At 36.1% G+C, this 57,671-nt stretch carries 53 protein-coding genes, 3 tRNA genes, 1 other RNA gene and 1 pseudogene (1 of these 58 only partly in view); 40 read left to right on the forward strand and 18 right to left on the reverse strand.

Annotation, left to right across the window (positions count from 1 at the left end; genetic code table 11):
• Positions 1-226: ISL3 family transposase (locus tag HMPREF0819_RS08585; RefSeq protein WP_004231383.1), on the forward strand; the 226-nt coding region annotated here is incomplete at its 5' end.
• Positions 227-263: 37 nt separating this feature from the next.
• On the opposite strand, the pseudogene HMPREF0819_RS09100 reads toward HMPREF0819_RS08585, so the two are convergent.
• The 4 genes and pseudogenes from HMPREF0819_RS09100 to HMPREF0819_RS01520 form a co-directional block, all read right to left on the reverse strand.
• Positions 264-413, reverse strand: a pseudogene (locus HMPREF0819_RS09100) (ISL3 family transposase); the annotation flags it as partial.
• A gap of 33 nt (positions 414-446) precedes the next feature.
• Entirely contained in the window at positions 447-1,310 is an 864-nt protein-coding gene (locus HMPREF0819_RS01510; RefSeq protein WP_004231384.1) for a class C sortase, read from the reverse strand.
• On the reverse strand, positions 1,307-2,140 hold the full coding sequence (locus tag HMPREF0819_RS01515; protein WP_004231386.1) for a class C sortase: 834 nt from the start codon (positions 2,138-2,140) through the stop codon (positions 1,307-1,309). The genes HMPREF0819_RS01510 and HMPREF0819_RS01515 overlap by 4 nt, the downstream gene beginning before the upstream one ends.
• Entirely contained in the window at positions 2,137-2,973 is an 837-nt protein-coding gene (locus HMPREF0819_RS01520; protein WP_004231388.1) for a class C sortase, read from the reverse strand. Before HMPREF0819_RS01520 ends, HMPREF0819_RS01515 begins: the two co-directional genes overlap by 4 nt.
• Before the next feature lie 354 nt (positions 2,974-3,327).
• Between HMPREF0819_RS01520 and HMPREF0819_RS01525 the strand changes: the two genes are divergently transcribed.
• From HMPREF0819_RS01525 to HMPREF0819_RS01590, 14 genes are all read left to right on the forward strand, one after another.
• The gene (locus tag HMPREF0819_RS01525) at positions 3,328-6,438 is read left to right on the forward strand and encodes a Cna B-type domain-containing protein (protein ID WP_004231390.1); all 3,111 of its coding nucleotides are present in this window, start codon (positions 3,328-3,330) and stop codon (positions 6,436-6,438) included.
• A 12-nt stretch (positions 6,439-6,450) separates the two neighbouring features.
• On the forward strand, positions 6,451-7,926 hold the full coding sequence (locus HMPREF0819_RS01530) for a SpaH/EbpB family LPXTG-anchored major pilin (RefSeq protein WP_004231391.1): 1,476 nt from the start codon (positions 6,451-6,453) through the stop codon (positions 7,924-7,926).
• A 104-nt stretch (positions 7,927-8,030) separates the two neighbouring features.
• Complete coding sequence (locus HMPREF0819_RS08530; RefSeq protein WP_160113163.1) at positions 8,031-8,891, forward strand: Cna B-type domain-containing protein; 861 nt, start codon at positions 8,031-8,033, stop codon at positions 8,889-8,891.
• Between the two features lie 1,406 nt (positions 8,892-10,297).
• A complete protein-coding gene (gene rfbD / locus HMPREF0819_RS01540) occupies positions 10,298-11,152 on the forward strand; it encodes a dTDP-4-dehydrorhamnose reductase (protein WP_004231395.1) in 855 nt (284 codons plus the stop codon).
• A gap of 208 nt (positions 11,153-11,360) precedes the next feature.
• Entirely contained in the window at positions 11,361-11,552 is a 192-nt protein-coding gene (gene relB, locus HMPREF0819_RS01545) for a type II toxin-antitoxin system RelB/ParD family antitoxin (protein WP_004231398.1), read from the forward strand.
• Complete coding sequence (locus tag HMPREF0819_RS01550; protein WP_004231400.1) at positions 11,533-11,871, forward strand: type II toxin-antitoxin system RelE/ParE family toxin; 339 nt, start codon at positions 11,533-11,535, stop codon at positions 11,869-11,871. Before relB ends, HMPREF0819_RS01550 begins: the two co-directional genes overlap by 20 nt.
• 426 nt (positions 11,872-12,297) lie before the next feature.
• A complete protein-coding gene (locus HMPREF0819_RS01555) occupies positions 12,298-13,815 on the forward strand; it encodes a hypothetical protein (protein WP_004231403.1) in 1,518 nt (505 codons plus the stop codon).
• A gap of 229 nt (positions 13,816-14,044) precedes the next feature.
• A complete protein-coding gene (locus tag HMPREF0819_RS01560) occupies positions 14,045-14,845 on the forward strand; it encodes a dihydroorotate dehydrogenase electron transfer subunit (RefSeq protein WP_004231406.1) in 801 nt (266 codons plus the stop codon).
• Positions 14,846-14,857: 12 nt separating this feature from the next.
• The gene (locus HMPREF0819_RS01565) at positions 14,858-15,802 is read left to right on the forward strand and encodes a dihydroorotate dehydrogenase (RefSeq protein ID WP_174221168.1); all 945 of its coding nucleotides are present in this window, start codon (positions 14,858-14,860) and stop codon (positions 15,800-15,802) included.
• Positions 15,803-16,020: 218 nt separating this feature from the next.
• Entirely contained in the window at positions 16,021-16,713 is a 693-nt protein-coding gene (gene pyrF / locus HMPREF0819_RS01570) for an orotidine-5'-phosphate decarboxylase (RefSeq protein ID WP_004231411.1), read from the forward strand.
• Positions 16,714-16,767: 54 nt separating this feature from the next.
• Entirely contained in the window at positions 16,768-17,397 is a 630-nt protein-coding gene (pyrE, locus tag HMPREF0819_RS01575) for an orotate phosphoribosyltransferase (protein WP_004231413.1), read from the forward strand.
• Between the two features lie 72 nt (positions 17,398-17,469).
• Positions 17,470-17,970 carry a YbhB/YbcL family Raf kinase inhibitor-like protein gene (locus HMPREF0819_RS01580; RefSeq protein ID WP_004231415.1) on the forward strand — a complete coding sequence of 167 codons (501 nt, stop codon included), beginning with the start codon at positions 17,470-17,472 and terminating at the stop codon, positions 17,968-17,970.
• An 18-nt stretch (positions 17,971-17,988) separates the two neighbouring features.
• Positions 17,989-18,642 (forward strand): uracil-DNA glycosylase, encoded by a 654-nt coding sequence (locus tag HMPREF0819_RS01585; protein ID WP_004231417.1) that lies wholly within the window; start codon positions 17,989-17,991, stop codon positions 18,640-18,642.
• A 12-nt stretch (positions 18,643-18,654) separates the two neighbouring features.
• Positions 18,655-19,923, forward strand: coding sequence for a dihydroorotase (locus HMPREF0819_RS01590; protein ID WP_004231419.1), 1,269 nt, complete (start codon positions 18,655-18,657; stop codon positions 19,921-19,923).
• Between the two features lie 30 nt (positions 19,924-19,953).
• Here HMPREF0819_RS01590 and plsY read toward each other — a convergent pair whose 3' ends face one another.
• Positions 19,954-20,601 (reverse strand): glycerol-3-phosphate 1-O-acyltransferase PlsY, encoded by a 648-nt coding sequence (plsY, locus tag HMPREF0819_RS01595; RefSeq protein ID WP_004231421.1) that lies wholly within the window; start codon positions 20,599-20,601, stop codon positions 19,954-19,956.
• Between the two features lie 221 nt (positions 20,602-20,822).
• On the opposite strand from plsY, the gene parE reads away from it, so the two are divergent.
• From parE to HMPREF0819_RS01635, 8 genes are all read left to right on the forward strand, one after another.
• A complete protein-coding gene (gene parE / locus HMPREF0819_RS01600; RefSeq protein ID WP_004231423.1) occupies positions 20,823-22,772 on the forward strand; it encodes a DNA topoisomerase IV subunit B in 1,950 nt (649 codons plus the stop codon).
• A 138-nt stretch (positions 22,773-22,910) separates the two neighbouring features.
• Positions 22,911-25,370: a DNA topoisomerase IV subunit A gene (gene parC / locus HMPREF0819_RS01605; RefSeq protein WP_004231427.1), complete on the forward strand. Its 2,460-nt coding sequence runs from the start codon at positions 22,911-22,913 to the stop codon at positions 25,368-25,370.
• 339 nt (positions 25,371-25,709) lie between these two features.
• The gene (locus HMPREF0819_RS01610) at positions 25,710-26,732 is read left to right on the forward strand and encodes a branched-chain amino acid aminotransferase (protein WP_004231429.1); all 1,023 of its coding nucleotides are present in this window, start codon (positions 25,710-25,712) and stop codon (positions 26,730-26,732) included.
• A gap of 64 nt (positions 26,733-26,796) precedes the next feature.
• A complete protein-coding gene (locus HMPREF0819_RS01615) occupies positions 26,797-27,027 on the forward strand; it encodes a DUF2969 domain-containing protein (RefSeq protein ID WP_004231432.1) in 231 nt (76 codons plus the stop codon).
• A gap of 61 nt (positions 27,028-27,088) precedes the next feature.
• Positions 27,089-27,169 (forward strand) — tRNA-Tyr (locus tag HMPREF0819_RS01620).
• 26 nt (positions 27,170-27,195) lie between these two features.
• A tRNA-Gln gene (locus HMPREF0819_RS01625) sits at positions 27,196-27,267 on the forward strand.
• 128 nt (positions 27,268-27,395) lie between these two features.
• Positions 27,396-28,592 (forward strand): 30S ribosomal protein S1, encoded by a 1,197-nt coding sequence (gene rpsA / locus HMPREF0819_RS01630; RefSeq protein WP_004231435.1) that lies wholly within the window; start codon positions 27,396-27,398, stop codon positions 28,590-28,592.
• A 71-nt stretch (positions 28,593-28,663) separates the two neighbouring features.
• Positions 28,664-28,735: transfer RNA gene (locus tag HMPREF0819_RS01635), tRNA-Arg, on the forward strand.
• A 187-nt stretch (positions 28,736-28,922) separates the two neighbouring features.
• Here HMPREF0819_RS01635 and HMPREF0819_RS01640 read toward each other — a convergent pair.
• The 3 genes from HMPREF0819_RS01640 to HMPREF0819_RS01650 all read right to left on the reverse strand — a co-directional run bounded on the left by HMPREF0819_RS01640 (position 28,923) and on the right by HMPREF0819_RS01650 (position 30,740).
• The gene (locus HMPREF0819_RS01640; RefSeq protein ID WP_004231439.1) at positions 28,923-29,618 is read right to left on the reverse strand and encodes an LrgB family protein; all 696 of its coding nucleotides are present in this window, start codon (positions 29,616-29,618) and stop codon (positions 28,923-28,925) included.
• Positions 29,611-29,991, reverse strand: coding sequence for a CidA/LrgA family protein (locus HMPREF0819_RS01645; RefSeq protein ID WP_004231443.1), 381 nt, complete (start codon positions 29,989-29,991; stop codon positions 29,611-29,613). Before HMPREF0819_RS01645 ends, HMPREF0819_RS01640 begins: the two co-directional genes overlap by 8 nt.
• Positions 29,992-30,125: 134 nt before the next feature.
• Positions 30,126-30,740 carry a TVP38/TMEM64 family protein gene (locus tag HMPREF0819_RS01650; RefSeq protein WP_004231445.1) on the reverse strand — a complete coding sequence of 205 codons (615 nt, stop codon included), beginning with the start codon at positions 30,738-30,740 and terminating at the stop codon, positions 30,126-30,128.
• 176 nt (positions 30,741-30,916) lie between these two features.
• Between HMPREF0819_RS01650 and ssrA the strand changes: the two genes are divergently transcribed.
• Positions 30,917-31,267, forward strand: a transfer-messenger RNA (tmRNA) gene (gene ssrA / locus HMPREF0819_RS08590).
• A gap of 236 nt (positions 31,268-31,503) precedes the next feature.
• Here the strand turns inward: ssrA and HMPREF0819_RS01655 are convergent.
• Genes HMPREF0819_RS01655 through HMPREF0819_RS01665 form a run of 3 tightly spaced genes read right to left on the reverse strand, consistent with a single transcriptional unit; the run spans position 31,504 to position 33,348 of the window.
• A complete protein-coding gene (locus tag HMPREF0819_RS01655) occupies positions 31,504-32,271 on the reverse strand; it encodes a hypothetical protein (protein WP_004231446.1) in 768 nt (255 codons plus the stop codon).
• An 8-nt stretch (positions 32,272-32,279) separates the two neighbouring features.
• Positions 32,280-32,978, reverse strand: a complete 699-nt coding sequence (locus tag HMPREF0819_RS01660) for an ABC transporter ATP-binding protein (protein WP_004231448.1) — start codon at positions 32,976-32,978, stop codon at positions 32,280-32,282.
• Between the two features lies 1 nt (position 32,979).
• On the reverse strand, positions 32,980-33,348 hold the full coding sequence (locus tag HMPREF0819_RS01665) for a GntR family transcriptional regulator (protein WP_004231449.1): 369 nt from the start codon (positions 33,346-33,348) through the stop codon (positions 32,980-32,982).
• Between the two features lie 183 nt (positions 33,349-33,531).
• Between HMPREF0819_RS01665 and HMPREF0819_RS01670 the strand changes: the two genes are divergently transcribed.
• The 9 genes from HMPREF0819_RS01670 to HMPREF0819_RS01710 all read left to right on the forward strand — a co-directional run bounded on the left by HMPREF0819_RS01670 (position 33,532) and on the right by HMPREF0819_RS01710 (position 44,867).
• Positions 33,532-36,639 (forward strand): DNA polymerase III subunit alpha, encoded by a 3,108-nt coding sequence (locus tag HMPREF0819_RS01670; protein ID WP_004231450.1) that lies wholly within the window; start codon positions 33,532-33,534, stop codon positions 36,637-36,639.
• Between the two features lie 90 nt (positions 36,640-36,729).
• Complete coding sequence (pfkA, locus tag HMPREF0819_RS01675) at positions 36,730-37,746, forward strand: 6-phosphofructokinase (RefSeq protein WP_004231451.1); 1,017 nt, start codon at positions 36,730-36,732, stop codon at positions 37,744-37,746.
• 82 nt (positions 37,747-37,828) lie between these two features.
• Positions 37,829-39,331, forward strand: coding sequence for a pyruvate kinase (gene pyk, locus HMPREF0819_RS01680; RefSeq protein ID WP_004231452.1), 1,503 nt, complete (start codon positions 37,829-37,831; stop codon positions 39,329-39,331).
• A gap of 198 nt (positions 39,332-39,529) precedes the next feature.
• Positions 39,530-40,087: a signal peptidase I gene (gene lepB / locus HMPREF0819_RS01685; protein WP_004231453.1), complete on the forward strand. Its 558-nt coding sequence runs from the start codon at positions 39,530-39,532 to the stop codon at positions 40,085-40,087.
• Between the two features lie 195 nt (positions 40,088-40,282).
• A complete protein-coding gene (gene glmS, locus HMPREF0819_RS01690) occupies positions 40,283-42,097 on the forward strand; it encodes a glutamine--fructose-6-phosphate transaminase (isomerizing) (protein WP_004231454.1) in 1,815 nt (604 codons plus the stop codon).
• A gap of 100 nt (positions 42,098-42,197) precedes the next feature.
• Positions 42,198-42,533, forward strand: a complete 336-nt coding sequence (locus HMPREF0819_RS01695) for a zinc ribbon domain-containing protein YjdM (protein WP_004231455.1) — start codon at positions 42,198-42,200, stop codon at positions 42,531-42,533.
• Between the two features lie 185 nt (positions 42,534-42,718).
• Positions 42,719-43,360, forward strand: a complete 642-nt coding sequence (locus HMPREF0819_RS01700) for an amino acid ABC transporter permease (protein ID WP_004231457.1) — start codon at positions 42,719-42,721, stop codon at positions 43,358-43,360.
• A gap of 11 nt (positions 43,361-43,371) precedes the next feature.
• Positions 43,372-44,001 (forward strand): amino acid ABC transporter ATP-binding protein, encoded by a 630-nt coding sequence (locus tag HMPREF0819_RS01705; protein WP_004231458.1) that lies wholly within the window; start codon positions 43,372-43,374, stop codon positions 43,999-44,001.
• Positions 44,002-44,024: 23 nt separating this feature from the next.
• The gene (locus HMPREF0819_RS01710) at positions 44,025-44,867 is read left to right on the forward strand and encodes an amino acid ABC transporter substrate-binding protein (RefSeq protein WP_004231459.1); all 843 of its coding nucleotides are present in this window, start codon (positions 44,025-44,027) and stop codon (positions 44,865-44,867) included.
• 74 nt (positions 44,868-44,941) lie between these two features.
• Here the strand turns inward: HMPREF0819_RS01710 and HMPREF0819_RS01715 are convergent, their stop codons facing one another.
• Positions 44,942-46,138 (reverse strand): cation diffusion facilitator family transporter, encoded by a 1,197-nt coding sequence (locus tag HMPREF0819_RS01715; protein ID WP_004231460.1) that lies wholly within the window; start codon positions 46,136-46,138, stop codon positions 44,942-44,944.
• A 162-nt stretch (positions 46,139-46,300) separates the two neighbouring features.
• Entirely contained in the window at positions 46,301-47,641 is a 1,341-nt protein-coding gene (locus HMPREF0819_RS01720; RefSeq protein WP_004231461.1) for an alanine/glycine:cation symporter family protein, read from the reverse strand.
• A 387-nt stretch (positions 47,642-48,028) separates the two neighbouring features.
• On the opposite strand from HMPREF0819_RS01720, the gene HMPREF0819_RS01725 reads away from it, so the two are divergent.
• The 5 genes from HMPREF0819_RS01725 (at position 48,029) to radC (ending at position 52,710) form a co-directional block, all read left to right on the forward strand.
• Positions 48,029-49,492 (forward strand): glycoside hydrolase family 1 protein, encoded by a 1,464-nt coding sequence (locus HMPREF0819_RS01725; RefSeq protein ID WP_004231462.1) that lies wholly within the window; start codon positions 48,029-48,031, stop codon positions 49,490-49,492.
• 54 nt (positions 49,493-49,546) lie between these two features.
• Positions 49,547-50,167: a histidine phosphatase family protein gene (locus HMPREF0819_RS01730; protein ID WP_004231463.1), complete on the forward strand. Its 621-nt coding sequence runs from the start codon at positions 49,547-49,549 to the stop codon at positions 50,165-50,167.
• Positions 50,164-50,784: a histidine phosphatase family protein gene (locus HMPREF0819_RS01735; RefSeq protein WP_004231464.1), complete on the forward strand. Its 621-nt coding sequence runs from the start codon at positions 50,164-50,166 to the stop codon at positions 50,782-50,784. The genes HMPREF0819_RS01730 and HMPREF0819_RS01735 overlap by 4 nt, the downstream gene beginning before the upstream one ends.
• Positions 50,785-50,858: 74 nt before the next feature.
• Positions 50,859-51,974 carry an AI-2E family transporter gene (locus tag HMPREF0819_RS01740; RefSeq protein WP_004231467.1) on the forward strand — a complete coding sequence of 372 codons (1,116 nt, stop codon included), beginning with the start codon at positions 50,859-50,861 and terminating at the stop codon, positions 51,972-51,974.
• A 55-nt stretch (positions 51,975-52,029) separates the two neighbouring features.
• Positions 52,030-52,710, forward strand: a complete 681-nt coding sequence (gene radC, locus HMPREF0819_RS01745) for a RadC family protein (RefSeq protein WP_004231468.1) — start codon at positions 52,030-52,032, stop codon at positions 52,708-52,710.
• A 74-nt stretch (positions 52,711-52,784) separates the two neighbouring features.
• Here the strand turns inward: radC and HMPREF0819_RS01750 are convergent, their stop codons facing one another.
• From HMPREF0819_RS01750 to HMPREF0819_RS01770, 5 genes are all read right to left on the reverse strand, one after another.
• Entirely contained in the window at positions 52,785-53,426 is a 642-nt protein-coding gene (locus HMPREF0819_RS01750; protein WP_004231474.1) for a redox-sensing transcriptional repressor Rex, read from the reverse strand.
• Positions 53,427-53,555: 129 nt separating this feature from the next.
• On the reverse strand, positions 53,556-53,903 hold the full coding sequence (locus HMPREF0819_RS01755) for a DUF1831 domain-containing protein (protein WP_004231480.1): 348 nt from the start codon (positions 53,901-53,903) through the stop codon (positions 53,556-53,558).
• A gap of 1 nt (position 53,904) precedes the next feature.
• The gene (locus HMPREF0819_RS01760; RefSeq protein ID WP_004231482.1) at positions 53,905-55,020 is read right to left on the reverse strand and encodes a cysteine desulfurase family protein; all 1,116 of its coding nucleotides are present in this window, start codon (positions 55,018-55,020) and stop codon (positions 53,905-53,907) included.
• A gap of 7 nt (positions 55,021-55,027) precedes the next feature.
• Positions 55,028-55,999, reverse strand: coding sequence for a ribose-phosphate diphosphokinase (locus HMPREF0819_RS01765; RefSeq protein WP_004231483.1), 972 nt, complete (start codon positions 55,997-55,999; stop codon positions 55,028-55,030).
• Between the two features lie 84 nt (positions 56,000-56,083).
• On the reverse strand, positions 56,084-56,653 hold the full coding sequence (locus tag HMPREF0819_RS01770) for a CYTH domain-containing protein (protein ID WP_004231485.1): 570 nt from the start codon (positions 56,651-56,653) through the stop codon (positions 56,084-56,086).
• A gap of 137 nt (positions 56,654-56,790) precedes the next feature.
• Here HMPREF0819_RS01770 and yjbM point away from each other — a divergent pair, with 137 nt between their 5' ends.
• Positions 56,791-57,456 (forward strand): GTP diphosphokinase, encoded by a 666-nt coding sequence (yjbM, locus tag HMPREF0819_RS01775; protein WP_004231487.1) that lies wholly within the window; start codon positions 56,791-56,793, stop codon positions 57,454-57,456.
• Positions 57,431-57,671, forward strand: partial view of an NAD kinase gene (locus HMPREF0819_RS01780; protein WP_004231489.1) — the start only. Its footprint extends 596 nt past the window's final position; the window shows 241 of its 837 coding nt (coding positions 1-241); its start codon is at positions 57,431-57,433; its stop codon lies off the right edge, out of view. Before yjbM ends, HMPREF0819_RS01780 begins: the two co-directional genes overlap by 26 nt.

Raw genomic sequence — 57,671 nt, forward strand, 5'->3', positions numbered from 1 at the left:
TCCTTTTAAAATAGTATTAACAACTTTCATTCGGTGTCAGAAATACATCACTAATGCCATTAAGCTTCCTTATTCTAATGCCAAACTTGAAGCAACCAACAAGCTCATCAAAAATATTAAACGAAATGCTTTTGGTTACAGGAACTTTGACAACTTTAAAAAACGCATTTACCTCACTTTAAACAGCAAAAAAGCGAGAACATCATTTGTTCTCGCTAGAGCTTAACTTTGCCACCCACTACAGTTGATAAAGTGTTTGAAATTTTCTCTTTTAAACGAATGAGACTAGGCAGTCCGTTTATCACAATAAATGGAATCTTAGAAGGCTTTTGAAAGTCGTATTTAATTTGCTTTCCCTTGCAATAATTGCACTTAGGAGGGGGATAATCTAGTGTAGCTATAATCTCTATATGATAGTAGAAAAGAATAGTATGTAGTATAGAGAACTATTCTTTTAGTTGTTTCACCAGCTGGTAGAACTTTTTTCCAAAATAAACTAATAGGGAAAAACTTAGGATAAGTATAAGATATGGAGAAGAACGTTTGACTTTAAATAATGTAGAATTATCCTTACTTGTGATGACATTTAAAATAGATGTTTTATTAATTGTTTTATTAATGGTTTTTTGTGGTACTTGGTAGGTTGTTTCTACTCTTTTTGCATTAACAAGATAGCGTTGATTATACTGTGGGGCATTAGTACAGGTCATTAGAGTAATAGTGTCTTGACCTGAGACTGGTTTCAGTTTATTGCTATCATATTCATCAATTATCTCTTTACTGTAAACCGAATAGATTAATGTTTGGTTCAAAAAAATGATAAAGATTTTATCCCCCTTTTTTAATTCTGGAATAAAATTAAAAGACATATTGTTGTAAGTAATCCTATGACCTGCAATAATAGGACGTTGTCCTTTAATTCCCAAAGGTGCACCTGTTCCTACTAAAGTGGCGACACCTTTAGTCAATTTGTTATAATCAGCATCAAGGTATAAGTCAAAACGTTGTCCTAAAGAAGGAATGACAATTTGTCCCCATACTTTATTTGTATCAAGTACAGTAGAGTATGGACTATTTTGTCCATTCTTTTTTTCCGTAAAAACATCCCGTATAGGAGTAGAGATAGTTGTTTCTTTTATGGCACTATAAATTCTTTTGAGATTTACTTGACTATTCTCTTGGTAAGTGATAAACGCTTGATTGGTTTCTAGTTGTGCAATATCATAGTGAACCATTAATACGAACGGATAACTTAAGATTATTAGACCAATTAGTAAGAGACTGAGTCCAAATATTTTTTTCTTTTTCATAGCTTTCTTCCTTTTTTACATATCAGTCGACAAATCAAATAAACAATAATTCCTAAAAGAAATAGTGACATGATAACGATAAACCATTTATATTGACTAAAGAAATTAATCTGACTATCTTTAGCGACTTTTCTTTTTGGTAAATTGATACGTTCTCCACGAACTAATAATCGATGTGAATTTATCATATAGGGTGTACAAGTTAATAGTGTTGCATAATCATGATAATCATCCACTAGAATCGGTGTAAAATCATCAGGTTCAACTATTAATATTTGATCAACCTTATAAGCTAACGTCTCTTTGATATTAGTAATATAGAAAAAATCTCCAATCTTTAATTTATTGAGATCTGTAAAAAGACGTTCAGTTGGAAGCCCACGGTGAGCCGTAATAACTGTATGTGTACCTTTACCCCCGATTGGAAGACTAGTTCCTTCAAGGTGACCAGCACCTTTTTGTAAAACGTTTTCACTAGTTCCTGCTCTACAAGGGATTTTTTGATCGATTTTAGGAATAGTAATGTAACCAATTTTTTCTTGTAATTGAATCATTCGAGCATATTCAGCAATCCCAGCTTTTTCTTTATTTGTAAATGGGTCACCTAATTTTGCAGGTGAAAGAGTTCGATTATAAGCTTTAGCTAATTCAATACGGTGTCGTATTTCATAAGGATTTACTTTTTTACACTCTTCTTCAAATTGATTGGTCTCTTGTTTAGAAATATATTGATAGTAGGTTTGACTTGCGAAAGGAAAAAAAATAGTAAATAAGCCAATGGTGATTAAAAGACGATAAAGAAATTTTCCGAATTTAATTGGTTGCTTCATGGCATCCTCCTATCTTTTGCTGATAGTCTTTTTAATTTCATTTTAAAAAGAATAAATGAGAGGATAAGAATAATAAAACTAATAGCAATATATAGTATTGGAATATTAAAAATTGCTGTTCTTAAATTTGTTTCCTTATCTTTTGGATGATAAGGAACACGGTGTCCTCTAACGAGAAGGCGATGAGAATTAATCATGTAAGGTGTGCAAGTTAAGAGAGTTACATAGTCTTTCCCGGGTATGATAGCTAATTTATCAATCTGTGTAGGTGTAATTACGGTGATAGAATCAACTTCATATGCTATGACTTCCTTAATATTAGTAATAAAAAACTTATGACCCATTTTTACTTTGTTTAAATCTGTAAATAAACGATTTTTGGGAAGCCCTGTATGTGCAGTTAAGACAGAATGAGTATTTTTACCACCTATTGGAAGACTTGTTCCTTCAAGATGACCGACACCTTTTTGAAGAACATTTTCAGAGGTACCTGCAAAAATCGGAAGATTAACACCAATAGCTGGAATAGAAATACTTCCAATTTTTTCATTGATTTCTAGCATTCTAGCATATTCTTTTAGTCCTTTTTCTATCTTTTCTCTAGTATATGGATCTGTAATGGTAACGTTTCGTAAAGATTTATTATAGTCTCTTGCTAAGACAATACGATTGGAAATTTCTGATTCTGATAAAGTCTTAGAGCCAGAATTGAAGTCAATGATTTCTTGTTTATTAATAATATTATAGTAAATTTGGCTAATAACAGGATAACAGGTGATTAATATACCAAGAATAATGATAAACGATGTTAAAACTCTTATAATCTTTTTCACTTTTATACCTCCTCGTTAACTCCTATCTTCACACCTCATTCTATAAAAAATGATAGAGAAAAACAAATAAAATAATGAAATAGAGTATTTTCAAAAAGAAAATGTAGGTAAAACAATAAAAAAAGCATAATATTTATGGAATTTTCAGAAAATAATTGCTGAATTAATGAAAATGAATAAATAATAAAAAAAGTTGTGCTTTTATTTTTTCTTTTTTAAAAAAATATTATAATGTAGTTAGAGGTTGGAGGATAATAGCATAAGGAGGTTGAAAATGAAAGAGAGAATAAGCGTTTGTAAATTTACTTATTTAAGTTTTTTTTAAAAAAACTATTAGTTAGCAAACAAATAGTTATGGCGGGTTTTCTTTCCATTATTTTAATTTATTCCGCTCTGTTATGTCCTATTGTATATGCAATAGATAGTAGCAAGGGATTGTCTCAATCAGAAAATGTGGTTCAACAAGAAAAATCACAAGAAAAGGAAGTTGCAATTTTCTTAAAAAATAAAGAAACAGATGAAAATATCAATAATGTAGGGATTGAGATTCGAGAAAGGGATAGTAATAATATTGTTGAGAAATGGGCAACAAGTGATGAAATTAAAAAAATCAATCTAAAAATTAACAAAGAGTATCTCATTAAAGTTAACAGCGTTAAAGAATATGATGCTTTTGATGATGAAATATTTAAGATTGATGAGAACGGTGATGTTTTTGTTTTATCGGATGGTAATCAGTGGGATAAAGAAGAAAAATCCGGGACTTTGATTTTGTCAATGAGACCAAGTATAGATTCTGGAAACGATAAAACGACGAATGATGATTCATCGGACAAAGAAAATACACTTAAGGCTGAAGAAAAGAAGATTTTAACAGTTACTCTTCCTAAGATAAATGTTTATGATGCTGAGGATAATACAAAAGATTGGTATCCTGCTTCCTTTATGTTTTATAAGGAGAGTGAACCTGAAATGATATTGGCAAGTTGGGTAAGTGCAGAAGATTCTCCGACACTTGATTTAGAAGTTGGAGTAGTTTATGATTTGAAAGAATCTGATGTCTATCAATTTGAAGATATTGATAAACCTATAAAAATTAGAATCACTGCAAATGGTAAGTTTGAACAGTATATAGATGATAGTTGGAAAGAAGTAGATGTTATCAATATTGCTATCAAAAAGTCAAAACGTTCTAAACTATTGCGTGCTTCACGTGGTATCATAAAGCCTGAACCAATTACAGAAGGTGACATTGCCCCTTTTAATAATCTGCAGATCATTAAAAATATGCCATCATCTTCTAAAGTAGAAATTATGGCTATTGGTAGTCAAGTTGACAAACATGTTCGTGTAACGGGAGGTAATCAAACACAGTCAAATAATAGAGTTCATGGTGGTGATTATAGGATTGAAGAGAGAGGCTATGGACTTGATCCTAATATTAAAAAGGCCATGGATAATAATTCCAGAGGAGCGATCTTAGTGAGATTTAAACCTTCAAACAAAACGTCTGATAGTGAATATTTAACAAATCCAAATTATGGTTGGGACGATGAAGATTTGTCGTTAAATACAACAAGAATGTGGGTTAAAGTTAGATATACTGATGCAGCTTATTATGACGGACAGTTGGTAGATGCAATTGCTACAATTAGTGTTACACCTTATAAAAATAGAACAATCGATACTGGCAATGGTCATAGTGATTACAGTAAATCACAGTATTATCCACTCATTGAAATTAGTGACTTGTTATTTGGTGGTTGGGTTTGGCAGAATGTTAATGAATTTCAGGTTGACTTGCAGTTTGTTCCAAAAGGTGGTGACGAAAGTCAAGCTATACTTATGCCTGAGGGTGATTTAAAGAGTAAAAATGCTGCTTATTACACTATCAATTCGTTGGATCCTGAATCGGTGCCTTCTTGGGATACGCCGAATCCAGCAGCTTATGGGCCTGAATCAGTTGTACCAGCTGAGGGAACTGTATCTGGTGCCTATGTAGTTCCAAATTCTAATATTGTTACATCATATGAAGGTGGACCAAATGGTACTCAAACTGCCTATAACGGGGGTGCTACACCTTGGGGAACAGCTGCCGAACGTGAGTCGATTGATGATGTTCCTGGATCCGATACGTGGTCGCTTAACTCTGTACTTTTCACAACTTCAGCAACGACACATATCACTGTAACTCTTGGAAATCTTGAAAGGAATCCTATTCAACAGAAAGTTCCACGTACGAATTATGTATGGGCAACAATTAGTACGGAGGCCTTTACTAATAATTTCGTTAAGTATATTGATATTCCAATTCAAAAAGTTTGGCAAGACGAAGAAAATAGCCATGAATCAGTGACTATTGATTTGTATGCAGTCTGGACTGCAGATGGAAAAGAAGGTGAAACACTGTTTCAATCTCAAACATTGAGTGATGAGAATAATTGGAATACAGTCTTCAAGCAGGTACCAGATCAAGAATCTTTGGAAAAGATAATTCGTAAAAACTTTACTCAGGATGCAAAAGAAATCAAATATAAGGTTCGGGAACGTGAGATTCCCTCTGATTATGAGTCCATTGATAGCGGAGATTCAAGTGCGGAGACTGGTTTTACAGTAACAAATAAAAAAGTCAAAACTGGTCTAACTATTACTAAAAAGTGGCAAGAAAATGGTGCTGCTATTGATAATGAATCTACAAAGGATTTTGGTCAGATAAAAGTGACTTTAAAGCGTAAAGTTGGTAATTTAGTTGATGCTACTTTTCAACAAGATGTTGAACTCTTATATGATACTGATGCTACTAAATCTTGGAAGAAGTCAATTGATGGGCTACCAATAGCAGATGAAAAAGGTGTAAATTATACCTATTTTATCGAAGAAGATATGAGTACCATTCCTGATTTCTTCTATATTAAAGATTATTTGAACAATGGTATTGAATTATCACAAACAAAGGATAATAATCATTTGGGTGTAACAAATAATCGTGAGATCAGTCAATTAATTATTCAAAAAAAATGGTACAACAAAGATGGAAAAGAAATAAGTAATGAAAAATTACCAAAATCTTTGAGCGTAAAACTTTACCGAACAACTGATGGCTCAACTAATAATGGTGAGTTATATAAAGAAGTAAGATTGGAACGTCAAAAAAATGACGGAAAATATACCTGGGCAATAACGGAATCAGTACCAGTTCGTGATAGTGGTGGAAGTTATTACACTTACTACATCGAAGAAGATGTTCCAAAAGGGTATTTGGAAATTAGTGATGATAATGATAAATTTGTAAAATATTCAGATGATAATGCTACATCTGATGTAACATTGACTCTCAAGAATAAAGTGAATCCTACCTACCCGGTAACGGGTGGTATCGGTATATTACCATTTATCTCGATTGGGTTAGTTATATTATTAATGGCAGTAATGTTATATTACATGCAAAATAGAAAGGAAATTTAGGAGGAAGGAAAAATGAAAAAGATTACCCAACTCTTGTTTACAACTTTTGCAGCTCTAAGTTTGGTATTTTCAGCACTTGGATCTGTAACTGCCTTTGCCCAGGATAATGCACCTGGTACTGACGACAAATACGATGTTGTTTTGACTAAAGTTAAAATGCCCAATTTAGACGGTTGGCCAAATCAAACTGGTAAGGATGGTACAGTATACACTGGTCAAGAACTTAATATAGGGGCTTATTTTGAAACTACCGAAACTGTTCAAGGCGCTTATTTTGAAGTGCATAAAGGCAGTGTTGATGGCGAAATTATCGAAGATGGTCTTACAGACGCAGATGGCAACATCACATTCACCAATCTAGCTGCAGGTAAATACTTTATTGTTGAAAATAAAGAAAAATCTGAAGTATCTGGTAATGAAGAACTTGCTAATTCTGCTGCTGTACCACTTGAAATTGAACTTCCAGTTTTTAAAGCTGACGGAGGATGGTATACAACTGGAGAAGATGCTGTTCATGTTTATCCAAAGAATACTGTTGATAAACCAACAATTGATAAAGTTGTCAATGAAAAAGACAAACATGGTACAGCACTAATTGGTGAAACAAAAACTTTCAAAGTTTCTTCAGTAATGCCCGAAGGAATTGCTGACTATAAAGTTTTGAAATTTGATGACGAATTTTCAAAAGGATTAAGTTATCAAGGAAATCTTAAAGTCCAATTGAATGATGCAGATATTGATACAAATAACTATACTCTTACAGCTCCATCTGTAGGAACAAAAAATGCAAAAATTACAGTCGCATTCACTAAGGCTTACATTGCTACTCTAAAAGCTGGTGATGAAATTACTATTTCATACGATGCAACAATTAATGAAGATGCTGTACTCGGAGCGGAAAATCCTAATGATGTAAAAGTCGTTTATGGTACAAATCCTTCAAAACAAAAAGAAGATACTCCTGAAAATCCTGAGCTTCATACAGGTGGTAAACGTTTTGAAAAAGTGGATAAAGCAACAAGCAAAAAGCTATCTGATGCTGAATTTGTTGTAACAAACGAAGCTGGAGATAGATATTTGAAACAGACTGTTTCAAATGATGCGGTTATTAAGAACGAATGGATATCTTCTAAAGATGATGCAACTGTCTTCAAGTCAGATGAAAGTGGTTATTTCGAAGTTATTGGATTACCTTATGGAGATGCTGATCAAGCTGCAGAATATGGTGAAACAACTTATAAGATTGTTGAAACAAAGGCTCCAAAAGATTATGCGCTTTTACAACAACCAATTGAATTTGTAGTGAACTCTTCTTCTTATTATGAAGATCCAACAGCTGTTGTGCTTAAAAAATCTGATTCTCAAGAAGTAAAGAATAATAAAGTTACTATTCCACAGACTGGTGGTATTGGTTCGATTATTGTTGTTGCGGTGGGGGTTGTTCTAGCAGTTGTAGGTTTATTTGTAAAACGTCGTGTTACTAAATAAACTGTTTTAGAAAACATGAGGTAGGCAAGATTTTCTTGCCTCTTCAGTAAAGCGTTCAACAATGGAACGCTTTACTGAAGAAGAGAAAAGGAGAGATGTTAGGTATGAAACTACAATCTTGTCTGAAGAATTTTGTTTTTTGTTTATTATCCTTGATAGTGATTTTTCACGTTTTTACTATTCCAGTACATGCTCAAGATGATACTGATGCTGCTATTACTATAATAAAATTAAAAAATAGTGAAGACTCAAGTCAGGCTGTTCCTATTTCTGGGAGTTCTTATAGTTTATTTAAGATAGCTCCTACCGAAGAGTTAAGTGTAGATAATCAAAAAGCTTTAGTTCTTAAGTATGCTGATAAAACTATTGAAGATTTGAAGTCTATGGCCTATGACGGAGAATATTATAATAGTGAAGTGACGGATTTGAATGGTTCAACAACTGTTTCGAATATGACGCCAGGTGTTTATTATGTTGTGGAGGTTAATCAACCCTCGAATATTCAGCAGCTTTGGAAGAGTGTACCTTTTGTTGTACTGCTCTTACCTAATCAACCTACTACAGTTTATCCTAAAACAGAAGAAAATAATTTACCAGCAATGGCGACTTATACGGTCAAAAAAAAGTGGGTCGGAAAGGAACTTAGTAGTGTAATTGTTAGATTAAAAAAATCTGGAAGAATCGTTGATACTGCAGAATTAAATAGTAGTAATAATTGGTCATTTACTTTTTCAAATTTACTTGTTGACGCTACATATTCTGTTGAAGAAGTTGTCCCCCAAGGATATGCAGCAACTTACACAAAAATGTCAAAAAAACAAGGTATGATAATTACTAATACTGAATTAACAAAAAATCAAATACCGATTATTAAAACAGGAACTTTTGGAATTTATTTATTGATTGGGATTGCCTTAGTTCTTATTGCTTTGGGTTACCGATTTTATAAATCAAATAAATTTTAATAGTGTTATTGTTAGTTAATCAGTTTAGGTATAGTAAATAATGAGAGGAGATTAATTAAATCTCCTCTTTTTTATGCGATTAAAGTAGACTATTTTAAATTTCAATGTTATAAAGATTTGATTATATATTTTTTAGATATCAATAAGCTGCCCTGGGGCAATCTTTTTATAACGTGATTAGCTAAATAGAATTATTCGAATCGTTTTGCTAGAGGTGTTAGGTATTTTATAAGAATTTTGTCTGATTTGGTTGTACCATACATAGGTAAATTCGTTTATAACTTGTTTCAATTCCTCGATAGTATCATATCAGTATTGGCTAAATTAATGAATGGTAATACCATTCTATTGTGGTATGTCACTTAGAGTACCTGACGACTCATATTTTGTGAAATGCATAATGATGAAGAAATTCTTTTGAACTGAACATATTTATCTGAACTTTGATTGCTCACAAGGATGTTTTGCTAAAGGGGAAATAGCTAAATCAGCCGTAATTTTCTTCACGTTTTTACTTGCAACTACACTACGGTTATATAAATCAATGATTGTACAGTTATATTGAACAGTTCTGCTATACATCACATGTAATTAGGTTCAGTTGAGGCAAAGATTTATTTGAGGAGTTTTAGAAAGACTCTATGAATGTTACCTTTCTATCGTTCGATTTCCTTATTCGAGAAATACTAACTAAGTTTAGTCATTTATTCATATATTTGTGAACGGTAGTTTTAGAAAGATAGATATCTCGTCTTTCTAGAAAAAACTTTCATGAATCTGTGAGCGATATTTCCATTGTACTCATGATAAATAATTTGAATTGGACTAAGAAGAGTTTGCTCTTATCAATGATAGTCGCTTGTTTCTTTTTTGAAATAATTGTAATGAGCGTTAGAATGAATGTTCATATGTAGAAATAGACATCTCAAGACTTATTTTTCTTTATAATTATCAATAAAATGATATGTCTTTATTCGATTCTCTTTGCAAAGAATGACACAGTTTTTTAAGAAGTCATTTGCTTTTTCTGATTCAGTTTTTTTCTGGTGTCATTTGCGAACTTTTTTCATAAGTTCAAGATTTGATTTTTCCATTTAGGTTTGACTGGTATTCTTTACGATAAGCACGTACCTGATTCGAGATTGAGGCTGAAGATATACCATATTTAGCAGCTAAGCTCTTTAACGTTTAATCAAATATAAAGTTAAACAATCTTTTGATGAACTTCATTTGGATAGTGTTTTGTGACACTTTTCCTATTTTAACTCATTAAGTAATAGTGTTACCAATTTACTACACCAGAACAATCTCATTAATTACTGCTTTTTCTGAAAAAATAGTGTAAAATAGTAGGGAATAATTTAAAAGGTTTGAAAGCCTTTAGATATGATAAAAGGAGTGCTAAAATGATTTTAGTTACAGGTGCCAATGGGCAACTAGGAACAGAATTACGTTATCTTTTGGATGAACGTGGTGAGGAGTATGTAGCGGTTGACGTTGCAGAAATGGACATCACTAATGCTGAAAAAGTTGATGAAGTATTTGCACAAGTAAAACCAACACTTGTTTACCACTGTGCGGCATACACTGCGGTTGATGCGGCTGAAGATGAAGGTAAAGAACTTGATTACGCGATCAACGTGACAGGTACTGAAATTGTTGCTAAAGCAGCAGCAAAATACGGTGCAACTCTTGTTTACATCTCAACTGACTATGTTTTTGATGGTAAAAAACCAGTTGGTCAAGAATGGGAAGTTGATGATACTCCAGATCCTCAAACTGAATATGGTCGTACAAAACGTTTGGGCGAAGAAGCAGTTGAAAAATACGCTAAAAACTTCTACATCATCCGTACTGCTTGGGTATTTGGTAACTACGGTAAAAACTTTGTCTTCACAATGCAAAATCTTGCCAAAACTCATGACACATTGACAGTTGTTAATGACCAACACGGTCGTCCAACATGGACTCGTACTTTGGCAGAATTCATGACTTACTTGACAGAAAACCAAAAAGAATTTGGTTACTACCACTTGTCAAATGACGCTACTGAAGATACAACTTGGTATGATTTTGCAGTTGAAATCTTGAAAGATACTGATGTTGTCGTTAAACCAGTTGATTCAAGCCAATTCCCAGCTAAAGCAAAACGTCCACTTAACTCAACAATGAGTCTTAAAAAAGCAAAAGCTACAGGCTTTGTTATCCCAACATGGCAAGAAGCTTTGAAAGAATTCTACAAACAAGACGTTAAAAAATAATAATTAGAAACGAGGGTGTAAGCCTTCGTTTTTTATGCGTAAAAGCAGTAATAATTTTAGTATAACAAGAAAAAATGGTTAATAGGGCCAAAAAAAATAGGTGGTATAATTATGGTTGCTATTATTGAAAGAAATCGAGATTTTAAGTTTTTGACTAATAAGGAATTCTTAGAGTAGGCAAAGATTAATTCGAAAAAAGGGAACTACTTTGTCGAAGGCACTTGATTTATTTGTTAAGCAAGTGGCTATTACCGGAGAAATTAATCTGATGAGTGAAGAAGAGCTTGAAAAAGAAAGATTGTTTAGACAACTTCAAACAGAGGTAAATGAAAGTATAGCAGAATATAAAACTGGAAAATATTATACTGAGGAAGATTTAAATGAACGATACGGTTTATGAGATTGTTTTCCAAAGTAATGTGATTACAAAACTAGATGAAATATATGACTCAATAGCTAGAGAGCTTTCTGCTCCGATTACTGCAAATAAAAAAATTAAAGAAATTCGAGATAATATATCTCTATTGAAAATATTTCCTGAAGCTGGTTTTGATGCAGATGATAAATTTGGAAAGGTAATAGGTTCCAATAACAAAAGGAGGGGAATCACTTTAAAAAGAGATTATATTGTTTTATATTTTATTGATGATAATCAAAGACGTGTAGTTGTTACAAATTTATTTTCAACAAAAAGTGATTATATGAGACTTTTTAAGTAGACTAAGAAAAGAAACCTCCTCTTGAATTTTTGGTACTTCAGGAGGAGATCTTTGTTATATTTTTCAAAGGTTAACTATTCGTGATTTAGGATTGTTGCGCCTTCAAAATCATCCATCATATGTAAGTTACTTTTTTCCTTGAAAGGGTTAGATAGTTCAGTTGTTAACAATTTAGAATTGTTTTGCTCTTACTTAATCTTTATTGGTTTTACTGTAAAAGCCATTAAAATCCCTTCCTTCTCATTAGGTATAGAGTATGGGAAGAATCTTTTCCTGTCAATTAATATATCGTTCGGTTTTTCTTTTTATTTTCAGGCTTCTTATCTTTTTTTCGTTGTCCTTTTGCCTATTATATGATATATTAGTAGTAAAAGATTGTAATAAAAATGTAATATAAATTGTAATATAAATTGTAAGGTGAGTGTGATGGTAGTGAAGAAAGATATGAACTCAAATGGGCATCGTTTATTAATTCAAAAGTTACTTGTCAGCATTCATTACCTAACACTTTTCAAAGATGAGATTGTTTTGGTCGAAAAGACACCATCATTGCTTGGTGATTCTTTTTCACTTAATACTGTCCAATCAGAGTTAGGTGAAATTTTGTCTTCTGTGGATGCGCTTTCTAAGCAAGAAAAATTGATTAAATCAACTTTTTGGTATGATGAGCCTTCATTCAGATTGATGAATCATGCTTTGGATATTGTAGGTAGCTGGGTGCGTGGCATTGACCACGTTTTAGAAATTTGTGAATCTAAGTCAGTTTTTCAAGCGATTTTAGGTGACAATCGTCAGCGTGTTTTCGGAATTTTGATTGATGTGTTTACATCTTTGCGAGTGACTAATATGTCAATCAAGGAAGAGTCTGAATACCCTGTTTTGATTGACCCTCTACAAGTTGTTGAGTATAAAAAAAGAGAAGTCAAAAAAGCTGAATTATTTGCTAAGATTGATGCTTTAGTTCCGAGAAAATTAGAGCAAGTTCACACTGAAAGCGAAGAGACTAAAGCAGAGTCTATTCCAGAATTACTGGCGAAAGAATTAGCCAAAAGAGAAGAAGCTGTAAATCCCGAAAAAGTTCTTGGACCAACTGAGTTAGAAGAAGTTGCCCCTGAAGTTAGTGAAGAAGTTGAAAATCAAGAAGTTGATGAGGATACAGCTGAACCTGCTGTTTCTGAAGTGTCAGAGGAACCTGAATCAGTTGAAGAAAACTCTTCTCAAGAAGAAGTGCCAGCCGAAGAAAAAAATGGCGCAACCGATGATGAGGTAGTTTCTCAGCCTGATCTAGAAGATTCTGCTGAGGATGAGAAAGTTGCTCAAGAAGAATCAAGTCAGCTTTCTGAAGAAAAATCAGAACAAGAAGTCTCTGAAGAAGTTCCTGTTGAAATTGCTGAGCAAGAAGTTAATGATGACCCGACTGAGTCAGGAGAGTTAGAAGTCTCTAAAGTTGATGTTCAAGCAGAATCAACTGAATTAGATGTAGACGAAAAAGTATCAACTGATGATAGCGAAGTATCTGATTCTGAGGAAGAAGAGTCAAAAGAGTCTGATTATCCAGAAATTACTCGTGAAGATGCTATTAAACAATTCCGCAGCTTCTTGTTTGACCATAAAGGTCTGTTGTGTGTCTTGGATGCTAGAGATGATTTGGAGCATGAAATCAAGTTCTACAATGTTTTTGACCGTTTCTACGGAGCTTTTGACAACGTATCGGACTGTTTGATTCTTTTGGAAAATATTTTAGATGATATTCGAAAACGTCCAAAAGAAGTTTTTGATAAAGAAGGAAACTTGATTAGTGAGCCAACTGAACCAATCAATCTTTTGATTTATGGAGGAGATATTTTGATGAAAGATAGCCGTTTTGAAACACTGATGTCTGAATTATCACCATTTTATCATCGCTCAGATTTACATGTTTATTCTTATAAAGCTTATGAATAGTAAAAACGTCCTTTGGGCGTTTTTTTGTAAATGAGTGTTGACAATCAAAAAAAATAGCGATATAATAATAAAAATTTGAAAACCTTTAATTAAGTCCAGAGAGACTTTCAAGGTTACTGTAAAAAAGAGTTTTATCTCTAATAAAAGGTGTGTGTATGCGTTTGTGTACACTGCTTATTTTGCTGTAACCTTGCCTTCTGGCGAGGTTTTTTTGTGTGAAAGGAAGACTATGACTTCTAAAGAAAAAGCATCTGTGCTAAAAGAAGATTTGTTGATTGTTAGTCAAAGAGAGATTGCACCTCGTATTTTTGAGATGAAACTTTCTGGTGAGATGGTTTTGGATATGGCTCCAGGGCAGTTCTTGCATCTTCGTGTTCCAGATCCAAGCAAGTTACTTCGCCGTCCAATTTCAATCTGTCAGATTGATAAGCTAAATAAAATTGCAACGATTGTTTATCGTGTTGAGCGTGCTGGTACAGCAACTTTATCACAGCTAAAAGCAGGTCACCGTGTCGATGCTATGGGACCTCAAGGAAATGGTTTTGATCTGTCAGTGATATCTGCTGGACAAACAGCTTTGCTTATCGGTGGAGGAATTGGAGTTCCACCATTGGTTGAAACAGCTAAACAGCTAGCTGCCAAAGGGGTGAAAGTGATTTCTGTGCTTGGGTTTGCTAATAAGGACGCAGTCATTTTAGAAGATAAATTCTCAGCCTACGGTGAGGTTTATGTGACAACTGATGACGGATCATATGGTATTAAGGGCTATGTCTCAACTGTTGTAGATGAATTGGTTGAAAAACAGTCCTTCGATGCGATTTATTCTTGTGGAGCGCCAGGCATGCTCAAATATGTTGACAAGAAATTTGAAAATCACCCACACGCCTTTTTGTCAATGGAATCTCGCATGGCTTGTGGTATGGGAGCTTGTTATGCTTGCGTGGTTCATTTGCGAAATGCTAAAGAAGCAGCTAACAAGCGTGTCTGTGAAGATGGGCCAGTCTTTGAAACTGGTAAAATCATTTTATAGGGAGGTAAGATGATGTCAGAAAATCGTTTAGCAGTTAGTCTTCCAGGAATTGATTTGAAAAATCCAATTATGCCAGCGTCAGGATGTTTTGGTTTTGGGCAAGAATACGCCAAATACTATGATTTGGATAAACTTGGTTCTATCATGATTAAGGCAACGACGCAGGAAGCGCGTTTTGGAAATCCTACGCCTCGAGTGGCAGAAACACCTTCAGGAATGTTGAATGCTATTGGTCTTCAAAATCCTGGTGTTGATGTGGTTTTATCAGAAAAACTTCCGTGGTTAGCTGAGCATTTTCCAGAATTACCCATCATTGCAAATGTCGCTGGTTTTTCAAATGATGAATACGCTTATGTGTCTGAAAAAATCTCAAAAGCACCAAATGTTAAGGCTATTGAGCTTAACATCTCATGCCCAAACGTTGACCATGGAAATCATGGGCTTTTGATTGGTCAGGTGCCAGAATTAGCATACGCTGCTGTTAAGGCTAGTGTTGAGAATTCTGAGGTTCCTGTCTATGTGAAATTAACACCGAGTGTTGCTGATATTACAACGGTTGCTAAAGCAGTTGAAGAAGCTGGTGCGACAGGATTTACCATGATTAATACTTTGGTTGGTATGCGTTTTGATTTGAAGACTCGTAAACCAATTATTGCTAATGGTACAGGTGGGATGAGTGGCCCAGCAGTCTTTCCAGTTGCGCTTAAGCTCATTCGTCAAGTAGCTCAAAGTTCGGATTTACCGATTATCGGTATGGGTGGTGTTGATTCGGCAGAAGCTGCACTTGAGATGATGATTGCTGGCGCGTCAGCAATCGGTGTTGGAACAGCTAACTTTGCTGATCCATATGCATGTCCAAATATCATCGACCGTTTGCCTGAGGTCATGGATCAATATGGTATCACTGATCTTGAAACACTCCGCCGTGAAGTCAGACAAGAATTACGCGGCAAATAAGTTCTGCTATTTTATTAAAAAGTCAGTAAATTTTTGACTTTGAAATTCAAAAAAGCTATAATAATTACAATTGAATAACCTTTAATTGAGTCCAGAGAGGCGAGAAAGGTTCGTGAAAAATAAAAAGATATTTTCTTTGACTAATGGGTGTTTGCTACCCTAGTTTTCGTGTAACCTCGCCCTCGGGCGGGGTTTTCTTTATAGAAAAAGGAGAAAAAATGCACGAAAGTCGTCCGATTATTGCTCTTGATTTTCCATCGTTTGATGATGTGAAATCATTTCTTGCTTTGTTTCCAGCTGATGAGAAACTTTATGTCAAGATTGGTATGGAACTTTATTATGCTGAGGGACCAGAGGTTGTACGCTATGTCAAATCTCTAGGACATTCAGTCTTCCTAGATTTGAAGTTACATGACATTCCAAATACGGTCAAATCAGCTATGCGTGTTCTTTCAAATCTGGGTGTGGATATGACTAATGTTCATGCGGCTGGTGGTGTTGAGATGATGAAAGCTGCGCGTGAAGGGCTTGGGCAAGGTCCGAAACTTATCGCAGTTACACAGCTAACGTCAACATCTGATGAGCAAATGAAATCTGACCAAAATATCCAGACAAGCCTTGTTCAATCAGTTTTGCACTATGCGAAGAAAACTCAAAAGGCAGGACTTGATGGTGTTGTTTGCTCAGCAAATGAAGTGGCTGTAATCAAGGATGAAACATCAGATGATTTTATTTGCTTGACGCCTGGTATTCGACCAGCTGGGTCAGCTGTTGGAGATCAAAAACGTGTCATGACGCCGAGTCAAGCAAGTGCAATTGGATCAAGTTATATTGTCGTTGGACGTCCAATTACAAAAGCAGAAGATCCGGTTGCAGCTTACAAGGCTATTTACGACGAATGGAACGCTTAGTACTTGAATACTAACGCTAATATAATTTTTAAAAGTTTAGAAAAGAGGAATACGATGACTTTAGCATCACAAATTGCATCAGATTTGCTTGATATTCAAGCTGTTTACTTGAAACCAAATGATCCATTTACTTGGGCATCTGGTATTAAATCACCAATTTACACAGATAACCGTGTGACTTTATCATACCCTGAAACACGCACTTTGATTGAAAATGGTTTTGTTGAAAAAATCAAAGAAGAGTTTCCAGAAGTTGAAGTAATCGCTGGTACTGCAACAGCAGGTATCCCACACGGTGCCATTATTGCTGACAAGATGAACCTTCCGTTTGCCTACATTCGTAGTAAACCAAAAGATCACGGTGCAGGTAACCAAATCGAAGGTCGCGTAAGAAAAGGTCAAAAAATGGTTGTTGTTGAAGACCTTATCTCAACTGGTGGTTCAGTGCTTGAAGCTGTAGCTGCGGCAGAACGTGAAGGTGCTGATGTTATTGGTGTTGTAGCAATTTTCACTTATGAATTGCCAAAAGCAACTGAAAACTTTGAAAAAGCAGGAGTTAAACTAGTAACACTTTCTAATTACACAGAATTAATCAAAGTTGCTAAGGTTCAAGGTTACATCACTGCAGATGATTTGAATTTATTGCGTAAATTTAAAGAAAATCAAGAAACTTGGCGTGATTAAAAAGTTAGTATTTGGCTACTAAGGTTAAAAGCTTTGGTGGCCTTCTTGGTTTAAAGGTTGAAAGGAGTTATAATGAAAGTATCGTCAACATTTAAACATCATGTTTTACCAGATGTTTATGCTAAAAAAGCTAGCGTTCAAGTGAGAGGAAATGCGGTGATTTCTTTCCCGTTTACGATTGAGGATGTACCTGAAGGAACTAAGACGTTTGCTTGGACATTTGTAGACTATGATTCGATTCCAGTTTGTGGCTTTGCTTACATTCATTGGGTAGTTGCTAATGTGCCAGCAGATATGACAGCAGTTCCTGAAGATTTCTCTCGTTTGGATGCTAAGCATACACATGGTAAAAATAGCTTAGTTAGCAAATTTTTAAATGAGGACAATTCTGATATTTATGATGGCTATATGGGGCCATATCCACCGGATAAAGACCATATCTATACCCTTACAGTCTACGCTTTAGATTGTGAATTACCATTGGAAAATGGATTCTACATGAATGATTTACTACATGCTATGGATGGTCATGTCTTGGCAAAAGAAAAGCTAGATTTAGTAGGGAAATACTAAAACTAACGAGGAGTGAACATGCAACATTCAACATGGCATGAGTTAATCAAACAGGAATTACCAGAGCATTATTTTGGACGAATTAATCAATTTATGGATAGTGTTTATCAGCAGGAATTGGTTTATCCGCCACGTGAAAAAGTCTTTAATGCGATTCAGACAACAGCATTAGAAGATGTTAAAGTTGTTATCATTGGTCAGGATCCTTATCATGGTCCTAATCAAGCACAAGGTCTATCATTTTCAGTACCAGAAGATATCCCAGCTCCGCCATCTCTTCAAAATATTTTGAAAGAGTTGGCTGAAGATTTAGGGCAACGTGATCATCATGATTTGACACCCTGGGCTCAACAAGGGGTGCTTTTATTAAATGCTTGTCTGACTGTTCCTGCGGGTCGAGCTAATGGGCATGCTGGCCAAATTTGGGAACCATTCACAGATGCTATTATCAAGGTGGTCAATCAAAAAGAAACGCCAGTCGTTTTCATCTTGTGGGGCGGATTTGCTCGTAAGAAAAAAGCTTTGATTACTAATCCGATTCACCATGTCATTGAAAGTGCGCATCCAAGTCCACTCTCAGCTTATCGAGGATTTTTTGGTAGTCATCCTTTCTCAAAAGCTAATGCTTACTTAACAAAGGATGGCCTTGAACCAATTGATTGGTTGAAATAATAGGAGTTTAACATGTTACTTATTAAAAATGGTCGTGTCGTTGATCCAAAATCTGGTTTTGATCAGGTAGCGGACGTTCTTGTTGATGGTAAAAAAGTCGTGAAAATTGCTGATTCTATTGAAGAATCTAGCGCTGAAGTGATTGATGCGACAGGTCTTGTTGTGGCACCTGGTTTGGTAGATATCCACGTCCATTTCCGTGAACCTGGCCAAACACACAAAGAAGATATTCATACTGGTGCACTCGCTGCGGCGGCAGGAGGCTTTACATCAGTTGTTATGATGGCAAATACGACGCCGACTATTTCTGATGTTAAAACATTGAAAGAAGTACTAGCTAGCGCTAGTAAAGAAAAAGTTCACGTTTATACAAATGCGACTATCACTAAAAATTTTGATGGTCAAAATTTGACTGATTTTAAAGCATTGCTTGAAAATGGAGCACTTAGTTTTTCTGATGATGGTATTCCGCTTCAAAGTTCAAAAGTTTTAAAAGAAGCGCTTGATTTGGCAAAAGAAAATAATACCTTTGTTGCTGTGCACGAAGAAGATCCTGAGTTAAATGGTATTCTTGGATTTAACGAAGGCATTGCACATGATAAATTCCATTTCTGTGGTGCTACAGGTGTAGCAGAATATAGCATGATTGCGCGTGATGTTATGATTGCTTACGACCGCGGTGCTCACTTGCACATCCAACACTTATCAAAAGCTGAATCTGTGAAAGTGGTCGAGTTTGCTCAACAACTAGGTGCTAATGTGACTGCAGAAGCAGCACCGCAGCATTTCTCAAAAACAGAAGATTTGCTTTTGATTAAAGGGTCTGCAGCTAAGATGAATCCACCACTTCGTACTGAAAAAGACCGCTTGGCAGTTATCGAAGGATTGAAATCTGGAGTTATTTCAGTGATTGCGACAGACCATGCACCACATCATGCTGATGAAAAAAATGTTGAAGACATTACAAAAGCTCCATCAGGTATGACAGGACTTGAAACATCATTGTCACTAGGTTTAACAAATTTAGTGGCTACAGGTGATTTGACACTTTCAGAATTGTTGGCTAAGATGACTATTAATCCCTCATCAATGTATGACTTTGATGCGGGCTATTTAGCTGAAAATGGCCCTGCAGATATCGTTATCTTCGCTGATAAGGAAGAACGCATTGTCTCTGATAAATTCGCCTCTAAAGCCTCAAATTCGCCATTTATCGGTGAAAAACTACAAGGTGTGGTCAAATACACTATCTGTGACGGTGAAGTTGTCTATCAAGCTTGATAAGTGCAGAAGAAAAGGATTAGCCTAAAGCTAGTCCTTTTTAGTTTTTTCTTGATGACTTAGATTTAATCCCCAAGGGACCAAGTTTTCCTCACGGTTTTGGATACGTGTAATATTATCTTTGTGTCGTACAATAATAATACTTGCAATAAGGATAATCAGTAAAGTAAACAACAAATCATAATGTGGTAGCAAAAAGCCAAAGGCTGGGAAAATCAGAACGCTAAGCACTGCAACACCAGCTGAAACAACACTTGATAATGAAATCATACTGAAAAGATAAAGAGTGATAACAAAGATTACAACAAGATATAGAAGAAATAGCGGTGCAAATCCAAGAAGGACACCAGCGCTTGTTGCAACAGCTTTACCACCTTTAAAGTTTGCAAAAATCGGGAAAGTGTGTCCGATAATAGCAAATAAACCAATCAAAACTGCAGATACCTCTGGAGCGCTAAAAATAACCGGTAGGAGAGCTGCTAGAGTCCCTTTTAGCATGTCAATAATAAATGTAATGATACCTGCTTTAGTGCCTAGTACTCGGAAAGTATTGGTCGTTCCAGTGTTTCCGCTACCATGCTCTCTTAAGTTAGTGTGGTAGAAGTACTGACCAATCCAAAGTCCAGTTGGGATTGACCCCAACAAGTAAGCAATCACAATCATAACTAAAATTTTCATGTTTTCATTATAACATAATAGACCGCTATGAAAAGGGAAAATTTGAAAAATAAATAACTTGAGAAGCCAAAGTAAATTTGTGATAACGCTTTAAATTTGATATACTATTTCATGCAAAAATTGGTGATTTTCCTTGTAAAATCGTCATTGGTTTTGATTTTTTTTGCAAAAATCTGAAAAAACTTGTAAGATAAAAAAGATGAATTATTTGGAGGTCGCTTTTGGCTAAAAAAGAAATTAATGTAAATAATTATAATGACGATGCCATTCAAGTATTAGAAGGACTGGATGCTGTACGCAAACGTCCCGGAATGTACATCGGTTCAACAGATGCGACAGGACTACATCACTTAGTTTGGGAGATTGTTGATAATGCCGTTGATGAGGCGCTTTCTGGTTTCGGTAATCAGATTGATGTCATCCTTAACCAAGATGGTAGTGTTACCGTAAAAGACCAAGGACGCGGTATGCCAACTGGTAAGCATGCTATGGGGATTCCTACGGTAGAAGTTATTTTCACAGTGCTTCACGCTGGTGGTAAATTTGGTCAAGGAGGCTACAAGACTTCTGGAGGTCTACATGGTGTAGGTTCTTCAGTTGTTAATGCTCTTTCAAGCTGGCTTGAAGTTGAAATCACTCGTGATGGTGCAGTTTACAAGCAACGTTTTGAAAATGGTGGAAAACCTGTAACAACACTTAAGAAAATTGGTACAGCACCTAAATCAAAATCAGGGACAACTGTTACATTCATGCCTGATGATAAGATTTTTTCAACGACAGATTTCAAGTTTAATACCATTGCTGAACGTTTGAAAGAATCAGCCTTCTTACTTAAGGATGTCACCTTGACATTAACAGACGAACGTCCAGAAGAAGCAGAGCATTTGGAATTCCACTATGTAAATGGTGTTCAAGATTTTGTTGAGTATCTTAACGAAGACAAGGAAACATTGACGCCAGTCATTTGGGTTACTGGTGAAGACCAAGGCTTCCAAGTTGAGGTTGCTCTTCAGTACAATGATGGTTTCTCTGATAATATTCTTTCATTTGTTAATAATGTTCGTACAAAAGACGGTGGTACTCATGAGACTGGTCTAAAATCTGCTATTACCAAAGCAATGAATGACTATGCTCGTAAGTCAGGGCTTTTGAAGGAAAAAGATAAGAATCTTGAAGGGTCAGATTACCGCGAAGGTCTTTCAGCTGTGCTTTCTATCCTTGTCCCAGAAGAACACTTGCAATTTGAGGGGCAAACGAAAGATAAACTTGGAAGCCCACTAGCTCGTCCGATTGTTGATAGTATTGTTTCTGAAAAATTGACTTTCTTCCTTTTGGAAAATGGTGAAGTAGCATCAAATCTTGTTCGTAAAGCGATTAAAGCGCGAGATGCCAGAGAAGCAGCACGTAAAGCGCGTGATGAATCCCGTAACGGCAAGAAGAATAAGAAAGACAAAGGTCTTCTTTCTGGTAAATTGACACCAGCGCAATCTAAAAATCCTAAGAAAAATGAGCTTTATCTGGTCGAAGGGGATTCTGCCGGCGGTTCAGCTAAACAAGGACGTGACCGCAAATTCCAAGCCATTTTGCCATTGCGAGGTAAAGTCTTAAATACAGCAAAAGCTAAGATGTCTGATATTGTGAAAAACGAAGAAATCAATACCATGATTTACACAATTGGTGGAGGCGTCGGTGCAGATTTTAAAGTTGAAAATTCAAACTACGATAAGATTATTATCATGACCGATGCGGATACCGATGGTGCTCACATTCAGACACTTTTGCTAACATTCTTTTACCGTTACATGCGTCCGCTTGTTGAGACTGGACATGTTTATATTGCCCTTCCTCCTTTGTACAAAATGTCAAAAGGAAAAGGCAAAAAAGAGCAAGTTGAGTACGCTTGGACAGATGGTGAGTTAGAAGAACTTCGTCAAAAATTTGGTAAGGGTGCTCAATTGCAACGTTACAAAGGTCTTGGTGAAATGAATGCAGACCAGCTTTGGGAAACAACTATGAATCCTGAAACACGTACTCTAATTCGTGTAACGATTGAAGACTTGGCGCGTGCTGAACGCCGTGTCAACGTCCTTATGGGCGACAAAGTTGAGCCGCGTCGTAAATGGATTGAAGACAACGTTAAATTTACTCTAGAAGAAAATACGGTGTTTTAAGCTCACTGTTGCTGATTCTGGAGAAACTTATTTTTAACGTTTATTTGATGATATTTTACATAAATATGATTATGTGAAATATTTTAGACAGAGCGACTCAAATTTAATTATTTATTTGTGATAAAAAGGATAAGAAACATGTCAAATGTACAAAATATGTCTCTTGAAGACATTATGGGGGATCGTTTTGGACGATATTCCAAATATATTATTCAAGAGCGGGCTTTGCCAGATATTCGTGATGGTTTGAAGCCTGTTCAACGTCGTATCCTTTATTCGATGAATAAGGACGGCAATACTTTTGATAAAGGTTTCCGTAAATCGGCAAAATCTGTCGGTAATGTTATGGGGAATTTCCACCCGCACGGTGATTCATCTATTTATGACGCTATGGTGCGCATGAGTCAGGATTGGAAAAATCGTGAAACCTTGATTGAAATGCATGGTAACAATGGTTCTATGGACGGTGATCCGCCGGCAGCCATGCGTTACACTGAAGCACGTTTGTCAGAGATTGCTGGCTACTTACTTCACGATATTGATAAAAATACTGTTCCGTTTGCTTGGAACTTTGATGATACTGAAAAAGAACCAACGGTTTTGCCAGCTGCCTTTCCTAACCTTTTAGTTAATGGTGCAACAGGTATTTCAGCTGGATATGCAACTGATATTCCGCCACACAACTTGGCTGAAGTTATTGATGCAGTTGTTTACCTTATCGACCATCCAAATGCAAAACTAGATAAATTGATGGAATTCTTGCCGGGACCCGATTTCCCTACTGGGGCGATTATCCAAGGTAAGGATGGTATTCGTAAGGCTTACGAAACTGGTAAAGGACGTGTTGTTGTTCGTTCGCGCACTGATATTGAGACTCTTCGTGGTGGTAAAAAACAAATTGTTGTCACAGAAATTCCATACGAAGTCAATAAAGCAGTACTTGTTAAAAAAATCGATGATGTTCGTGTGAATAATAAGGTTCCTGGCATTGCTGAAGTGCGTGACGAGTCAGACCGTGATGGTCTTCGCATTGCTATCGAACTCAAAAAAGATGCTGACGAACAAACTATTCTCAATTATCTTTTGAAATATACTGACTTGCAAGTCAACTATAACTTCAATATGGTTGCTATTGATAACTACACACCGCGTCAAGTTGGTATTATTCCGATGTTGACAAGTTATGTTGCGCACCGTAAAGAAATTATTGTTGCACGTTCAAAATTTGATAAAGAAAAAGCTGAAAAACGTCTTCACATCGTCGAAGGTTTGATTCGAGTGATTTCGATCCTTGATGACGTTATTGCGCTTATTCGTGCGTCTGAAAATAAAGCTGACGCTAAGGAAAACCTAAAAATCAGCTACGATTTTTCAGAAGAACAAGCAGAAGCAATCGTTACTTTGCAATTGTACCGTTTGTCAAATACTGACATTGTTGCACTTGAAAACGAAGAAGCAGAGCTTCGTGAACGTATCACGATGTTTAAAGCTATTATCGGTGACGAGCGTACTATGTACAATGTTATGAAACGTGAGTTACGTGAAGTTAAGAAGAAATTTGCAAATCCACGTTTAACAGAATTGCAAGCAGAAGCAGAAACAATCGAAATTGATGTTGCAAGCTTGATTGTGGAAGAAGATACGTTTGTCAGCGTAACAAAAGGTGGTTACATCAAACGCACCAGTCCACGTTCATTTAATGCTTCTACAGTTGAAGAAATTGGTAAACGTGATGATGATGAATTAATCTTCGTTTCTCAAGCCAAGACGACGCAACATTTGCTGATTTTTACAAATCTTGGAAATGTGATTTATCGTCCAGTTCATGAGTTGACAGATATTCGTTGGAAAGATATCGGTGAACACTTATCACAAACAATCACTAATTTTGCAACGGATGAATCTGTCCTTTATGCGGAAATTGTTGATGAATTTGGACCACAAACGTATTTTGCTGCTACAAAACTAGGTCAAATCAAACGCTTTGAACGCAAGGAAATATCGCCTTGGCGTACTTATAAATCAAAAGCGGTTAAATATGCTAAATTGAAGAATGACGATGACATGATTGTGACAATTTCACCAATTGCACTTGATGATGTCATGGTGGTTACACACAATGGTTATGCCCTTCATTTCAATATTGATGAGGTGCCGGTTGTGGGTGCGAAAGCAGCAGGGGTTAAATCTATTAACCTCAAGGATGATGATTTTGTTGTGTCGACTTTCATCGCCAATACAGAAAGCTTCTTTATTTTGACACAACGTGGTAGCTTGAAACGTATGTCAACTGACTTGATTCCAGCTACAAATCGTGCTAACCGTGGTTTACAAGTACTTCGAGAACTCAAGTCTAAACCACACCGCGTCTTTATGGCAGGAGCAGTAAACGCTTCAAATGATGTGCAAAATATTGATTTATTTAGCAGTGAGCCACTTGATTCTGATAAGATTGAAACTCTAGAAGTTTATTCGAATAAGGGTAACATCTACAATGCTATCTTGGAGGATTTAACACTTTCAGAACGTACAAGTAATGGTTCGTTCATTTCAGATAAAATTTCTGATGAAGGCGTCTTTAGCGCAAGAATTAAATAATTACAAAAGGAGGCTGAGACAAATGTTCTCAGTTTCTTTTTTTGAAGCTGTAATGAGTAAAATGCAGTGGTTTGGAGAGACTCTGTTTGCTTTAGTTAACTTAGAGTTTTCCATGCACAAATGAAATAAGCGCTTTACTGTCAATCACTGCTGAGCAATCAAGTTTCAACTAAACTACTAATTCGCTTTTCAGTTTTTAAGCTCATGAATAACATCTCCACTAGCGACTTTATTTGCCTCACCTCTGTTTTAAATAAATTTTCAGAATTTTGTGAAAAGCACTTGAAAAATGTTTTAAAAGGCGTACAATAGGATAAAAATAAAGAAAGAGGAATTGTTATGACAGTAGATTTAGACTGGGAAAATCTAGGCTTTGCCTATCGCAAATTACCATTTCGCTATATTTCATATTACAAAGACGGTAAATGGGATGAAGGAAAATTAACAGAAGATTCAGTGCTCCATATTTCAGAAGCTTCACCAGCTTTGCACTATGGACAACAAGCTTTTGAAGGATTGAAAGCTTATCGCACAAAAGATGGTTCTGTTCAATTGTTCCGTCCAAATATGAATGCGGAACGCTTGCAACGCACAGCAGATCGTCTTCTCATGCCACAAGTGCCAACAGAAAAATTTATCGATGCTGCAAAGCAAGTTGTTCGCGCTAACGAAGAATTTGTCCCACCTTATGGAACAGGTGCGACACTTTATCTACGTCCTCTTTTGATCGGTGTTGGTGATATTATCGGGGTTCACCCAGCAGACGAATACATTTTTACAATCTTTGCAATGCCCGTTGGAAATTATTTCAAAGGTGGTTTGGTTCCAACAAACTTTTTGATTCAAGATGAATATGACCGTGCGGCACCACATGGAACAGGTGCTGCTAAAGTTGGTGGTAACTATGCATCAAGTCTTCTTCCAGGTAAAATGGCACATGAACGCAAGTTCTCTGATGTTATTTACCTAGACCCAGCTACACATACCAAGATTGAAGAAGTGGGTTCTGCAAACTTCTTTGGTATTACAGCAGATAATGAGTTTATCACACCACTTAGCCCTTCTATTTTGCCATCAATTACAAAATATTCACTTCTTTATTTGGCTGAGCATCGTTTTGGCATGAAAGCTATTCAAGGTGACGTTAAACTTGATGAATTGGATAAGTTTGTCGAAGCAGGTGCCTGCGGTACAGCAGCAGTCATTTCACCAATTGGTGGTGTCCAACATGGTGATGATTTCCATGTTTTCTATAGTGAAACAGAAGTAGGACCAGTGACACGTAAATTGTACGATGAACTTGTAGGTATTCAATTCGGTGATGTGGAAGCACCTGAAGGATGGATTTACAAAGTTGACTAATATTTTAAAGCTTGCTCTTGCAAGCTTTTTTGTTTTTCGGTAAAATATAGCGTGAGGTGGAAAAATGAGCAAAAAAGATAAAAAAATCGAAATTCAACTTGCTGATGCAAAAGTTGCTATTAACAACGTTAATGTTGATGGTTACAACTTGACTGCCGGTAAAAAAGTTATCGGTGAAATTGCTGAACTTGACCATAAGTTGGCAGTTGTAAAAAACGGTGAAGTTGAGTCACTTTTCAAGACATTAGAGCAAGCAATTGAAAGTATTATTGAAAATTACAACTTAAATCGCTAAAAAATCGCGAAAAGTACTTGTCAGAGAACAAAAACTATGCTAGAATAGTTTTTGTCGTAACGGAAGGGTAGCGAAGAGGCTAAACGCGGCGGACTGTAAATCCGCTCCTTCGGGTTCGGGGGTTCGAATCCCTCCCCTTCCATTCTTAGATTAATTGAACATTCTTTTTGGGGTATAGCCAAGCGGTAAGGCAAGGGACTTTGACTCCCTCATGCGTTGGTTCGAATCCAGCTACCCCAGTCAAAGGTATCGAGTTTCGGCTTGACACCGTCAAAGATAAAAGTTGTTGTCGTTGCGGGTTACCTTGAGAAATATTATTGTTGTCAAAAGCTAGCTTAAGCTAGCTTTTGTTGGAGGATTTTTTTAGAATGAATGAATTTGAAGATTTGCTAAACAGTGTTAGCGAAGTAAACCCTGGTGATGTTGTCACTGCGGAAGTTTTAACTGTTGATAATGATCAAGCAAACGTTGTTATCGAAGGAACAGGTGTTGAAGGTGTTCTTACACTTCGTGAATTGACTAACGATCGTGATGCTGATATTAACGATTTCGTTAAAGCTGGCGACACAGTTGAAGTTCTTGTTCTTCGTCAAGTTGTAGGTAAAGATACTGATACAGTTACTTTCCTTGTCTCTAAAAAACGCTTGGAAGCTCGCAAAGCTTGGGATAAACTTGTTGGTCGCGAAGGCGAAGTTGTTACTGTTAAGGGTACACGTGCTGTTAAAGGTGGTCTTTCAGTTGAATTTGAAGGACTTCGTGGTTTCATCCCTGCTTCAATGATCGATACACGTTTCGTACGTAACACTGAAAAATTTGTTGGTCAAGAATTTGAAGCTAAAATCAAAGAAGTTGTTCCAGCTGAAAACCGCTTCATCCTTTCACGTCGTGAAGTAGTTGAAGAAAAAGCTGCTGCAGCTCGTAAAGAAGTCTTCTCTAAAATTGAAGAAGGTTCAATCGTTAAAGGTAAAGTTGCTCGCTTGACAAGCTTCGGTGCTTTCGTTGACCTTGGCGGTGTTGATGGACTTGTTCACGTGACTGAATTGTCTCACGAACGTAACGTTTCACCTAAATCAGTTGTTTCAGTTGGTGAAGAAATCGAAGTTAAAGTTCTTTCAATCGATGAAGAAGCAGGTCGTGTATCACTTTCACTTAAAGCTACAACACCTGGACCATGGGATGGTGTAGAACAAAAACTTGCTGCTGGCGATGTTGTTGAAGGTAAAGTTAAACGTTTGACTGATTTCGGTGCTTTCGTTGAAGTATTACCTGGTATCGATGGACTTGTTCACATCTCACAAATTTCACACAAACGTGTTGGAAATCCTAAAGATGTTCTTTCAGTTGGTCAAGAAGTTAAAGTTAAAGTTCTTGATGTTAACGCTGATGCAGAACGTGTATCACTTTCAATTAAAGCTCTTGAAGAACGTCCAGCACAAGCTGAAAACGAAGAAAAACGTCAATCTCGTCCACGTCGTCCAAAACGTGAAGCTAAACGTGATTACGAACTTCCAGAAACTCAAACTGGATTCTCAATGGCTGATTTATTCGGCGATATTGAATTGTAATTATAAATCAAGAAAAGACTTACATTGTAAGTCTTTTCTTTTTGTTTTGATATGGTATAATAGAATAGTTGCCACCCTTAGTGTAATGGATATCACGCAAGATTCCGGTTCTTGAAATAGGGGTTCGATTCCCTTAGGGTGGAGTTATTGAGTAAAAAAAGCCAGAATGGCTTTTTTCTTTGCGATAAAATCGATTCTAATTGCCTTGTAGCTGTTTTTATGAGGAAGTAGTGGTTTATCAGGATAAAAGTAAAAAGTGCTTTAAAAAGCTATTCTGTAGTGATTAGGGCGTTAAAAAAGCAGTCTAATAATTATAGACTGCTTAATACATTATTTTAAGATAATTTGTGCGATAATTGGGCTAACGATAACATACATAATTCCGGTAACGCCGATAGCAAGACCTGCCATGGCACCTTCAACTAGGCCATATTTCAGAGCTGTTCCAGTACCGATAGCATGCCCTGTTCCGCCAAGACTAAGTCCGATAGCAACAGGGTCTTCAATTTTTAAAAGTTTTAAGAATACAGGACCAAGAACACTGGTTAAAATTCCTGTAATGACAACAACAACTAGAGTTACAGTTGTAATTCCTCCCATTTTATCAGTAATACCGACTGCCATAGCAGTTGTAACTGATTTAGGGAATAATGAAATAGCTAGCAAGTATTTAATACCAAAACTTTTAGCAACGATTGCTGTAAAAGTAGTATTTACGACACAAGCAATGAGGATTCCAGATAAAATACTTCTAATATGGTGTTTCATTAAGTGAAATGAACGATAGAGTGGAATACCAAGTGCAACTGTCGATGGAACGATAAGTGTATTTAGATAACTTCCTCCGACATAATAGTCTGAGTATGAAATTTTTGTGATTTTTAAAAATGCAATAATGAAAAATGTTGCAAGAAGTAAAGGGGTGGTAATAGGGTGAGGAAATCTCCGGTAAATCAAGATTCCCATTAGATAGGCTAAAATTGAAAGCATAATACCAAAGATTGGATTGGTTAGAATATTAGTCATGGTGTCCTCCTTTATCGACATAATCTCCTTCGAAACGTGTTTTGATGAATTGTACAACAAAACCAATTGTAGTGACGTTTAAAAAGATTGCTACTAGGATGATAATAGTGATAGGAAGCAGATAATCTTTGATATCATTAAATCTGTCCATAATACCAACGGCCGCTGGTAAAAATAGGATGGTCATATTATTGAGCAGAAAATTTCCAACTACATCAATATGCCTCAGACGAATGATTTTGAATTCGAGGGCAAGAAAAAGTAGCACTAATCCAATAATGCTACCAGGAACAGGCAAATTGAGTAAATTAGAAATTGCCTCCCCTATAAATGAAAAGATGAGAATAATCATAAATTGAACGTATAATTTCATTAGTAAACTCCTTCGTTATAAGTCTACTACTATAGATATTTTTTTCAAGGTTATGAAACGTTTACATGTAAATTTTTTGAAAAATTACAAATATTATCTTTCTTTAACATAAAAAAACTGAGTTTAACTCAGTTTTAGTGATTTAATATCAATTTTAAGACGTTTCCTCCAAAGATCCAGATATAACTATAAGAGATAATTGAAATTGGTTTTGTAAGTAGGATAATTAGAATGAAACGCTTCAGAGAAATTCTTGAAAGGCCAGTAATCATTACGACAATATCTGCAGGTGAAACTGGTGATAACATACAAAGGATAAAGAAATTCTCGTAATTTTTTGTATCAAGTTTAGCTTCATACTTGTAAAATGTCTTTTCGTCAATAAACAGTAGGATGAATATTCGTCCGTATTGTCTGACAAGTAGGAAAAGTATAATACTACCAATAACGATTCCAAGGTAGTTGTAAATGAATGCTAAAACAGGGTTAAAAATTAAAAATCCAGCTACAGTTGTAACTCCACCAGGAATTATTGGGAACACAACTTGGAAAATTTGTACCAAAATAAAAACCAAGGGGCCACAGAATCGGTGTTGGTTGACAAAATCTTTGAGTGCATTGCTATCATTTAAAATACCCAAGTGGTAGAACCAGATAACTAAGACAAAGGTCCCTAATAAAGCTAGAATACCTAATAATTGAATCAGTCGCTGGCAAAAAGCATAGCTATCAAACTTCTTCATTTTCATATTTTTATGATAACATAAGACTTTGTTTTTTTGAAATACAAACTATAAAATGAACATTTTTGAACAAAAATACTAGTTTATAGTGGCATAACATTCTATTTCAAAATTATTTTTTGCCATTTTCCGTATTATTTGCTATAATATTATTTGTAGCTTTTGATTACTTTATAATTTCTGGGGTCGTTACGGATTCGACAGGCATTATGAGGTACATTCTGCGACTCATCGGCAGATGTAAAAATGCCAGTTAAATATAACTGCAAAAAATACAAATTCTTACGCTGTAGCTGCCTAAAAACCAGCTCGCGTGATCTCTACAGGATTGCTTGTGTTTTGCTAGAGGTTTCATTGATTAACAAGCTACATTTGACTATTGCCTAGCTAGTCAAAAAGAGATTTATAGGCTCGCTTAATCTAGGTTTGAGTTATGTATCGAGCTTGAGTTAAAATAAAGACATAACCTATGGTTGTAGACGAATGTATTGGCAGGTGTTTGGACGTGGGTTCGACTCCCACCGGCTCCATAAAAGCTTTTCATAGTTTAGCAAAGTTACGCAAAACGTTGATTGTCAACGTTTTTTATTTTTATATTTTGCCTAGTTTTGTCTTTTAGAGAGACCCAAAAAGAGACCCAAAAACGGGTCTCTTTTTAAAAATCAATATAATCGGAAAATTGTTTCCCAATATCATCAATGATTGGTAGTTATTTTTGAGTATCAAAATTCTTTAAAAATCCCTCACCAATTTGGTAGGGATTTTTTTATTATTGAATATTAATTTTGTTTTTTAGTAAGTAGTGGGTTGCAAGGTAGAAGATAATGCCTTTAATGAGATTTTCAATAATTGATAATGGAAGTAAATTCCAGCTCAAGGTGTCATCACTCAATTGTCCACTAGTTAATTCAGAAACAATAATTAAAACAATGCTTAGAACACAATATGCAATAAATGCCATCAAGCTTCGTTTGTTAGCAAAAAGCTGTCCGATTGAAATAGCTAGATAAATCATCAATATTCCAGATAGTACTGATGTAATTTCAAGAAGAAGTAGCAAGAACCAATCTTTAAGTATCAGCATATTTCCAATTTGTGGGAGTATTGCTAAGAAATGTCCAAGTCCAGAAATTGGCAGGATTAGTATTGTAATACCAATCAGCACAATCAAGAGATTAAAAGCAGTCCAAATCGCTGATGCAACAAGTTTAGATAAAATGATTTGGTGTGTCGATACAGGTAGTGTCAGGGTTAGATAACCTTCTCGACCAAAGAGATTTTTATAGAAGCGTCTGACGATGATAACTAGAGTAGCAATACAAGCACTTGCAACTAGTACTCCAAAAATCAAAGCTAGAATGATTGGGATTAACTGTGCAAAGTTATTGGAACTAATATTGGAATGTTCTTCAGCGAAGTTTGTTAGAGATTTTATGCTAAAGCCAAGGAAGAATGACATGGCAATGATTGAAGCATTGAGTGCGAAATACCATTTACCAACGGATTTTAATTCATATTTTAAAAGTTTTGAAAACATAATTCCCCCTAAGCTTTGTAAGTCTCACGGAAAAGTGAATCAATAGATTTTCCGCGTTCTTCACGAATATCATCGGTATTACCTTGTAAAATGATTTTACCGTCTTTTAGGAAAATAATCTCATCAAGAATTGGTTCAATTTCTGAGATGAGGTGTGTTGAAATAATGACAGAAGCGTCTTCACAATAGTTGTTGATAATCGTGCGTAAAATATAATCACGAGCAGCAGGATCCACCCCGCCAATTGGCTCATCAAGAATGTATAGTTTTGCTTGACGGCTCATGACTAAAATTAATTGGACTTTTTCCTTGTTCCCTTTTGATAAATTTTTAAGAATGTCGTCAGGGTCTAGATTTAAATCTTTTAAAAGGTGCTCGGCTTTTTCACGAGAAAAATCTTCGTAGAAATCCTCGAAAAAGGTTAAAGCATCGTTGATTTTCATATCGTCTCTGAGGTATGAAGTATCAGGAAGATATGAAATAATTTTCTTTGTGTCAACAGAAGGGCGATAGCCGTCAACAACGATTTCTCCACTTGTTGGGTGAAGAAGACCGTTGATTAGTTTAATAAGTGTTGTCTTTCCGCTTCCGTTTGGTCCAAGCAACCCAATGATTTTTCCAGCTGGTAAACTGAGGGTCACATCATCAACAGCTACACGTTTTTTATATTTTTTAGTAACGTGATGTAGTTGGAGTAATTGACTCATCCTATTTTTTCTCCTTAATATACGATTCTAATACAGTCACAATGTCGTCGATATTATATCCCATTTTTTGCATGTTATTAACAAATGATTGAAGTTCTGCTTCAGCAACTTCACGACGTTTTTGCTTAATCAAATCTTTATCATCAGTGACAAAACGCCCAGAAGTTCGTTGGGAGTAAACCATTCCTTCGCGTTCTAGTTCTGAAAAGGCGCGTTGCATAGTGTTGGGATTGACGCCAGCTTCTTCAGCTAATTCGCGAACTGTTGGGAGTTGATCACCGCTTTTTATTTCTTGGCTGATAATCTGCATTTTAATGTGTTGTGCAATTTGGATATAAATAGGTGATTTTTCATCAAATTTCCAGGACATACGATAACCCCTTTCTATATTAAAATTAAAGAAGTCTTGTACTACATTAATGGTACAAAAATAAGTTTGAAATGTCAAGGAATCAGAAGCTTCCGTCTACGATTTGGATTAAAACATAAATATGCTTTCATTTTTAGTGTATAATAAGATGGAAGAAGTGAATCGAAGAAAGGAGGGCACTTTATGTTTGCCCAATTAGACACCAAGACAGTCTATTCTTTTATGGACAGTTTAATTGACTTAGAAGGCTATGTTAAAGAAGCAAAAGTATTAGGCTACCAAACTATTGGGATTATGGACAAAGATAATCTCTATGCCGCCTTTCATTTTATTGAAATAGCTAAAAAGCAAGGTATTCGTCCTGTTTTAGGTTTAGAATTGACACTTGACATTCAAGAAAATCTGTCGGTGACTTTCTACTTAATTGCGCGCGATACACAAGGTTATAAAAATCTGATGAAGGTATCGAGTCGCCAAATGACGAATGGTATTCAGTTAGAAGATTTAAATGATTACCTACAAGGGATAGCAGTCATCATTCCTTACTTTGAGGATTTAGAAAGTATTAGCGTACCTTTTGATTACTATATTGGTGTCGATATTCATTCGGAGGAAAGAGAATATAACAAACCGATTCTTCCATTACACACAGTTCGGTATTTTAATACTAACGAAGTAGAAACGCTGCACATGCTGCACGCTATTCGAGACAACGTTAGTTTAAAAGACGCTCCGCTAGTACCACAAAACCAACATTTGGTAGCTTGTGATATTTTAACACAGGCTTTTGAACAGAAATTTCCAAAGGCTTTAGAAAACCTTGAACAACTGGTTTCTACCATTCAGTACGATTTTAATAGTGAGTTGAAATTGCCAAGGTTTAACCGTCAAAAGCCTGCTCAAGAAGAGTTAGTTGAGTTGACTCAATCAGGACTTAAGGAAAAAGGACTTTGGCTACTAGAGTATCAAGAACGATTATCAAAAGAGTTATCTGTCATTCACAAAATGGGATTTGACGACTATTTCTTGATTGTTTGGGATTTATTACGTTTTGGTCGTAGTCGTGGCTATTATATGGGAATGGGACGTGGTTCTGCAGCAGGAAGTTTAGTTTCTTATGCTCTTGATATTACAGGGATTGATCCAGTTAAAAACAACCTGCTTTTTGAACGCTTCCTAAACGAAGAACGTTATAGTATGCCGGATATTGATATTGACCTACCAGACGTTTATCGTAGTGAATTTCTTCATTATGTACGCAATCGTTATGGAAGTCTTCATTCAGCGCAGATTGTGACGTTCTCGACGTTTGGTGCTAAACAGGCTATCCGCGATGTTTTTAAACGCTTTGGAGCTCCTGAGCATGAATTGACTAATATCACTAAGAAAATTAGCTTTAGAGATAATTTGACGACGGTTTATGAAAAAAATCTTTCTTTCCGTCAGATTATTAATTCAAAAATTGAATACCAAAAAGCGTTTGCTATTGCTAAGCGAATTGAAGGCAACCCACGTCAAACTTCTATCCACGCAGCCGGTGTCGTTATGAGTGATGACAATCTGACAGAACATATTCCACTAAAAGCTGGTGAGGATATGATGATAACTCAGTATGATGCTTCTGCAGTTGAGGCTAACGGTCTTCTTAAGATGGACTTCTTAGGCCTACGAAATCTGACTTTTGTTCAACGAATGCAAGAAAAAGTAGCAAAAGATTATGATGTTAATATTGATATTAAATCAATTAATTTAGAGGATAAGAAGACACTTGCTCTTTTTGCAGCTGGAAGAACAAAGGGGATTTTTCAGTTTGAACAAGCTGGGGCAATTAATCTTCTAAAACGTATTAAACCACGTAAATTTGAGGATATTGTAGCTACTACGAGTTTAAATCGTCCTGGGGCTAGTGATTATACCGAGAACTTTATTAAACGTCGTTTTCGAAAAGAAACTGTTGATTTGATTGATCCTTTAGTGGCTCATATCTTGGAACCTACTTATGGTATTATGCTTTATCAAGAGCAAGTTATGCAGATTGCTCAAGTATATGCTGGCTTTACTCTTGGAAAGGCGGATTTGTTGCGCCGCGCTATGTCGAAGAAAAAAGTAGAAGACATGCAAAAAATGGAAAGTGAATTTTTAAAAGGAGCACAATCCCTAGGTCGTCCACTCGATGTTGCTAAGGATTTGTTTTCTCGCATGGCAAAATTCGCTGGTTACGGCTTCAACAGAAGTCACGCATTTGCCTATTCAGCTTTAGCTTTTCAACTAGCATACTTTAAAGCTCATTACCCTGCTGTCTTTTACGATGTCATGCTCAATTATTCAAGTGCGGACTACATTACTGATGCGCTTGAGTCAGAGTTCAGTGTCAATAAAATTGATATAAACACTGTTCCCTATAATGATAAGATTTCAGATGGGCGTATTTATCTTGGATTGAAAAATCTTAAAGGCGTACCACGAGATATGTGTTATTGGATTATTGAGAATCGTCCGTTTTCAAGCATTGAAGACTTTTTGACTAAGTTACCTGAAAACTATCAGAAAAAAGAATTTGTCACTCCGCTGATTGAAATTGGTGCATTTGATAAATTTGAAAAAAATCGTCGTAAGATTATTGAAAATCTAGAACCTTTATTTATGTTTGTAAATGAACTAGGAAGTTTATTTGCTGAAACTTCTTACAGTTGGATTGAAGTTGAAGATTTTTCAAGTGCAGAGAAGTACCGTCAAGAACAAGGACTGCTTGGTGTTGGTATTAGCCCACATCCGCTTTTGGAAATCGCTAAAAAATCATCAGTTTCATTTACAGCTCTGGCTGACTTACATGAAAATACTGAAGCAACAATTCTTGTCGAATTGAACCAAATTCGTGTAATTCGAACAAAAACAAAGGGAGAACAAATGGCGTTTTTGAACGTAACTGACATGAAGAAAAAATTTGATGTGACATTGTTTCCAGAAATCTTTGCTCAATATAAGGATATGCTTCAAGAAGGTAGATTTTATTATTTAACCGGGAAAATTCAAAAACGTAACGACAGATTGCAGATGGTACTGAATCGTGTTCAAGAGGCAAGCAGCGAGCGCTTGTGGTTGCTGGTTGAAAATCATCTGCATGATGCAGAAATTTCACAAATCCTGTCTAAGTTTCCTGGTAAGATTCCTGTTATTTTGCACTATCAAGATAGTAAGCAGACGTTACAGAGTCAAAAGCATTTAGTTAGTAAGGATGTAGAATTAGCACAAGCTCTAAAACCATATACACTGAAAACGATTTATCAATAAAATTTTAGTAAAAATAAAATAAAGTAAAGCATTTTATAAAGTAATGTGCTATAATAAGAACGTTAGATTAATAAAAGGAGTATTAGCAAAATGAAACGTATTGCTGTTTTGACTAGTGGCGGCGACGCTCCTGGTATGAATGCTGCTGTTCGTGCAGTTGTTCGTAAAGCAATTAAAGAAGGAATGGAAGTCTTCGGAATCAACCGCGGTTATGCTGGTATGGTCGATGGCGACATTTTCCCATTGGACGCTCAAAGTGTTTCAAACATTTTGTCTCGTGGTGGTACTTTCCTTCAATCAGCTCGTTACCCTGAGTTTGCAACTCTTGAAGGACAACTTGCTGGTATCGAACAACTTAAAAAACACGGCATTGAAGGAGTCGTTGTTATCGGTGGTGACGGTTCTTATCACGGCGCTATGCGCTTGACAGAACACGGATTCCCAGCAGTTGGTATCCCAGGTACAATCGATAACGATATCGCTGGTACAGATTACACACTAGGGTTTGATACAGCTGTAAACACAGCTATGGAAGCTCTTGACAAAATCCGTGATACATCTTACAGTCACAAACGTACATTCGTTGTTGAAGTAATGGGACGTAACGCTGGTGATATCGCTCTTTGGTCAGGTATTGCTGCAGGTGCTGACCAAATCATTATTCCTGAAGAAGAATATGACATCAACGAAGTTGTTGCAAAAGTTAAAGATGGTTACGAAAACAAAGGTAAAGAACGTCACCTTATCGTTCTTGCTGAAGGTGTAATGCATGCTGAAAAATTTGCAGAGTTGATGAAAGAAGCTGGTGACACTAGCGACCTTCGTGCAACTAACCTTGGTCACATCCTTCGTGGTGGTGCACCATCACCTCGTGATCGTGTTCTTGCTTCTTGGATGGGTGCTCACGCTGTTGAATTGCTTCAACAAGGTCGTGGTGGACTTGCCGTTGGTATCCACAACGAAGAATTAGTAGAAAGCCCAATTCTTGGTACTAAAGAAGAAGGTGCTCTATTCTCATTGGCAGAAGATGGTAGCATTATCGTTAACATGCCACACAAAGCACGTCTTGACTTCGCTCAATTGAATCGAGATATTGCTCATTTATAATAGTATAGTATTTATAGTTTAAAAATTATTGTTATTAATAGTCGTTCATTCGGCTTAAAAATAAAGGGAGTTTCATATTATCATGAATAAACGCGTAAAAATCGTTGCAACACTTGGTCCTGCGGTTGAAATCCGTGGCGGTAAAAAATTTGGTGAAGATGGATATTGGGGTGAAAGCCTTGATATTGAAGCATCAGCACAAAAAATCGCTCAATTGATTAAAGAAGGTGCAAACGTCTTCCGTTTCAACTTCTCACACGGTGACCACGCAGAACAAGGTGAACGTATGGCTACTGTACGTCGTGCAGAAGAAATTGCAGGTCAAAAAGTTGGTTTCCTTCTTGACACTAAAGGTCCTGAAATCCGTACTGAACTTTTTGAAGGCGATGCTAAAGAATATTCATACAAAACTGGTGAACAAATCCGTGTTGCTACTAAACAAGGTATCAAATCAACTCGCGAAGTTATCGCTTTGAACGTTGCAGGTGCTCTTGACATCTACGACGATGTTGAAGTTGGTAAACAAGTTCTTGTTGACGATGGTAAACTTGGTCTTCGTGTTGTAGCTAAAGATGATGCAACTCGTGAATTTGTTGTTGAAGTTGAAAACGATGGCATTATCGCTAAACAAAAAGGTGTAAACATTCCTTACACTAAAATCCCATTCCCAGCTCTTGCTGAACGTGATAACGCTGATATCCGTTTTGGTCTTGAACAAGGTCTTAACTTCATCGCTATCTCATTCGTACGTACTGCAAAAGACGTTGAAGAAGTTCGTGCAATCTGTGAAGAAACTGGTAACGGACACGTTCGTTTGTTCGCTAAAATCGAAAACCAACAAGGTATCGAAAACATTGACGAAATCATCGAAGCTGCTGATGGTATCATGATCGCTCGTGGTGACATGGGTATTGAAGTTCCATTTGAAATGGTTCCAGTTTACCAAAAAATGATTATCACTAAAGTTAACGCAGCTGGTAAAGCAGTTATTACAGCAACAAACATGCTTGAATCTATGACTGAAAAACCACGTGCAACTCGTTCAGAAGTATCTGACGTCTTCAACGCTGTTATCGACGGTACTGATGCAACAATGCTTTCTGGTGAATCAGCAAATGGTAAATACCCAGTTGAAGCTGTTCGTGCAATGGCTACAATCGATAAAAACGCTCAAACCCTTCTTAACGAATACGGACGTCTTGATTCATCATCATTCGCTCGTACTTCTAAAACAGAAGTTGTGGCTTCAGCAGTTAAAGATGCAACAAGCTCAATGGATATCAAACTTGTAGTTGCTCTTACTGAATCTGGTAACACTGCTCGTCTTATCTCAAAATACCGTCCAGATGCTGACATCTTGGCTGTAACATTCGACGAAAAAACTCAAAAATCATTGATGATTAACTGGGGTGTTATTCCAGTCGTAACTGAAAAACCTGCATCAACTGATGACATGTTTGAAGTTGCTGAAAAAACTGCTCTTGAATCAGGATTGGTTCAATCAGGTGATAACATCGTTATCGTCGCTGGTGTTCCTGTTGGTTCAGGTGGTACAAACACAATGCGTATCCGTACTGTAAAATAATTAAATAATAAAAAAGCCTATCATATCAAGCTTTACAGCCTGTGTGATAGGGCTTTTTTTATGTCAAAATGGTTGCAAGGAGCACAAATGGGGCAAAAGAGCTCTACATAATTTCGATTTAACTCTGTGTTAAAATTCATTTGCATACTTTTTTTATATTTCAAAACATGATATAATAGAAAGAGAATAGGAGAAATTATGGTTAAACGCGATTTTATACGAAATATTATTATAGTTTTAATTGCCATTTTGGTACTGTTTTTGTTGAGAATTTTTGTATTTTCAACATTTAAGGTGCATAAAGATGCTGCTAATTCTTATTTGTCAAATGGTGATGTAGTAGTAGTTAATCGCAATCGTGAACCCCGTTATAAAGATTTTATCGTTTATAAGAAAGATGATATCTTTTATATCAGTCGTGTTGTTGCTACAGCTGGACAAAGTGTGACCGTAATGGATGATATTCTTTATGTTAATAATGAAGTTAAACAAGAGCCTTACATTGGTAAAATTAAATCTGAGTATTCTTCAACATCAGATACACAGCAACCGTTTACTTCTGATTTTTCTGTAAGTACTATTACCAATGGGAAGTACGATAAAATTCCAAAAGGTTATTATTTGGTATTGAATGATGATCGTCAAAATACAAATGATAGTCGTGATTTTGGTTTGATTAAAGAAAGTCAGATTCGTGGTGTTGTAACGTTTAAGATTTTGCCACTTAATAAATTTGGATTTATTACAACAGAGTAGTTTAACTGCTCTGTTTTTTCTATTTGTACCAATCCATAATTGGTATAGCTAAAATCATACCAATTATTTTGTTGACAATATCATATCAAAGTTATATACTGTTGCTGTAAGGTTTTGGAGAGTCTTTATTAGACTAGACCAATTCAATTTTTTAAGAAAGAGATAGCAAGATTCTTCTTGCTAAAGGTAGTAAATATGTGTGGTATTGTTGGTGTTGTTGGAAATAAAAATGCAACAGACATCTTAATGCAAGGTCTTGAAAAACTTGAATATCGTGGTTATGATTCAGCAGGAATTTACGTAACTAACGGTTCTAATCAAGGGCGTTTGATTAAATCAGTCGGACGTATTGCTGACCTACGTGCTAAAATCGGGATTGATATGGCCGGTTATACTGGAATTGGTCATACTCGTTGGGCAACTCATGGTCAACCAACTGAATCAAATGCTCACCCACATACATCTGAAACTGGACGTTTTGTCTTGGTTCACAATGGTGTTATTGAAAATTATCTACAAATTAAAGAAACACACCTTTCAAATCACCATCTAAAAGGTGAAACTGATACTGAAATTGCGGTTCACTTGGTTGGTGAATTTGTTGAACAAGGTCTTTCAGTTCTTGAAGCTTTCAAAAAAACTTTGAACATTATTGAAGGTTCATATGCTTTTGCACTTGTTGATGCTGAAGATTCTGATACTATTTATGTTGCTAAGAATAAATCACCACTTTTGATTGGTTTAGGTGATGGCTACAATATGGTATGTTCTGATGCTATGGCAATGATTCGCGAAACGAGTGAATTTATGGAAATCCATGATAAAGAGTTGGTTGTTTTAACAAAAGATTCTGTATCAGTTATGGATTATGATGGAAATGCAGTAGAACGTGATTCTTACACAGCTGAACTTGATTTGTCAGATATCGGTAAAGGAACTTATCCTTACTACATGTTAAAAGAAATCGACGAACAACCAACTGTTATGCGTAAATTGATTACTGCTTACACAGATGATAACAATAATATTACTGTTGATCCTGAAATCATCAAAGCAGTTCAAGAAGCTGACCGTATCTATATTTTAGCTGCTGGTACTTCTTACCACGCTGGTTTTGCATCAAAATCATTCCTTGAAACATTGACAGATACTCCAGTTGAGCTTGGTATTGCTTCAGAATGGGGTTATAACATGCCATTGTTGAGTAAAAAACCACTGTTCGTGATGATTTCTCAATCAGGTGAAACTGCTGATAGCCGTCAAGTTTTGGTTAAAGCTAATCAAATGGGAATTCCAAGTTTGACAATTACAAACGTTCCTGGATCTACCTTGTCACGTGAAGCAACTTACACAATGCTTTTGCATGCTGGTCCTGAAATTGCCGTTGCATCAACTAAAGCTTATACAGCTCAAATTGCTACACTAGCTATTTTGGCTAAAGCAGTTGGTGATGCTAATGGGAATAAAGCTGCTGCTGAATTTGACTTGGTACACGAACTTTCAATCGTTGCGCAATCTATTGAAGCTTCGCTTTCTGAAAAAGATACAATTGCTAAAAAAGCAGAAGCACTTCTTAAAGAAACACGCAATGCATTCTACATTGGACGTGGTTCTGATTACTATGTTGCTATGGAAGCAAGCTTGAAACTAAAAGAAATTTCTTATATTCAATGTGAAGGTTTTGCCGCTGGCGAATTGAAACATGGTACAATTTCATTGATTGAAGATGGTGTGCCTGTAATTGCTCTTATTTCAAGCAATCCTATCCTTGCATCTCATACTCGTGGTAATATTCAAGAAGTTGCAGCACGCGGAGCAAGTGTTCTAACAATCGTTGACGAAAGTCAAGCACGTGAAGGTGACGATATTATTGTAACGACTGTTCACCCATTCTTGTCTGCAATTGCAATGGTCGTTCCTACACAATTGATTGCTTACTATGCAACACTTCAACGCGGCTTGGATGTTGATAAACCACGTAATCTTGCAAAATCTGTAACTGTTGAATAAAGTTCTTGCCAAATTTTACTTTCTAGGGTAGAATGAATAATGTAACTTTTTGCTAAAGGACAGCTAAGAAAGTTATAGCTATTTTTGATAAGGAGAAATTATGTCTTTACCAAATTGTCCAAAATGTAACTCTGAGTATGTTTACGAAGATGGATTAATGTTAGTTTGCCCAGAGTGTGCTTATGAATGGAACCCAAGCGATTCAGTTGAAGAAGGAGATGGCTTGGTTGTTCTTGATAGCAACGGTACTCGTCTTGCTGATGGGGATAGTGTTACTATCGTTAAAAACTTGAAAGTAAAAGGTGCACCAAAAGATCTTAAACAAGGTACACGTGTGAAAAACATTCGTCTTGTTGAAGGTGATCACAACATCGATTGTAAAATTGATGGTTTTGGCGCAATGAAATTAAAATCAGAGTTTGTTAAAAAACTATAATGACTTTTAAGCTGTGAGTAGATTTACTCACAGCTTTTTTGCAAAAAAAGATGCATACATATATAAATTTATGTAAAAATGGTTTATTTTTATTACAAAAAGTGAGAAATTATTCTTGATTACTCCCAATTTATTCTAAAATCTGTTATAATAGAAGATACTATCAATTCTTTTTAGGAGAAAATATGTCATATATTTCACAAATTCTGCCTAGCTTATTAGATGGTGCAGCAGTGACATTGCAGGTTTTCTGTATTGTTATTGTATTATCAATTCCATTTGGTGCTATCTTAGCTTTTTTGATGCAGATAAAATTTAAACCGTTACAATGGTTGTTGACTTTGTACGTGTGGATTATGCGTGGGACTCCATTGTTACTACAATTAATTTTCTTTTACTATGTCTTGCCAAGCGTGGGCGTAGTTATGGATAGACTTCCAGCAGCTATTTTAGCTTTCACGTTAAATTATGCAGCTTATTTTGCTGAGATTTTCCGTGGTGGTATTTCAGCCATTCCCAAAGGGCAATATGAGGCTGCTAAAGTTTTGAAATTAAATCAACTTCAAACGATTCATTATATTATTTTGCCACAAGTTTTCAAAATTGTTTTGCCGAGCGTTTTCAATGAAATCATTAACCTCGTTAAGGATTCTTCACTTGTTTACGTGCTTGGTGTTGGTGATTTGTTGCTTGCTAGTAAAACAGCAGCCAATCGTGATGCTTCTTTAGCACCTATGTTTGTAGCGGGAGCGATTTACTTACTGATGATTGGTATTGTAACACTAATTTCAAAACAAACTGAGAAAAAATTTGATTATTACAAATAAGAGGTGACCAGATGTTAGAATTAAAAAATATTTCAAAACAATTTGGTCAAAAAAAGATTTTTGATCAATTTAATTTGACCATTGAAGATGGAAAAATTTTGTCATTAGTAGGTCCTTCAGGTGGTGGTAAAACAACTTTGCTACGTATGCTTGCAGGTCTTGAAACAATTGATTCAGGTGAAATCATTTATAATGGTGAAGTAGTTCCAATTGATCACTTGGAGAACCTTAACTTATTAGGATTTGTTTTCCAAGACTTTCAATTATTTCCACACTTGTCTGTTTTAGAAAACTTGATTTTGTCACCTGTTAAAACAATGGGAATGTCAAAAGAAGAAGCAAAAGAAAAAGCCCTAGGACTTCTTAAACGTCTTGGGTTGGGTGAGCATGCGGGAGCTTATCCTTATTCATTGTCTGGTGGTCAAAAGCAACGTGTGGCACTAGCTCGTGCAATGATGATTGATCCTCAGATTATTGGGTATGACGAACCGACTTCAGCGCTTGATCCTGAGTTACGCCAAGAAGTTGAAAAATTGATTTTACAAAATCGTGAAGCAGGAATGACTCAAATCGTGGTTACCCATGATTTGCAATTTGCTGAAACAATTTCAGATCACATTTTAAAAATTAATCCAAAATAACAGAAAGTTTATTAGGTGTGTCTATGAAGATCAAAAAAATTCTTTTAAGCGCTTTGGTGCTTGTTTCGACTGTAGCACTAGCTGCCTGTGGTTCATCGTCTTCAAAAAAAGTTTCTAACACTGACCAGTGGGATTCTTATGTAAAAGATGGTAAGATTACGATTGGTTTCGATAATACCTTTGTTCCAATGGGATATGAAGATGAAGACGGAAAAAACGTTGGTTTTGATATTGATTTAGCGAATGCTGTTTTTGCTGAATATGGTATTAAAGTTAAATGGCAGTCAATCAACTGGGATATGAAAGAAACTGAATTAAATAATGGAACAATTGATTTGATTTGGAATGGTTATTCAATCACAGATGAACGTTCAGAAAAAGTTCGTTTCACAAACCCTTATATGATAAATGAACAAGTATTGGTGACTAAAAAATCGTCAGATATTACAAGTTTTGCTGGTATGAAAGGAAAAGTCCTTGGTGCCCAATCAGGTTCATCAGGTTATGATGCTTTTAATGCGAATCCTAAAGTATTAAAAAACATTGTCTCTGGCGGAGATGCGACACAATATGAAACATTTACACAAGCTTTGATTGACCTTAAAAACGATCGTATCGATGGTTTGTTGATTGATAAAGTTTATGCTAATTACTATCTTGAACAAGAAGGCGAGCTTGACAAGTATAACATTATTTCAAGTGAATTTGATGGTGAAGACTTTGCTGTCGGAGCTAGAAAAGCAGATAAAACACTTGTTAAGAAAATTAATCAAGCATTCCAAAAACTTTATAAAGACGGTAAATTCCAAGAGATTTCAAATAAATGGTTTGGTGAAGACGTTGCAACTGATGCCGTCAAAAACTAAAAAAGAAGCTCTAAGTTTAACAACTTAGAGCTTTTTTAATTATAAAAAGCTAGAGTAGAAGCTCTAGCTTTTGTTTATTTTTGTGATTTAGGTGTGATTTGATGGAAAGCAAGGAACCAATTTTCCTTACGGCGCCAAATACTTGTGTGTGTTTGTCCATCGAGCTCATAAGTGATTAGTTTTGTTTTTTGACTAATTGAAGTCATCTCAAAGCCTTCAAAATTACTCATGTAGTGTTTGGCACGTGAAACCATTTCGTATTTTGTATAAGTTTGTCCATCAGCATCAACGAGTTTGAAGTTATCTGAAATCAATTCTTCGTAATCAGGGATTTTTGCAAGAATGGTTTTCTCTGCTTTGAATAGTTTGCGATAAACGTTGTCCCAAATTTCATCCTCTGGGATAGATCCAGGTTCAACGTGAACATCGGTGTCATAGACTGAAAATTCTTTTCGAAGAATGTCTTCGATTTGTTCAGTGACTTCATGGCTTTCATAAACTGATAAATCTGGATTCATTTCAACAACGATGTCAAGGTAGATGTTACTTCCATAAGAGCGACCACGTTGAGATTTAACATTTGAAACTTTTGGAAGTTTTAAAATGGCTTCCTTGTATTTTTTTAATTCTTTTTGATCAAATCCATCTGATAAACTAAAGGCACTTTCCATAAAGATATCGTAGGCTGTTTTCAAAATGAAGTAAGTGATGACGATAGCAGCAAGTCTATCGATGATAACGAGATTGAAAGAAGCGGATAGAATGGCGATAGAGGTACCGATTGATGTTACGGCATCGGATAAGTTATCCTTTGAAGCAGCTAAAAGAGCAGTTGATTTGACACGTTGAGAGAGACGTTTGTTGTGGAGGTAGACACCGTACATGATTAAAGCTGAGATGACTCCGATGATAGCACCTTCTGGATCAAGTGGTGTTAGACTACCAGTGATGATTTTTTCAACGGTTTGAAAGAGGACTTTAAAACCAATGTAAAACATGATAAATGAAGTAATCAAACTTGATAGATCTTCGATTTTCCAATGTCCAAAACGATGATCTTCATCAGCTGGCTTACTTGCTAGATGTAATCCAATTAATAGGACAACATTTCCTAAAATATCAGATAAGTTGTTAAAACCATCAGCGATTAAAGAAGATGAATTAATAAAATAGCCAGTGATTAATTTGAGTAAAGTAATGACAAAGTATGCGACAATACTGACAATTGGTCCACGCTTAGCTAAACGAAGATTTTCTTCTGGTGTTGACATATAATGCCTCCTTTGTGAGAAATGGCGGTATGTATATTAAAATTAAGGCTACCTTCTATTATATCACTAAAACGACTTCCTGGGGCAAAAGAATCCTGTCAAGAAGCGTTTTCTTAGCAGGATTTTCCTGAGTTTGACAAGAATAAAAGACTAGGATTAAACCTAGTCTTTATTTTGATAATTATTAAAATATTGTTTAGATTCTTTGATAATAATTGGTGAAAGAGCAAGTAGTGCAATCAAGTTTGGAATAGCCATTAAACCATTAACAATATCTGCAATAACCCAGATTGTTTCAAGGCTAATGTATCCACCCAAGGCAACCATTATAATGAAAATAACACGGTAAACTGGAATTGCTTTAGTCCCAAAAAGAAATTCGAAACAACGTTCTCCGTAGTAACCCCATCCAAGAATTGTTGTAAAGGCAAAGAGAATTAAACTAATTGTCAATGCGTAAACACCAAAGTTACCAAAGACAGTAGAGAACGCTGATTGCGTTAGAGTTGCTCCATTGAGGTTGCTTGTCCAGCCACCAGTAACGATGATTGATAGACCTGTTAGTGTACATATAATGATGGTATCGATGAAAGTACCAGTCATAGAAACAAGACCTTGTTCAACGGGTTCTTCGGTTTTGGCAGCAGCAGCAGCAATTGGTGCAGAACCAAGACCAGATTCATTTGAGAAGATACCACGCGCAATACCAGCTTGGATTGCTGTAATTACAGTTGCGCCTGCAAAACCACCTGTAGCAGCTTTACCAGTGAAAGCAGATTTAATGACTAAAACAATACTTGGAATGATTTGGTCATAGTGGAAAGCAAGGATAGTAATTGTTGCGAGAATATAAATAATCGCCATGAAAGGCACAACTTTTTCAGCAACTTTTGAAATTGATTGAATACCACCAAAGATGATAATGCTAACTAAAACAGCTAAAACCAAGCTAATAATTTTTGGTGACCAACCGACTGTATTGCTGAGAGAGTCAGTAATTGAGTTAACCTGTGTAAATGTACCTGAACCAAATAGCGCCACCATAACACCAAAGATTGAAAAGGCGATTGCTAGCGGTTTCCAGTGTTTTCCCATTCCGTTAACGATATAATGCATTGGACCACCAGCAATTTCACCATTTGCGTCTGTTGTACGGTATTTAATCGCCAAGAAACCTTCTGAGTATTTAGTCGCCATACCAAAGAATGCGGCTAACCACATCCATAGAAGTGCACCAGGGCCACCAAGTTTAATAGCAGTCGAAACACCCACAATATTACCAGTACCTACTGTAGCAGCAAGAGCTGTTGCAAGAGCCGCAAAACTTGAAATATCACCTTTTCCTTTCGCTTCAGATGCGAAAATAAGTTTTAAAGCTTTTGGAAGTCGAAAAACTTGCAGCAATCCTAAACGAATAGATAGATAAATTCCTGTTCCGACGAGCAGAACAAGAAGAGGTGGTCCCCAGACTAGACTGTCTAAAGACGATAGAAAATTATACATAATCAAACTCCTAAGTCAGTCATAGTACTATAATCATTGGTTAAAGGGTAAGTCATCTGGTGATTCTTTATCTTTTAGCCATTAAATAAGTACTACTTAATTAAAATTTTCTTCCCATTTTCAGAAAAAATAGAATAATTTTAACTAATTAATTATATAGATAGAATGGGCTTTTGTCAAATTTTCTTCTATAAAAAGTCTTCAAAAAGTCTTCAAAATGAGCGCATTTCATTGCAATTTCGGATAATTTCAAGAAAATGTTTCAGCTAAAGTAAGATTATTTGGTCAATAGTTTGTCATAGTATTAGTTTTTAAGATTATATTGATAGAAAACACTTACATTTCCAGCTATAATACAAGAGTAAGCTTAAGTATGAGGTGAATAATATGACAAAACAATTTCCAAAAGATTTTTTATGGGGTGGTGCAACAGCTGCCAATCAGTTTGAAGGGGCGTGGAATGTTGATGGACGTGGTCCAGCAACTTCAGATACTTCACGCGCTGTAGCTCCAGAAGAACGAAAATCAATGGGAAGTGAATTTAATACGCCAATGAATCGTGCAAAATTAGATGCTGCCTTAAACGATAAAAAAGGACTTTATCCAAAACGTTGGGGATCTGATTTTTATCACCGCTATAAAGAAGACATCGCTCTTTATGCTGAAATGGGCTTCAAAACATTTCGTATGTCAATTGCTTGGTCACGTATTTTCCCAAATGGTGACGATGCAACACCAAATGAAGCTGGTTTAGCATTTTATGACAAAGTTTTCGATGAGTTAAATAAATATGGTATTGAACCACTTGTAACACTTTCTCACTATGAATTTCCAATTCATTTAATTACAGAATACGGCGGTTGGAAGAATCGTAAGGTGATTGATTTCTTTGTTCGCTATGCAGAAACTGTTTTTAATCGTTACAAAGATAAAATTAAATATTGGTTAACGTTCAATGAAATTAACATCATTGGAATGACTGGTTACCTTTCTGGTGGACTTTTGTTTGAAGATGGAAAATTAAATCTTCAAGAAATGTATCAAGCAGCACACCACCAATTTGTAGCATCAAGTCTTGCTACAAAAGTTGGTCATGAGATTAATCCTGACTTTAAGATTGGTTGTATGTTAGCTCGTATGCAAGCTTATCCTGCAACATGTAATCCTGACGATGTCATGGAAGAAATTAAAAAAGACCATGAAAATCTATTCTTCTCTGATGTTCAAGTTCGTGGTAAATACCCTTCATATGCAAAACGTTTCTTCAAAGAAAACAATATTAAGCTAGATATTGCTGAAGGTGATCTTGAAATCCTTGAAAAATACCCTGTCGATTTCATGTCATTCTCTTATTACATGAGTTCAATTGCTCGTAAAGAAAAAACAGGCAATCAAACTGCAGGAAATCTTATGCTCAGCGAACCAAATCCATATCTAGAAGCATCTGATTGGGGTTGGCAAATCGATCCAGTTGGTCTTCGCATTACCCTTAATAAGCTTTACGATCGCTATCAAGTGCCACTTATGGTTGTTGAAAATGGTCTTGGTGCTCTTGATAAAGTGGAAGAAGATGGCTCAATTCACGACCAATACCGCATTGATTATCTTCAATCACACGTTAAACAAATGTATGAAGCCATTGAAGACGGTGTTGATTTGATGGGGTACACTTGGTGGGGCTGTACAGACCTTATTTCAGCGTCAACATCAGAAATGTCAAAACGTTACGGATTTGTCTATGTTGATGCGGATGACCAAGGAAACGGTAGCTTTGATCGATTACGAAAAGATTCATTCTTCTTCTATAAAGATTTGATTGCATCACGTGGTGCTAATATCCTAAATGATTAATAAGTTAACTCAGTTGGAAATTCCAACTGGGTTACTTTTCTAGAAAGGAAATGTATGGGAAAAAAACTGTATCTAATGCGTCATGGCGAGACTCTTTTTAATACTCAAGGTCGTGTTCAAGGAGCTTGTGATTCTCCTTTGACACAACTTGGTATAGATCAAGCTATGCTCGCTAAGAAATATTTTGATGACAATGCGATTTCTTTTGATAAAGTCTATTCATCAACGCAGGAAAGGGCGACAGATACCGCAAAATTGGTTTCTGCGCAAGAGAACGTTGTTCAGCTAAAAGGCATCAAAGAAATGGATTTTGGACAGTTTGAAGCGCAGCCAGAGTTTTTATTGCCAAAGTTCAGACCAGGTGCAAATTCATTCGAAGATTTATTAGTTCCATTTGGTGGAGAAGATATTATGGCGGTTGGTGCGCGTGCTTTAAAGACTATTCTTAAGGTTTTGCAAGAAGAAGACGATGCTGAGAGCCTACTTATGGTTAGCCACGGTGCAACGATGTGGGGACTTTGTCTCCAACTAAAAATAGCATTTCCAAAAGGTGTTGGCTTTTCAAATTGTGCTATTTGTGAGTTTGATTATGACGGTAAACTGCATCTTGATAAATTAATTTCGCCAACTAAAGATTTTGAAACATATTTATTTGAGAGGGATGAGAATCAATGAAGACATTTTATTTAATGCGACATGGACAAACACGTTTTAACTTACAAGGTCGAATTCAAGGAGCTTGTGATTCTCCTTTAACAGAACTTGGTATTGAGCAAGCAAAAGCAGCAAGACGCCATTTTGAAGAGGAAGGCATTACATTTACTCGAGTCTACTCATCAACGCAGGAACGTGCTTGTGATACCGCAGAACTTGCAACTGGAAGAGATGATTATATTCGATTAAAAGGGATTAAAGAGATGGATTTTGGCTCTTATGAAGCTCATCAAGAATACCTAAATCCACCTGTTCATCGTGAAGACGGCTCAGGTTATCGTGATTTCTTTGTGCGCTATGGCGGTGAGTCAAATGTTCAGGTATATGAGCGCGTGAGCCGTACGATTCGTGAGAGATTAAATCAGAGCGAAGATGACGAGACACTCTTATTTGTCAGTCATGGCGGAGCCATTACGCAGTTTTATCTTCATGCAACAAAAAATCCGCCTATTTTAAAGAAACGCATGTCAAATTGTGCAATTCTGGAAATTGCTTACGATGGCACAGACATGGAAGTAAAATCGATTTATAATCCAGTTGACCAAGAGTATATTTTTAAGCGTGATAATAAAGAATAAAGCAGCAGACTGTTCGCTATTTTAATATATTTTGCTATAATGGGAATAACTGAATTAAGGAGAATTTATTCCCCATGAAATTAGAGAAAAAACATGTTTATTATATAGTGATTGCTTTTGCAATTTGTTATGCGATTCAGGCTTACTGGAGCGCTGGTGCATCAATTATTTCTACCATTTTTAAGGCAAGTCACCCCTTTATGATAGGGGCAGGTATTGCTTATATTGTCAATATTGTGATGAGCCTTTATGAGATGATTTTTACACGCTTGATTAAAAATAAGTATCTACTAAAATTAAAACGTGCAGTTTCAATGATTTTAGCCTATCTCACTTTTATGCTACTTATTAGCTGGTTATTTTCAATTGTGTTGCCTGACTTGATTGCAAGTATTAATTCTCTTTTGAAAATTGATACGAGTGGTTTTTCAAAATTTATCAAGGAAGTCAGTGATAATAAAGCTGTACAAGAGTTTCTTGCTTATTTTGGGTCTTCATCAGACATTACAGCAACCTTGTCTGACTACAGTAAACAAATATTGAATCAGGTTTTAGCTGTTCTAACAAATATTTTAACTTCGGTGAGCACCATTGCATCGACTCTGTTAAATGTCTTCATTAGTTTTGTCTTTTCAATTTATGTGTTGGCAAGTAAGGAGCAGTTGGGACGTCAGTTTAATCTTTTGATTGATTCTTACCTTGGAAAATATGCTAAAACTGTGCACTATGTTTTGGATATTTTGCATAAGAGATTTCATGGTTTCTTTGTCGGTCAGACTCTAGAGGCGATGATTCTTGGAAGTTTGACAGCTATTGGTATGTTCTTATTCAAATTACCATATGCAGCAACAATTGGTATTTTAGTGGCGTTTACGGCATTAATTCCAGTTGTAGGAGCATATATCGGTGTAACAATCGGATTTATCCTCATTGCGACACAAGACGTGTCACAGGCGATATTCTTTGTTATTTACTTAGTTGTTCTACAGCAATTTGAAGGAAACATAATTTATCCGCGCGTGGTGGGTGGCTCAATTGGATTACCTGGTATGTGGGTGCTGATGGCAATTACCATTGGTGCGTCACTATGGGGAGTTCTAGGAATGCTTGTTGCAGTACCGTTAGCAGCAAGCTTATATCAAATGATTAAAGATAACGTCGCAAAACGTCAGAAAAATCGACTACAATAACTAAAAATTAAAGGAAATACCTTCAACTTACGAATAAATAAGTGGAGGTATTTTTATGTACACAATTGAGATGAGAGCAGATGCCATGCTACCGCGTGAGCGTTTGCGAGATTTAGGTGCAGAGCAACTAAGCAATCAGGAATTATTGTCGATTTTATTACGTACGGGAACAAAGACTAGGCCTGTTTTGGAAGTGGCAAATGATATTTTAAAACACATTGATAGCTTAGCGGATTTTCAGCATCTATCTTTACAAGAATTGCAAAAAATTAAGGGAATTGGTCACGTGAAGTCCATTGAAATTAAAGCGATGATTGAATTAGCTAAGCGCATTAGCAAGGCAGAGTACGTCCAAAAAGAGCGTATTATGAGCAGTGAACGTCTAGCTAGAAAGATGATGCTAGAACTTAGTGACCAAAAGCAAGAGCATCTAGTAGCCATTTACCTAGATACACAAAATCGGATTATCGAGCAACGTACTATTTTTATCGGTTCAGTTCGTCGCTCAATTGCTGAACCACGTGAAATTTTGTATTATGCTTGTAAAAATATGGCAACTTCAGTGATTATCGTTCATAACCACCCTTCTGGTTCGCCAGAACCTAGCGAAAATGATTTGCGCTTTACTGAAAAAATAAAGCGTTCATGTGAAGATATTGGACTAATTTGCTTAGATCATATCATAGTAGGCAAATACCAATATTACAGTTTTAGAGAAGAAACGGATGTTTTATAAGCAATAAAAAAGCCTGAGGAAAATTCTCAGACTTTGAAAAAAGTATTTAAATACTAAATTTCTTGAGCAAGGCATTATTGATTTGATTGGCTCATAAAATAGAGAAGTGTTTGAAGTTCACTAGTCAAATCAACATATTGAACAATCACATCCTTAGGAACATTAAGGTGTACAGGTGAGAAACTTAGGATTCCATGGATTCCAGCTTCAACCAAAATATCAGCAACTTCCTGAGCTTTAGTACTTGGTACAGTTAAAATAGCTGTTTCTATCCCAGCTTCCTGAGCATGTTCTTTAAGAGATGAGATACCATAGATTGGAATACCATCAGAGGTTTGATGTCCAACAATCTCGTTATCATCAGTATCAAATGCCATTGCAATTTGCATTTTATTACGGTCATGGAAACGGTAATGAAGTAGTGCACGTCCGATATTTCCACATCCTACTAAAAGAACGTTTGTTGTAGAATGGTCATTTAAAATATCAGCAAAGAAATTCATTAATTTTTTGACGTCGTAGCCAAAGCCGCGTCGTCCGAGTTCACCAAAATATGAAAAATCTCGACGAACTGTTGCAGAATCAATTCCCATAGCATCCGCAATTTGTTTTGAACTTGCTTTTTCAACATTATCAGTATTAAAACGTTTGAAAATACGATAATAAAGCGAGAGTCGCTTTGCTGTTGCTTTAGGAATAGATTTCTCAGTAGTCACAATACCATCTCCCTTTTACTTACTACATCTATTGTAACAAAAACTTTGTGAAAATAAAAACAAATTTTTGAATTAATTAAAAAAACAACTCTTAATCTGCCTTGAAGCAGGTAAAGAGTTGCTTTTTTATTAAACTTCTTTTTTAGTGAAAATATCACGTTCAACGAGACTATCCATCAAGAAGTAGAATTTTTCTTGGAGGATTTTGTTATCTTCAGATTTGAAGATATTAACAAAACGTAGTCCAGATTTATCAGTGATGCTTAATTTAAATCCTGTTAAATCTTTGTTGATTGTGATTTTCAATGGAAAACCGTCGCCTGAATTTGGAACTTTTTCTAACAAGCGAGTTAATTCGTAATTACCGATACGGTTTTGAGTAAAGGTTGTATCACGAAGTGTGTATTTTTTGATGTCATTGCTAATAGCATAGCTGTAAAGACAGTCTTGTAGAGTGATTTCTTTTTCAAATGCCATCCTAGTTTCCTACGATTTCTTTTAATTTTTGTGCGAGTTCTTGAACTTCTTCGATAGTATTAAGCTCTGAGAAGCTAACGCGGATTGATTCAGTTAAACGATGAGAGTCGTCACCGTATAGACTTGCCAAAACATGACTTGGATCAACGGTACCAGCAGTACAAGCAGAACCTGTTGAAACGGCAATTCCTTCTAAGTCAAGACGTGTTAGAAGCATACCATTGTTTTGATTTGGAAAACCAATATTAAGCACATGAGGCATTTTGTTCTCGCTACCGTTGATATAGTAATCTAGTCCAGAAATACCATTGAGAAAGGCTTGGTTAAGCTCCTCAACATGCTTAAAGTTTTTGTCTTTGTTAGCAACGGCATCAGATAAGGCTTGTGCCATACCAACGATACCAATCATATTTTCAGTGCTGGCTCTTCGTTTGTCTTCTTGTTCACCACCGTGGAGCAAGTTATCAAAATGTTGTGGTGTTGAGTAAAGGATACCGACACCTTTTGGTCCATGGAATTTGTGAGCAGAAGCAGAAAGAAAATCAGCTTTAATATCTTCAGGAAAAACATCGGTTTTTCCGATAGCTTGAACAGCATCAACGTGGAAAGCAGCCTGGTGATTTTGAAGGAGTTCACCAATTTCTTTAACTGGAAGTATATCACCAGTTTCATTGTTTGCAAACATTGTGCTGACTAAGGTGGTATCATCACGCAAAGCATCAGTAACTTGTTTAGCAGTAATTTGGTTATTTTCAGGTTTCAAATAAGTGACTTCAAAACCAAAGCGTTTTTCCAAGTACTCCATTGTAAGAAGAACTGAATGGTGTTCAATAGAAGTTGTAATAATGTGCTTACCTTTAGCTTGGTTAGCAAGGGCATAACCTTTGATAGCTGTGTTGTTGCTTTCAGTAGCACCTGATGTAAAGATAATGCGGCGTGGGTCAGTTTTTAAAGCTGAGGCAATGGTTTGGCGAGCTGAACGAAGACGCTGATTAGCGCGACGCCCAATGCCATGAATGCTTGATGGGTTACCAAAGTCATTCTTCATAATTTCTGTCATTGCATCAATAACAGAAGGGGTGAGAGGGGTAGTTGCAGCATTATCAAGATATATCATTTATTATTTAGTCCTTTTTAGCGTTATATGAGAATAGTGGGCTGAGCGGAGCTTTTTCGTGGATACGAGTAATCGCATCAGCAATCAATTGGCTTGCAGAAAGATATTTGATATTTTTTGGCAACCGTTCTTTAGTATCGACAGAGTCAGTTACTAAGATTTCCTTGATAGGAGCAGCATCAAGACTGTCAGCGGCAGCGCCAGCAAATAGACCATGGCTTGCTGCTGCATAGATTTCTGTTGCGCCACCACGTTCAACGATTTTAGCTGCCTCAGCAAATGTTTTACCAGTGTTTAAGATGTCATCGATAAGGATTGCTTTTTTACCAGCAACATCACCGATGATGTAACCTTCTTCACGGTGTGAATCATCTTCAGCGTAGTCGATGATAGCGATTGGTGAATCAAGAGTTTGAGCCAAGTTACGAGCACGTTTGATTCCAGAGTTTTTAGGGCTGACAACAACAACGTCTTCACCTTTCAAACCTTGTTCAAAGTAGTATTTAGCAAACAATGGAACAGTAAAGAGGTTATCAACTGGGACATCAAAGAAACCTTGTACTTGAACAGCGTGAAGGTCAAGGATTAAAAGACGGTCAACACCAGCTTTAACTAGCATGTTTGCAACAAGTTTAGCTGTGATTGGTTCACGTGAAGCAGCGATGCGGTCTTGGCGTGAGTATCCAAAGTATGGGATAACGACATTGACACTGTGTGCGCTGGCACGTTTACAAGCGTCTACCATAATTAATAGTTCCCAAAGGTTATCATTAACAGGGTAGCTAGTTGATTGGATGATGTAGATATCATCTCCACGAACTGTTTCTTCGATGTTAATCATGATTTCGCCGTCTGAAAACTTGCGTGTTGATACTTTTCCAAGAGGGACACCTAAAATATCCGCAATTTTTTGTGCAATCTCTACGTTAGAAGATAGAGAAAAAAGCTTGAACTGTTTGTCGGCGTAAAGTTCTGCCATGATATAAATAAACTCCTTTAAAATTAATACTTATATTTTACCAAAAAAAACGAAATAATTCAGCATTTTTAAGGAAAAGCGTGTTTAATTTCGCTTAAGTGTTGCACTAAAGCGAGCGACCTTGCTTTTAGCATACTTGAAATCAATGTCATGCTGAGCTAGGAAGTCATCAAAGTCTTTTTTGCCTTTTTTGGCATTTTCAACTTCGAGTTCAAGTTCATAGTCCTTGATATCAGCGTATTGGTTGCTATCAAGTGCCATAAGACCAATGTTTGTCATCGTTTCTCGGCGTATTGTTGTAAGACTACCGAAGTTTTTTAAGCTTGATAATTTTACACCGTTTTCTTCAATAAGCTTAAGAAAGTCAACGTCAGGAAATTTTCCAGACTTAATAATACTTTTTGCTTCTTCGACACTTAAATCATAGTTGTATTCTAAATTTCCAACTTCTTTTGGAATTTTTAGGGTGATTTCAGCACGATTTGGCAATGTCCGGATACGAAGTGACATGCGGTGCCCCTTCATGTCAAAATTATCTGAATCAAAGTAATAGTTAGTCTGAGTTACAGGCGTAACATGAGACAGTTGACTGTTGAGACGATTGAACTCGTCTTTAGTGAGTAACGTTTTGTACTCAATTTCAAGGTGTGTCATAAAAAATTTTTCCTTTTTTCACCATTAGGTTTTATGTTATAATAAGTTCGTTATATTAATTCTATACAAAAGTCAATTTTTTGACAAGGATTGGTTATGTCATCGTGACAAGCCCATCCCATTAGGAAGGAAATGTGATGGACTGGGAAAAATTTTTAGATCCTTATGTACAAACAGTTGGGGAGTTGAAGATTAAACTTCGCGGAATTCGTAAGCAATTTCGTAAACAAAATCGACATTCACCAATTGAATTTGTAACTGGTCGCGTAAAATCTGTTGAGAGTATCAAGGAAAAAATGGTACTGCGCGGAATTAAGCCAGAAAATATTGAACAAGATTTGCAAGATATAGCAGGTCTGCGTATTATGGTTCAATTTGTTGATGACGTTGATGAAGTTTTAACGCTTTTGCGTAGTCGACGAGATATGAAAATCGTTCAAGAACGTGATTATATCACCCACATGAAAGCAAGTGGATATCGTTCTTATCATGTGATTATCGAATATCCTGTTGACACAATTGATGGTCAAAAAGTGGTTCTAGCTGAGATTCAAATTAGAACGCTCGCGATGAACTTCTGGGCAACAATCGAACATTCATTGAACTATAAATATAAAGGCGAGTTTCCAGATAAGATTAAAAAACGTTTGGAAACAACAGCAAAAATCGCTCTTGAGTTAGATGAAGAAATGCGAAAAATTCGCGAGGATATTAGGGAAGCACAGCTTTTATTTGATCCCGCAAGTCGGAAATTAAATGATGGTGTAGGAAATAGTGATGACACAGACGAATATTACAGATAAGGCGACGCGTGTCGCTATCATAGCAAACGGGAAATATCAGAGTAGACGAGTAGCTTCAAAGTTATTTGCAGCTTTCAAAGAAGATAAGGATTTTTATTTATCTAAGAAAGATCCAGATATTGTCATTTCCATTGGTGGTGATGGCATGCTTTTATCTGCTTTTCATACTTATGAGAAGATTCTTGATAAAGTTCGTTTTGTAGGAATTCATACAG

The sequence above is a fragment of the Streptococcus equinus ATCC 9812 genome, assembly GCF_000187265.1.
Lineage (GTDB): Bacteria > Bacillota > Bacilli > Lactobacillales > Streptococcaceae > Streptococcus > Streptococcus equinus.

Bases quoted from the DNA above. Each gene is read 5' to 3' on its own strand.
- HMPREF0819_RS01510 (WP_004231384.1), bottom strand. From the start codon at position 1,310: ATGAAAAAGAAAAAAATATTTGGACTCAGTCTCTTACTAATTGGTCTA.
- HMPREF0819_RS01550 (WP_004231400.1), top strand. From the start codon at position 11,533: ATGAACGATACGGTTTATGAGATTGTTTTCCAAAGTAATGTGATTACA.
- HMPREF0819_RS01730 (WP_004231463.1), top strand. From the start codon at position 49,547: ATGGGAAAAAAACTGTATCTAATGCGTCATGGCGAGACTCTTTTTAAT.
- HMPREF0819_RS01695 (WP_004231455.1), top strand. From the start codon at position 42,198: ATGTCTTTACCAAATTGTCCAAAATGTAACTCTGAGTATGTTTACGAA.
- HMPREF0819_RS01580 (WP_004231415.1), top strand. From the start codon at position 17,470: ATGAAAGTATCGTCAACATTTAAACATCATGTTTTACCAGATGTTTAT.
- glmS (WP_004231454.1), top strand. From the start codon at position 40,283: ATGTGTGGTATTGTTGGTGTTGTTGGAAATAAAAATGCAACAGACATC.
- HMPREF0819_RS01555 (WP_004231403.1), top strand. From the start codon at position 12,298: ATGGTAGTGAAGAAAGATATGAACTCAAATGGGCATCGTTTATTAATT.
- HMPREF0819_RS01765 (WP_004231483.1), bottom strand. From the start codon at position 55,999: ATGGCAGAACTTTACGCCGACAAACAGTTCAAGCTTTTTTCTCTATCT.
- HMPREF0819_RS01700 (WP_004231457.1), top strand. From the start codon at position 42,719: ATGTCATATATTTCACAAATTCTGCCTAGCTTATTAGATGGTGCAGCA.
- HMPREF0819_RS01715 (WP_004231460.1), bottom strand. From the start codon at position 46,138: ATGTCAACACCAGAAGAAAATCTTCGTTTAGCTAAGCGTGGACCAATT.
- HMPREF0819_RS01515 (WP_004231386.1), bottom strand. From the start codon at position 2,140: ATGAAGCAACCAATTAAATTCGGAAAATTTCTTTATCGTCTTTTAATC.
- HMPREF0819_RS01740 (WP_004231467.1), top strand. From the start codon at position 50,859: ATGAAATTAGAGAAAAAACATGTTTATTATATAGTGATTGCTTTTGCA.
- HMPREF0819_RS01565 (WP_174221168.1), top strand. From the start codon at position 14,858: ATGTCAGAAAATCGTTTAGCAGTTAGTCTTCCAGGAATTGATTTGAAA.
- HMPREF0819_RS01585 (WP_004231417.1), top strand. From the start codon at position 17,989: ATGCAACATTCAACATGGCATGAGTTAATCAAACAGGAATTACCAGAG.
- HMPREF0819_RS01560 (WP_004231406.1), top strand. From the start codon at position 14,045: ATGACTTCTAAAGAAAAAGCATCTGTGCTAAAAGAAGATTTGTTGATT.
- HMPREF0819_RS01525 (WP_004231390.1), top strand. From the start codon at position 3,328: ATGGCGGGTTTTCTTTCCATTATTTTAATTTATTCCGCTCTGTTATGT.
- rfbD (WP_004231395.1), top strand. From the start codon at position 10,298: ATGATTTTAGTTACAGGTGCCAATGGGCAACTAGGAACAGAATTACGT.
- HMPREF0819_RS01615 (WP_004231432.1), top strand. From the start codon at position 26,797: ATGAGCAAAAAAGATAAAAAAATCGAAATTCAACTTGCTGATGCAAAA.
- HMPREF0819_RS01660 (WP_004231448.1), bottom strand. From the start codon at position 32,978: ATGAGTCAATTACTCCAACTACATCACGTTACTAAAAAATATAAAAAA.
- HMPREF0819_RS01710 (WP_004231459.1), top strand. From the start codon at position 44,025: ATGAAGATCAAAAAAATTCTTTTAAGCGCTTTGGTGCTTGTTTCGACT.
- HMPREF0819_RS01655 (WP_004231446.1), bottom strand. From the start codon at position 32,271: ATGTTTTCAAAACTTTTAAAATATGAATTAAAATCCGTTGGTAAATGG.
- HMPREF0819_RS01590 (WP_004231419.1), top strand. From the start codon at position 18,655: ATGTTACTTATTAAAAATGGTCGTGTCGTTGATCCAAAATCTGGTTTT.
- pfkA (WP_004231451.1), top strand. From the start codon at position 36,730: ATGAAACGTATTGCTGTTTTGACTAGTGGCGGCGACGCTCCTGGTATG.
- HMPREF0819_RS01705 (WP_004231458.1), top strand. From the start codon at position 43,372: ATGTTAGAATTAAAAAATATTTCAAAACAATTTGGTCAAAAAAAGATT.
- HMPREF0819_RS01725 (WP_004231462.1), top strand. From the start codon at position 48,029: ATGACAAAACAATTTCCAAAAGATTTTTTATGGGGTGGTGCAACAGCT.
- HMPREF0819_RS01645 (WP_004231443.1), bottom strand. From the start codon at position 29,991: ATGAAATTATACGTTCAATTTATGATTATTCTCATCTTTTCATTTATA.
- HMPREF0819_RS08530 (WP_160113163.1), top strand. From the start codon at position 8,031: ATGAAACTACAATCTTGTCTGAAGAATTTTGTTTTTTGTTTATTATCC.
- lepB (WP_004231453.1), top strand. From the start codon at position 39,530: ATGGTTAAACGCGATTTTATACGAAATATTATTATAGTTTTAATTGCC.
- HMPREF0819_RS01755 (WP_004231480.1), bottom strand. From the start codon at position 53,903: ATGGCATTTGAAAAAGAAATCACTCTACAAGACTGTCTTTACAGCTAT.
- yjbM (WP_004231487.1), top strand. From the start codon at position 56,791: ATGGACTGGGAAAAATTTTTAGATCCTTATGTACAAACAGTTGGGGAG.
- HMPREF0819_RS01770 (WP_004231485.1), bottom strand. From the start codon at position 56,653: ATGACACACCTTGAAATTGAGTACAAAACGTTACTCACTAAAGACGAG.
- HMPREF0819_RS01610 (WP_004231429.1), top strand. From the start codon at position 25,710: ATGACAGTAGATTTAGACTGGGAAAATCTAGGCTTTGCCTATCGCAAA.
- HMPREF0819_RS01640 (WP_004231439.1), bottom strand. From the start codon at position 29,618: ATGACTAATATTCTAACCAATCCAATCTTTGGTATTATGCTTTCAATT.
- HMPREF0819_RS01530 (WP_004231391.1), top strand. From the start codon at position 6,451: ATGAAAAAGATTACCCAACTCTTGTTTACAACTTTTGCAGCTCTAAGT.
- rpsA (WP_004231435.1), top strand. From the start codon at position 27,396: ATGAATGAATTTGAAGATTTGCTAAACAGTGTTAGCGAAGTAAACCCT.
- pyrE (WP_004231413.1), top strand. From the start codon at position 16,768: ATGACTTTAGCATCACAAATTGCATCAGATTTGCTTGATATTCAAGCT.
- HMPREF0819_RS01665 (WP_004231449.1), bottom strand. From the start codon at position 33,348: ATGTCCTGGAAATTTGATGAAAAATCACCTATTTATATCCAAATTGCA.
- HMPREF0819_RS01670 (WP_004231450.1), top strand. From the start codon at position 33,532: ATGTTTGCCCAATTAGACACCAAGACAGTCTATTCTTTTATGGACAGT.
- HMPREF0819_RS01720 (WP_004231461.1), bottom strand. From the start codon at position 47,641: ATGTATAATTTTCTATCGTCTTTAGACAGTCTAGTCTGGGGACCACCT.
- HMPREF0819_RS01760 (WP_004231482.1), bottom strand. From the start codon at position 55,020: ATGATATATCTTGATAATGCTGCAACTACCCCTCTCACCCCTTCTGTT.
- radC (WP_004231468.1), top strand. From the start codon at position 52,030: ATGTACACAATTGAGATGAGAGCAGATGCCATGCTACCGCGTGAGCGT.
- HMPREF0819_RS01650 (WP_004231445.1), bottom strand. From the start codon at position 30,740: ATGAAAATGAAGAAGTTTGATAGCTATGCTTTTTGCCAGCGACTGATT.
- parC (WP_004231427.1), top strand. From the start codon at position 22,911: ATGTCAAATGTACAAAATATGTCTCTTGAAGACATTATGGGGGATCGT.
- plsY (WP_004231421.1), bottom strand. From the start codon at position 20,601: ATGAAAATTTTAGTTATGATTGTGATTGCTTACTTGTTGGGGTCAATC.
- HMPREF0819_RS01735 (WP_004231464.1), top strand. From the start codon at position 50,164: ATGAAGACATTTTATTTAATGCGACATGGACAAACACGTTTTAACTTA.
- pyrF (WP_004231411.1), top strand. From the start codon at position 16,021: ATGCACGAAAGTCGTCCGATTATTGCTCTTGATTTTCCATCGTTTGAT.
- pyk (WP_004231452.1), top strand. From the start codon at position 37,829: ATGAATAAACGCGTAAAAATCGTTGCAACACTTGGTCCTGCGGTTGAA.